At 49.0% G+C, this 57,671-nt stretch carries 64 protein-coding genes (2 of these 64 only partly in view); 1 reads left to right on the forward strand and 63 read right to left on the reverse strand.

Annotated elements, in window-relative coordinates; genetic code table 11:
* The 59 genes from H569_RS0100925 to H569_RS0101225 form a co-directional block, all read right to left on the reverse strand.
* A protein-coding gene (locus tag H569_RS0100925) for a stage V sporulation protein AE (protein ID WP_027363416.1) crosses the window boundary here: on the reverse strand, positions 1-105 show its 5' end (the start). 480 nt of this gene lie to the left of the window's left edge; the window shows 105 of its 585 coding nt (coding positions 1-105); its start codon is at positions 103-105; the stop codon falls past the left edge of the window.
* An 84-nt stretch (positions 106-189) separates the two neighbouring features.
* Positions 190-384, reverse strand: a complete 195-nt coding sequence (locus H569_RS0100930) for a dodecin family protein (RefSeq protein WP_027363417.1) — start codon at positions 382-384, stop codon at positions 190-192.
* Positions 385-476: 92 nt separating this feature from the next.
* Positions 477-1,253 (reverse strand): RNA polymerase sporulation sigma factor SigF, encoded by a 777-nt coding sequence (sigF, locus tag H569_RS0100935; protein WP_027363418.1) that lies wholly within the window; start codon positions 1,251-1,253, stop codon positions 477-479.
* A gap of 11 nt (positions 1,254-1,264) precedes the next feature.
* Entirely contained in the window at positions 1,265-1,705 is a 441-nt protein-coding gene (spoIIAB, locus tag H569_RS0100940; protein ID WP_027363419.1) for an anti-sigma F factor, read from the reverse strand.
* A gap of 145 nt (positions 1,706-1,850) precedes the next feature.
* The gene (locus tag H569_RS0100945) at positions 1,851-2,189 is read right to left on the reverse strand and encodes an STAS domain-containing protein (RefSeq protein WP_027363420.1); all 339 of its coding nucleotides are present in this window, start codon (positions 2,187-2,189) and stop codon (positions 1,851-1,853) included.
* Between the two features lie 194 nt (positions 2,190-2,383).
* Positions 2,384-3,553, reverse strand: coding sequence for a D-alanyl-D-alanine carboxypeptidase family protein (locus H569_RS0100950; RefSeq protein WP_027363421.1), 1,170 nt, complete (start codon positions 3,551-3,553; stop codon positions 2,384-2,386).
* Positions 3,554-3,670: 117 nt separating this feature from the next.
* Positions 3,671-4,978, reverse strand: coding sequence for a pyrimidine-nucleoside phosphorylase (locus H569_RS0100955; protein ID WP_027363422.1), 1,308 nt, complete (start codon positions 4,976-4,978; stop codon positions 3,671-3,673).
* Positions 4,979-5,187: 209 nt separating this feature from the next.
* Positions 5,188-6,363, reverse strand: a complete 1,176-nt coding sequence (locus tag H569_RS0100960; protein ID WP_027363423.1) for a phosphopentomutase — start codon at positions 6,361-6,363, stop codon at positions 5,188-5,190.
* An 18-nt stretch (positions 6,364-6,381) separates the two neighbouring features.
* Positions 6,382-7,284, reverse strand: a complete 903-nt coding sequence (gene xerD / locus H569_RS0100965) for a site-specific tyrosine recombinase XerD (RefSeq protein ID WP_027363424.1) — start codon at positions 7,282-7,284, stop codon at positions 6,382-6,384.
* Positions 7,285-7,582: 298 nt separating this feature from the next.
* Positions 7,583-8,215, reverse strand: coding sequence for a stage II sporulation protein M (gene spoIIM, locus H569_RS0100975; protein ID WP_051273095.1), 633 nt, complete (start codon positions 8,213-8,215; stop codon positions 7,583-7,585).
* Positions 8,216-8,266: 51 nt separating this feature from the next.
* Complete coding sequence (locus H569_RS0100980) at positions 8,267-8,941, reverse strand: hypothetical protein (protein WP_034629063.1); 675 nt, start codon at positions 8,939-8,941, stop codon at positions 8,267-8,269.
* Between the two features lie 241 nt (positions 8,942-9,182).
* Positions 9,183-10,301 carry a DUF3866 family protein gene (locus H569_RS18855; RefSeq protein ID WP_051273097.1) on the reverse strand — a complete coding sequence of 373 codons (1,119 nt, stop codon included), beginning with the start codon at positions 10,299-10,301 and terminating at the stop codon, positions 9,183-9,185.
* Complete coding sequence (locus H569_RS0100990) at positions 10,288-11,427, reverse strand: M20/M25/M40 family metallo-hydrolase (RefSeq protein ID WP_027363428.1); 1,140 nt, start codon at positions 11,425-11,427, stop codon at positions 10,288-10,290. The genes H569_RS18855 and H569_RS0100990 overlap by 14 nt, the downstream gene beginning before the upstream one ends.
* 248 nt (positions 11,428-11,675) lie before the next feature.
* Positions 11,676-12,221 (reverse strand): 2-oxoacid:acceptor oxidoreductase family protein, encoded by a 546-nt coding sequence (locus H569_RS0100995; protein ID WP_027363429.1) that lies wholly within the window; start codon positions 12,219-12,221, stop codon positions 11,676-11,678.
* Positions 12,221-12,973 carry a thiamine pyrophosphate-dependent enzyme gene (locus H569_RS0101000; protein ID WP_027363430.1) on the reverse strand — a complete coding sequence of 251 codons (753 nt, stop codon included), beginning with the start codon at positions 12,971-12,973 and terminating at the stop codon, positions 12,221-12,223. Before H569_RS0101000 ends, H569_RS0100995 begins: the two co-directional genes overlap by 1 nt.
* Positions 12,970-14,037: a 3-methyl-2-oxobutanoate dehydrogenase subunit VorB gene (locus H569_RS0101005; RefSeq protein ID WP_027363431.1), complete on the reverse strand. Its 1,068-nt coding sequence runs from the start codon at positions 14,035-14,037 to the stop codon at positions 12,970-12,972. The genes H569_RS0101000 and H569_RS0101005 overlap by 4 nt, the downstream gene beginning before the upstream one ends.
* Positions 14,030-14,257 (reverse strand): 4Fe-4S binding protein, encoded by a 228-nt coding sequence (locus H569_RS0101010; protein WP_027363432.1) that lies wholly within the window; start codon positions 14,255-14,257, stop codon positions 14,030-14,032. Before H569_RS0101010 ends, H569_RS0101005 begins: the two co-directional genes overlap by 8 nt.
* A gap of 51 nt (positions 14,258-14,308) precedes the next feature.
* On the reverse strand, positions 14,309-14,992 hold the full coding sequence (locus H569_RS0101015) for a hypothetical protein (protein WP_027363433.1): 684 nt from the start codon (positions 14,990-14,992) through the stop codon (positions 14,309-14,311).
* Between the two features lie 8 nt (positions 14,993-15,000).
* The gene (locus H569_RS0101020) at positions 15,001-15,846 is read right to left on the reverse strand and encodes an MraY family glycosyltransferase (protein WP_169726436.1); all 846 of its coding nucleotides are present in this window, start codon (positions 15,844-15,846) and stop codon (positions 15,001-15,003) included.
* Positions 15,847-15,850: 4 nt separating this feature from the next.
* Positions 15,851-16,537, reverse strand: coding sequence for a glycosyltransferase family 2 protein (locus H569_RS0101025; protein WP_027363435.1), 687 nt, complete (start codon positions 16,535-16,537; stop codon positions 15,851-15,853).
* Position 16,538: 1 nt separating this feature from the next.
* Complete coding sequence (locus tag H569_RS18860; RefSeq protein ID WP_034629068.1) at positions 16,539-17,423, reverse strand: copper transporter; 885 nt, start codon at positions 17,421-17,423, stop codon at positions 16,539-16,541.
* 11 nt (positions 17,424-17,434) lie between these two features.
* Positions 17,435-18,559: a putative cytokinetic ring protein SteA gene (steA, locus tag H569_RS0101035; protein ID WP_081410824.1), complete on the reverse strand. Its 1,125-nt coding sequence runs from the start codon at positions 18,557-18,559 to the stop codon at positions 17,435-17,437.
* Between the two features lie 199 nt (positions 18,560-18,758).
* Positions 18,759-19,523, reverse strand: a complete 765-nt coding sequence (gene spo0A, locus H569_RS0101040; protein ID WP_027363437.1) for a sporulation transcription factor Spo0A — start codon at positions 19,521-19,523, stop codon at positions 18,759-18,761.
* Between the two features lie 141 nt (positions 19,524-19,664).
* Positions 19,665-21,008: a SpoIVB peptidase gene (gene spoIVB, locus H569_RS18865; protein ID WP_309294763.1), complete on the reverse strand. Its 1,344-nt coding sequence runs from the start codon at positions 21,006-21,008 to the stop codon at positions 19,665-19,667.
* Positions 21,009-21,323: 315 nt separating this feature from the next.
* Positions 21,324-23,024: a DNA repair protein RecN gene (gene recN / locus H569_RS0101050; RefSeq protein WP_027363438.1), complete on the reverse strand. Its 1,701-nt coding sequence runs from the start codon at positions 23,022-23,024 to the stop codon at positions 21,324-21,326.
* 6 nt (positions 23,025-23,030) lie between these two features.
* Entirely contained in the window at positions 23,031-23,486 is a 456-nt protein-coding gene (gene argR, locus H569_RS0101055; RefSeq protein WP_027363439.1) for an arginine repressor, read from the reverse strand.
* Positions 23,467-24,081, reverse strand: a complete 615-nt coding sequence (locus H569_RS0101060; RefSeq protein WP_034629071.1) for a tRNA (mnm(5)s(2)U34)-methyltransferase — start codon at positions 24,079-24,081, stop codon at positions 23,467-23,469. The genes argR and H569_RS0101060 overlap by 20 nt, the downstream gene beginning before the upstream one ends.
* Entirely contained in the window at positions 24,071-24,940 is an 870-nt protein-coding gene (locus tag H569_RS0101065) for an NAD(+)/NADH kinase (protein ID WP_027363441.1), read from the reverse strand. Before H569_RS0101065 ends, H569_RS0101060 begins: the two co-directional genes overlap by 11 nt.
* A 35-nt stretch (positions 24,941-24,975) precedes the next feature.
* On the reverse strand, positions 24,976-25,779 hold the full coding sequence (locus H569_RS0101070) for a TlyA family RNA methyltransferase (protein WP_027363442.1): 804 nt from the start codon (positions 25,777-25,779) through the stop codon (positions 24,976-24,978).
* A 25-nt stretch (positions 25,780-25,804) separates the two neighbouring features.
* Entirely contained in the window at positions 25,805-27,700 is a 1,896-nt protein-coding gene (dxs, locus tag H569_RS0101075) for a 1-deoxy-D-xylulose-5-phosphate synthase (protein ID WP_027363443.1), read from the reverse strand.
* A gap of 121 nt (positions 27,701-27,821) precedes the next feature.
* Positions 27,822-28,388, reverse strand: coding sequence for a hypothetical protein (locus H569_RS0101080; RefSeq protein WP_027363444.1), 567 nt, complete (start codon positions 28,386-28,388; stop codon positions 27,822-27,824).
* Positions 28,389-29,242: 854 nt separating this feature from the next.
* Positions 29,243-30,127 (reverse strand): polyprenyl synthetase family protein, encoded by an 885-nt coding sequence (locus H569_RS0101085; RefSeq protein ID WP_027363445.1) that lies wholly within the window; start codon positions 30,125-30,127, stop codon positions 29,243-29,245.
* Positions 30,127-30,357 (reverse strand): exodeoxyribonuclease VII small subunit, encoded by a 231-nt coding sequence (gene xseB, locus H569_RS0101090; RefSeq protein ID WP_027363446.1) that lies wholly within the window; start codon positions 30,355-30,357, stop codon positions 30,127-30,129. The genes H569_RS0101085 and xseB overlap by 1 nt, the downstream gene beginning before the upstream one ends.
* Before the next feature lie 155 nt (positions 30,358-30,512).
* Positions 30,513-31,145, reverse strand: a complete 633-nt coding sequence (locus tag H569_RS0101095) for a cyclodeaminase/cyclohydrolase family protein (RefSeq protein ID WP_027363447.1) — start codon at positions 31,143-31,145, stop codon at positions 30,513-30,515.
* A gap of 11 nt (positions 31,146-31,156) precedes the next feature.
* The gene (locus H569_RS0101100; RefSeq protein ID WP_027363448.1) at positions 31,157-32,008 is read right to left on the reverse strand and encodes a bifunctional 5,10-methylenetetrahydrofolate dehydrogenase/5,10-methenyltetrahydrofolate cyclohydrolase; all 852 of its coding nucleotides are present in this window, start codon (positions 32,006-32,008) and stop codon (positions 31,157-31,159) included.
* A 19-nt stretch (positions 32,009-32,027) separates the two neighbouring features.
* The gene (gene xseA / locus H569_RS0101105; RefSeq protein WP_027363449.1) at positions 32,028-33,239 is read right to left on the reverse strand and encodes an exodeoxyribonuclease VII large subunit; all 1,212 of its coding nucleotides are present in this window, start codon (positions 33,237-33,239) and stop codon (positions 32,028-32,030) included.
* Positions 33,240-33,275: 36 nt separating this feature from the next.
* Positions 33,276-34,691, reverse strand: coding sequence for an NADPH-dependent glutamate synthase (gene gltA / locus H569_RS0101110; RefSeq protein ID WP_027363450.1), 1,416 nt, complete (start codon positions 34,689-34,691; stop codon positions 33,276-33,278).
* Positions 34,691-35,551: a sulfide/dihydroorotate dehydrogenase-like FAD/NAD-binding protein gene (locus H569_RS0101115; RefSeq protein WP_027363451.1), complete on the reverse strand. Its 861-nt coding sequence runs from the start codon at positions 35,549-35,551 to the stop codon at positions 34,691-34,693. The genes gltA and H569_RS0101115 overlap by 1 nt, the downstream gene beginning before the upstream one ends.
* A 271-nt stretch (positions 35,552-35,822) precedes the next feature.
* Positions 35,823-36,218 carry a transcription antitermination factor NusB gene (gene nusB / locus H569_RS0101120; protein WP_027363452.1) on the reverse strand — a complete coding sequence of 132 codons (396 nt, stop codon included), beginning with the start codon at positions 36,216-36,218 and terminating at the stop codon, positions 35,823-35,825.
* A gap of 10 nt (positions 36,219-36,228) precedes the next feature.
* Positions 36,229-36,447, reverse strand: coding sequence for a DUF2273 domain-containing protein (locus H569_RS0101125; RefSeq protein WP_027363453.1), 219 nt, complete (start codon positions 36,445-36,447; stop codon positions 36,229-36,231).
* A 13-nt stretch (positions 36,448-36,460) separates the two neighbouring features.
* Positions 36,461-36,997, reverse strand: a complete 537-nt coding sequence (gene amaP / locus H569_RS0101130; RefSeq protein ID WP_027363454.1) for an alkaline shock response membrane anchor protein AmaP — start codon at positions 36,995-36,997, stop codon at positions 36,461-36,463.
* A 15-nt stretch (positions 36,998-37,012) separates the two neighbouring features.
* The gene (locus tag H569_RS0101135; RefSeq protein ID WP_027363455.1) at positions 37,013-37,414 is read right to left on the reverse strand and encodes an Asp23/Gls24 family envelope stress response protein; all 402 of its coding nucleotides are present in this window, start codon (positions 37,412-37,414) and stop codon (positions 37,013-37,015) included.
* 65 nt (positions 37,415-37,479) lie between these two features.
* Positions 37,480-38,823: an acetyl-CoA carboxylase biotin carboxylase subunit gene (gene accC, locus H569_RS0101140; protein WP_027363456.1), complete on the reverse strand. Its 1,344-nt coding sequence runs from the start codon at positions 38,821-38,823 to the stop codon at positions 37,480-37,482.
* An 18-nt stretch (positions 38,824-38,841) separates the two neighbouring features.
* Positions 38,842-40,686 carry an acetyl-CoA carboxylase biotin carboxyl carrier protein gene (gene accB, locus H569_RS0101145; RefSeq protein WP_027363457.1) on the reverse strand — a complete coding sequence of 615 codons (1,845 nt, stop codon included), beginning with the start codon at positions 40,684-40,686 and terminating at the stop codon, positions 38,842-38,844.
* Positions 40,687-40,997: 311 nt separating this feature from the next.
* The gene (locus H569_RS0101150; protein ID WP_238492440.1) at positions 40,998-41,600 is read right to left on the reverse strand and encodes a SpoIIIAH-like family protein; all 603 of its coding nucleotides are present in this window, start codon (positions 41,598-41,600) and stop codon (positions 40,998-41,000) included.
* A gap of 5 nt (positions 41,601-41,605) precedes the next feature.
* The gene (locus H569_RS0101155; RefSeq protein ID WP_114679237.1) at positions 41,606-42,214 is read right to left on the reverse strand and encodes a hypothetical protein; all 609 of its coding nucleotides are present in this window, start codon (positions 42,212-42,214) and stop codon (positions 41,606-41,608) included.
* Positions 42,215-42,348: 134 nt separating this feature from the next.
* Positions 42,349-42,987, reverse strand: a complete 639-nt coding sequence (locus H569_RS0101160) for a stage III sporulation protein AF (protein ID WP_027363460.1) — start codon at positions 42,985-42,987, stop codon at positions 42,349-42,351.
* A 129-nt stretch (positions 42,988-43,116) separates the two neighbouring features.
* Positions 43,117-44,283 (reverse strand): stage III sporulation protein AE, encoded by a 1,167-nt coding sequence (gene spoIIIAE / locus H569_RS0101165; protein WP_407638014.1) that lies wholly within the window; start codon positions 44,281-44,283, stop codon positions 43,117-43,119.
* Between the two features lie 43 nt (positions 44,284-44,326).
* Positions 44,327-44,716 (reverse strand): stage III sporulation protein AD, encoded by a 390-nt coding sequence (gene spoIIIAD / locus H569_RS0101170; protein ID WP_027363462.1) that lies wholly within the window; start codon positions 44,714-44,716, stop codon positions 44,327-44,329.
* 11 nt (positions 44,717-44,727) lie between these two features.
* Positions 44,728-44,931: a stage III sporulation protein AC gene (spoIIIAC, locus tag H569_RS0101175; RefSeq protein WP_027363463.1), complete on the reverse strand. Its 204-nt coding sequence runs from the start codon at positions 44,929-44,931 to the stop codon at positions 44,728-44,730.
* A 19-nt stretch (positions 44,932-44,950) separates the two neighbouring features.
* Positions 44,951-45,469, reverse strand: coding sequence for a stage III sporulation protein SpoIIIAB (spoIIIAB, locus tag H569_RS0101180; protein WP_027363464.1), 519 nt, complete (start codon positions 45,467-45,469; stop codon positions 44,951-44,953).
* A complete protein-coding gene (gene spoIIIAA, locus H569_RS0101185; RefSeq protein WP_238492437.1) occupies positions 45,466-46,476 on the reverse strand; it encodes a stage III sporulation protein AA in 1,011 nt (336 codons plus the stop codon). Before spoIIIAA ends, spoIIIAB begins: the two co-directional genes overlap by 4 nt.
* A 187-nt stretch (positions 46,477-46,663) precedes the next feature.
* On the reverse strand, positions 46,664-48,349 hold the full coding sequence (locus tag H569_RS0101190; protein WP_027363466.1) for an FAD-dependent oxidoreductase: 1,686 nt from the start codon (positions 48,347-48,349) through the stop codon (positions 46,664-46,666).
* A 201-nt stretch (positions 48,350-48,550) separates the two neighbouring features.
* Complete coding sequence (locus H569_RS0101200) at positions 48,551-48,985, reverse strand: CD1247 N-terminal domain-containing protein (protein WP_027363467.1); 435 nt, start codon at positions 48,983-48,985, stop codon at positions 48,551-48,553.
* 82 nt (positions 48,986-49,067) lie between these two features.
* Complete coding sequence (gene efp, locus H569_RS0101205; RefSeq protein WP_027363468.1) at positions 49,068-49,625, reverse strand: elongation factor P; 558 nt, start codon at positions 49,623-49,625, stop codon at positions 49,068-49,070.
* A gap of 109 nt (positions 49,626-49,734) precedes the next feature.
* On the reverse strand, positions 49,735-50,808 hold the full coding sequence (locus H569_RS0101210; protein WP_027363469.1) for a M24 family metallopeptidase: 1,074 nt from the start codon (positions 50,806-50,808) through the stop codon (positions 49,735-49,737).
* 29 nt (positions 50,809-50,837) lie between these two features.
* The gene (aroQ, locus tag H569_RS0101215) at positions 50,838-51,278 is read right to left on the reverse strand and encodes a type II 3-dehydroquinate dehydratase (RefSeq protein ID WP_027363470.1); all 441 of its coding nucleotides are present in this window, start codon (positions 51,276-51,278) and stop codon (positions 50,838-50,840) included.
* 212 nt (positions 51,279-51,490) lie between these two features.
* On the reverse strand, positions 51,491-52,834 hold the full coding sequence (locus H569_RS0101220; protein ID WP_027363471.1) for a TldD/PmbA family protein: 1,344 nt from the start codon (positions 52,832-52,834) through the stop codon (positions 51,491-51,493).
* Between the two features lie 232 nt (positions 52,835-53,066).
* The gene (locus tag H569_RS0101225; RefSeq protein WP_027363472.1) at positions 53,067-53,282 is read right to left on the reverse strand and encodes a hypothetical protein; all 216 of its coding nucleotides are present in this window, start codon (positions 53,280-53,282) and stop codon (positions 53,067-53,069) included.
* Between the two features lie 248 nt (positions 53,283-53,530).
* Between H569_RS0101225 and H569_RS0101230 the strand changes: the two genes are divergently transcribed.
* Entirely contained in the window at positions 53,531-53,794 is a 264-nt protein-coding gene (locus H569_RS0101230; RefSeq protein WP_027363473.1) for a DUF3243 domain-containing protein, read from the forward strand.
* 128 nt (positions 53,795-53,922) lie between these two features.
* On the opposite strand, the gene H569_RS0101235 is transcribed toward H569_RS0101230, so the two are convergent.
* The 4 genes from H569_RS0101235 to H569_RS0101250 all read right to left on the reverse strand — a co-directional run.
* Positions 53,923-54,675 (reverse strand): prepilin peptidase, encoded by a 753-nt coding sequence (locus H569_RS0101235; protein ID WP_027363474.1) that lies wholly within the window; start codon positions 54,673-54,675, stop codon positions 53,923-53,925.
* Between the two features lie 244 nt (positions 54,676-54,919).
* Entirely contained in the window at positions 54,920-56,317 is a 1,398-nt protein-coding gene (locus H569_RS0101240; protein WP_027363475.1) for a TldD/PmbA family protein, read from the reverse strand.
* 65 nt (positions 56,318-56,382) lie between these two features.
* A complete protein-coding gene (locus H569_RS0101245) occupies positions 56,383-57,144 on the reverse strand; it encodes a type IV pilus inner membrane component PilO (protein WP_027363476.1) in 762 nt (253 codons plus the stop codon).
* Positions 57,128-57,671: the 3' portion of a PilN domain-containing protein gene (locus H569_RS0101250; RefSeq protein WP_027363477.1), read on the reverse strand. 152 nt of this gene lie beyond the right edge of the window; 544 of the gene's 696 nt are visible here — the last part of the coding sequence; the start codon falls outside the window, past its right edge — the gene reads right to left on this strand; its stop codon occupies positions 57,128-57,130. Before H569_RS0101250 ends, H569_RS0101245 begins: the two co-directional genes overlap by 17 nt.

A 57,671-nucleotide genomic window follows, 5' to 3' on the forward strand; every position in this document is an offset into this window, starting at 1 on the left:
GGCGGATATACACCTGGCGCCAATATTACGGGCTGCCGTTTCAACGGCCTTTTTGGCAACCATATCGCCATCGGTTACTACTATGACATTTACGGGCTTATTCACTAGCAAAACTCCTTGGGATTTAGTCACGTTGATTATAAAACATTTGCTTGTCGACTAGAAAAGTAAAGACACCTTACGGTGTCCTTAACTGGTGTGGGCAATTTTTACGTTGGCTCTATAATCCACAACCTTCCCATTGTCCACGTTGGCTGTAAAGTTTACCACTTCCACTCCGACTATATTTTGAACGCTTCTAGACGCCTCTGAAACAGCTGACTGTACCGCACTGCGCCACCCTTCCCTGGATTCCCCTACCATTTCCATAACTTTAATCTGCATAGATCTTTTCCTCCTTTGATTACTTTGATTCTTGCGGCAATTGTATTATTTGTCTTATGCGTTTTTTTATTCGTTATTCGGGAAACCCAAATTTAATTGGCATTTTCCATCATTTGATGCAGCTTTTTCAACGCCTGGCGCTCCAGGCGCGAAACCTGCACCTGAGAAAGACCAAGTTTATCGGCAATTTCACCCTGCGTTTTATCGCCAAAAAAGCGCCAAAGTAAAATTAACCTGTCCCTGTCCGGAAGCTGCTTCAGTACTTCTTTAACCGCAATGCTATCAAGCCAGTTAATATCATTACCATCGCCTTCACCCAGTTGGTCCAGCAAATAAATCGGGTCTCCGTCGTCCTGGTGAAGAGTTTCATAAATTGAAGCAGGAGACTGAACAGCTTCCAGGGCAGTTATTACCTCTTCGCGGGACACGTCCAATTCTTCGGCTATTTCAGATATAGTTGGCTCCCTGCCAAACTTGGATACCAGCATCTCCCGGGACTGCTGAACTTTATAGGCTGTTTCTTTAATCGAACGGCTTACTTTGATCGGATTATCGTCCCTTAAAAATCGTCTGATTTCACCAACAATCATTGGAACGGCGTAAGTTGAAAAGCGAACGTTATAGGATAAATCAAACTTGTCAATTGCTTTCATTAAGCCAATGCAGCCAATTTGGAAAAGATCTTCCAGCTCATAGCCACGGTTTTGAAACCTTTTGACCAGGTTGAACACCAGTTTCAAGTTGCAATTTACCAGCCGCTCCCTGGCCTGGGCGTCCCCTGCCTGGGCTTTGGCCAATAATTGTTTCATCTCCTCATCTTTTAGCAATGGAAAGCGAGGCAAGTTCATTTCAATCAACCTACTGCTCATGGACGCCCTCCCTAATGCTCGCGCACCGCTGCCCGGCCGGGAGCCCTCACTTTCCTAACCATTTTTACCCTGGTCCCCCGTCCCTGCTCCGATATTACATCCAGCTTGTCCATAAATGACTGCATAAAAGCAAATCCCAGGCCCATTCTCTCAGGATCGGTGGAATAGGCCGGCTCTAAGGCTTTGGCAATATCATCTATCCCTCTGCCTGTATCAATCGTCTCTATTTCCAGGTAGTTTTCAGCAACACGGATTTCCAGCCTGACGATTTGTTCGGGATCATTGCCGTAACCATGCACAATCGCGTTAGTCACAGCCTCGGATACTGCTACCTTCAGCTCCTCTAATTCAGACAAAGTAAAATCCAACTGGGAAACAAATGCCGCAACCGCCACCCTGGCAAAGGAAACGTTTTCTGCCCGGCTGGAAAATTCAATTACCGCCTTATTCATATCTATCTGCCCCCTTAAATTAAGAAACCAATTAGAAAACATTATAGAACTGTCATTGCGAGCGTAGCGAAGTTGCCACGTCGTTTCACTCCTCGCTAAGATATGGACTAAAGCAATGTAGCTTCGTAAATAATTAAAGAACGAGCTAAGATATTTTGTCAATTACCTCGGCGGCCGTACTATATTCCTCCATCAGGTTAAACAATCCCGATAATTCCAGCACTTTTTTAACCTGGGGCTTGGCCCCGGCAAGAAAAACCTTTCCGCCTTTACCCGCCACTTTTTTATATCTGCCCAAAATAACGCCCAGGCCCGAACTATCTATAAAATCCACTCCGCCAAGATCAAAAACAAGTTGTCCCGAACCGTAATTGTCCAGTGCCCGGTCGATATCTTCACGTAACGAATCAGTTATACTTATATCAATCTCGCCAAAAATAGCTACCAGCAGGCAGTTTTTATCCTTTTTAATGGAATAGTTCACTTCCAGCTCACCTCTTGACTTATTTGTTAGATTTTACCATACTAACCATTTGGATGCAAACAATCCTAAAAAAATTTTACTAAAAGGACGGTGTTCCCCGCTGCGCTCAAAACTTTCGCCAGCGGTATGGGGGGTTATTACAAAATAATAAGGGACAATTTACAGCTAAGTAAAAAGCCCCTTTTGACCTCATTTTATTTTACTGCAAAAACTTTGTTCATAACTTTATACATCTGTTGTAAAACGGAGGCTTTGTTGACGCCGGTCTGGGCCAGCAGCGGGAATTTTTGGATCTCCCGGCCATCGAGTGTAACTACAAACTCGCCAACTTTTTGACCTTTTTTCACCGGGGCCTCGACTCCCTCCGATATGTTCTTATCGCCGCGGATTTTTTTCTTTTGTCCTTTAGGTACAGCCACGGCAATTTCTTCACCTGCAACTACACCGACCCGGTCAATGACGCCTTTGTCAACTTTTACAGTGTCCAGCTTATCACCCTTTTCAGCAAAATTAACAGATTCGTAGCGTGCAAAGCCGTAATTAAAGATTTTTATCGTTTCTCTGAAATGGCTTCTTGGCTCGGGTGTACCCAACACAACCGAGATTAATCTTAAACCGTCCCTTTTGGCCGTTGAGGCCAGGCAGTACTTGGCTTCGTTCGTCCAGCCGGTTTTGCCTGCATCGACCCCGCGATACCACTTTAAAAGCTTATTGGTATTCCACAGGACAAAATCACCGCCCCGCAGGTCATAGCGATATATAGAAGAAACTTTTCTAAATTGCGGGTATTTCAATGCTTCTCGCAGTATCACCGCCATATCTCTGGCGGAGGTATAGTGCCCCTCGGCCGGCAGGCCGGTAGGGTTGGCAAATTTGGTATGATTGCAGCCAAGTTCTTTGGCTTTAGCATTCATCATTTCTACAAAGGATTCAACCGAACCGGCAATATGCTCAGCTATAGCAACGCTGGCATCGTTGGCTGACCCCACGGCAACTGAGATGAGCATGTCTTTCATACTCATTTCCTCACCGGGCTCCAGGTAGATTTGCGAGCCGCCCATTTTCCATGCGTTTTCCGAGACGGTTACCTTATCTTCAAGACTTATTTTTCCCTGCTCCAGTGCTTCGCACGCCAGCAGCATTGTCATTAGCTTGGTTACACTGGCCATTGGCAGTTCTTTGTCCGGTTCTTTTGACCATAGTATTTTGCCGCTGTAAGCATCCATCAACACCGCAGATTCCGCCGTGGTCTCCAGTCCGGCCCCGGAGGGCTTTTGCTCAGTCGCTGCCAGCGCCGTCCCCGCTACAACTAACACAAGGAACAACAGCATAATATTAATCAAAAAGAAGTACCTGCGCTTCATCGACATTCCTCCCTGTTTTTATCGGCTCAAAATATTATGTGGAGGATAATGAAAGTTATGCGGCACAAGTTAAAACCCGCGGGCAAAAAGTATACCCGCGGGTATGTGTCGCTGGTTTTACCAGCCAATGGTTTCCAGAATTAATTGAGGCTTTTCAGGACTGTCTGACGTAATTTTAAAAGCCGGTGCAGCAAGTTCGGCTACAGCATCCAGCGCGTCTTCCCGGTTAGTATGCAGTACCGCCAGCTCTTCACCTTTTTTGACGAAGTCACCTGGTTTTTTAGTTAAAACAATACCGGCTGCGTGATCGATAAGATCATCTTTGGACGCCCTGCCTGCTCCCAGCAGCATGGCCGCCCTGCCAACCAGCATTGTATCTATTTCAGCAATAAAACCCTCTTCAGGGGAGGTAACAGAGCATTTAAACGACGCCTCCGGCAGTTTATCCGGATCATCAATAACTGAAGCGTCGCCACCCTGGGCTTCAATAAGCTGGTGGAATTTTTGCAAGGCTTTGCCTTGCTTGAGTAAATCCTCCAGCCGATCTCTGGCGCTTGCGGTGTCCTGACCGACTTCCCCCAGCACCAGCATGTGCGACCCGAGGGTTAGGCACAATTCCCTTAAATCCGCGGGACCTTCACCTTTCAATGTAGCCAGGGCCTCTTTAACCTCAAGGGCGTTGCCCACGGCGTAACCCAGCGGCTGGCCCATATCGGTCACCACTGCCACCATGCGGCGGTTAACCATCTTTCCGATGGCAACCATCGCTTTGGCCAGGGCTGATGCTTCCTGTCTGGTTTTCATAAACGCCCCGCTGCCGCATTTTACATCCAGCAATATAGCGTCTGCTCCTGAGGCAATTTTTTTAGAAGTCACGCTGGAAGCGATCAGCGGAATGCTGTCCACCGTGGCTGTTACGTCGCGTAAAGCGTACAGTTTTTTGTCCGCCGGCGCTATGATACCTGTTTGAGCCATCAGGGCGATACCAATTTCCCTGACTTGTTTGATAAAAGCTTCCGGCTGCAAGTTGACATTGAAACCCGGGATTGATTCCAGCTTGTCAATTGTGCCTCCGGTATGGCCCAGGCCACGCCCGCTCATTTTGGCCACCGGCACCCCGGCGGAGGCCACCAGCGGGGCCAGCACAAGAGTTGTTTTATCCCCTACACCGCCGGTGCTGTGCTTGTCCACTTTAGTTCCGGGTATTTGTTCCAGGTTGATCAACTCTCCTGAATTAACCATGGCCATCGTTAAATCAGCGGTTTCCTGCCCGGTCATGCCCTGAAAATATATCGCCATCATCAGCGCCGAAACCTGGTAATCAGGTATGGTTCCAGCTGTGTACCCCTGAATGAAATAATTTATTTCCTCCCGGGTAAGTTCCCCGCCGTTTCTTTTTTTGTAGATTAAATCATACATTTGCATTATAAATCACCTTATTTTATCAATACCTTAAATATAAACTTAATACCTTGCCTGAGCAATCGTTCGTTCATGTCATTGAGGGGAGTGAAACGACGTGGCAATCTATTGTTCATGGATAGAGAACAAACCTCTTCTACAGGGTCGCAGATTTGGGGTCGGAGATTGCTTCGCTGCGCTCGCAATGACATGAACAAGGACTCAGGTTACCCTTAAATAGAAATTTCCTCAAAAAAACAATCGCCCACCGGAAATGTTAAACCAAACAATGCTGCTACTGTGGCGGCTATATCACTGAAACTTGAACGGGTGCCAAGGTTTATTCCATGCCGTAATTGTTGACCATAAACCAATAGCGGAACGTATTCCCTGGAATGATCCGTGCTGGCGGTGGTGGGGTCGCAACCGTGATCGGCAGTAATTATCAGTACATCCCGGGGCTGCATTGCAGCTTTAATTTCCGGCAGCCGCCGGTCAAATTCTTCCAGCGCGGCAGCATAGCCACGAAAATCATTCCGGTGCCCATACTGCTGGTCAAAGTCCACCAGGTTGGTAAAGATAAGCCCCCTGAACTGTTTTCGGGCCAACTCCAGTGTTTTATCGACACCGTCCATGTTGCCGGTGGTATGTACAGATTCAGTTATCCCCTCTCCGGCAAAAATATCATTAATCTTGCCAACTGCAGCTACTTCTATATTGTTATCCTTTAAAAGGTTCAGCACGGTCCTGGCGGGAGGTTTGATTGAAAAATCGTGACGGTTGGCAGTCCTTTTGAAATTTCCGGGAGTCCCGGTAAAAGGGCGCGCTATTACCCTGCCCACAGCGTGTTTTCCGGTCAGCAGTTCCCTGGCGACTCTGCACATCCGGTAAAGTTCCTCCAGCGGTATCACTTCTTCATGGGCAGCGATTTGAAAGACACTGTCGGCGGAAGTGTAAACTATGGGTTTTGCAGTTTGCATGTGCAATGGGCCAAGTTCATCAATTATAGCCGTTCCCGAGGCTGCTTTATTTCCAAGTATATCTCTGCCGATTTGTTCCTTAAACGGCTCAATTATTTCCGGGGGAAATCCATCAGGGTATACAGGAAAGGGGTGGTCCAGTATAATTCCGGACATTTCCCAGTGTCCCGTGGTGGTATCTTTACCGGGTGAGCGTTCAGCCATCTTACCATAGCAGGCTTCCGGGTGGTCAACAGGAGGAACGCCTGCAATATCAGTCAATAAACCCAGACCCATTGTCCCCAGGTTGGGCATATTTAAGCCCCCTACCGCCCTAGAACAGTTACCAAGCGTATTGCTGCCCACATCACCGTACTTGTCCGCATCCGGAAGATATCCAATACCGGCGCTGTCCAGTACGATAAGCAGCACTTTTTTCTCAGATGACATATCCAAACCCTCCAACTGTTACCCTTCAACTCTTCGTAGAGCCCTGGGGTGCGATTTGTTAAACACTTCCCTTAACCTGGTACCGGTTAGGTGAGTATATATCTGCGTGGTTGTTATATCCGCGTGCCCCAACATTTCTTGCACCGACCTCAGATCGGCTCCGTTTTCCAGCAAATGGGTGGCAAAAGAATGCCGCAGGGTATGGGGCGTAATTTCCCTGATTCCCGCTTTACGGGCATACTTTTTAATTATTTTCCAAAACCCCTGCCTGCTTAATCTCTGCCCCCGCATATTCAAAAAAAGGGCGCTTTCGGCACGGTTTGCCGTTATTTTGGCCCTTCCCCTGCCCAGGTATTCCGTTAAGAAATTTTTTGCTATCGACCCTACCGGTATAATCCGCTCCTTGGAACCTTTACCGGTACAGCGGACATAGCCGGACTCAAGATCAACATGTTCAACATCCAAAGAAACCAATTCTGAAACGCGCATTCCGGTGGCGTACATTAATTCAAGCATGGCCTTGTCCCTTAGGCCGGCGGGATTGCCAATGCGGGGCTGTTCCAACAGCAACTCCACCTCGGACTGGCCAATTACGCCGGGTAATTTTTTTCCGGAACCGGGGGACTCCAAATTAGCGGTAGGGTCCCTGGCAAGTAAACCCTCGTCCAGCAGGAACCTACAAAACATTTTTAAAGCAGCCATATGACGGGCTATAGTGGCAGAAGAACGGCCCAGCCTTTTTAGTTCCAGCAAATAGTTTAATACCAGCACCCTGTCAATCCGGCCGGCAGTAAGCACCTGGCGATTAGCGCAAAAGGTTCTGAATTGTTTCAGGTCAAATTGATACGATTCTATAGTATTTTTAGCTAAACCCCGCTCGACTGCAAGGTAATCTAAAAATATTAAAATCTGTTTTTCCATTGTTTTCAACCCCCGGCTTTACTTTTAATTTCAACATTACCCGGGATCTTTCCTCTGCAAGTAATAAAAAAGCCCGGGTTAACTAGCGGCGCCGGCGTTCTCCGCTCGTTGCTTTTAACCAACGGTATCTGCTTAGCTGGTGTGTCCCCTTTCCTAATAACACTGTAGAGTTGAACAGAGAGTAAAAGCAAAATGCAAAGAATTATAATAATTCTCATTAAAAGCATGACTTTATCTTTAATCCTGGATATGACAATAAAAAACATATCCCTGCCTCCTTGCACACTATGCCAAAAATTTACCAGCCGGCCAACAGTGAGGCTGAATATTTAGCAAAACCAGGAGTAATGTAGGCTTCGGTAAGAGCCGCCAGAACAAAAGCAGCCAATACGCCCGTCATAACCAAAGAATAACTTAAAAAAGCCGGCCATATTTTTGTTCTAGAATTAAAAAACCTTTTAATTAACAATATGGAAAAAGAAAGCGAAGCCGTTCCGCCGATAATCATTGCCGGGATGAAAAATATATTGTGAGGAAGCATAGATATTAATATCACCAGGAATCCGTGCAGTTCGTGATCCAAAGTTAAAAAACCGATGCTAAAGCCCAGTATGAAACCTCGAATAAAAATATACGCCAAAACCAGGGGGAGGCAGATTATCGTCAACCCCAGGACGTACATAACAACGCCTACAACGATATTGTCGTGTAAAGCTCCTCTGGCAACCTGCCCCTGGTTAATATCCAGTTCAGCCGCCTGGGATAAAAAGGACTGCAGGTATTGATGCAACTCCTGGGCCTGGTTCTCTTGAAGCGTATTGGCGCCCAGAGAACCAAATAAAATTCCCACACTAAAAACTATAATTACAATGAGATACAACGGCCAGCTTTTTTTAAGGGAGGCGGTCCAAATCCGGCTCAGATAGTTCATATCGCCGTTCCCCCTTACAACCTGTCCAAGGCTTTATTGGTAATTTATATGTCAGGCCGGTCGCTGATATTCTTCCCAAATAGCCCTGGTTATGTACTCAGCGGCCAGGATATCTTCCATGGAGTTACCACTGGCCGCGACAACCGTTATACCGGCGTTTAGCGAATTGGCGAATTTAATTGCCCGGGACGCCGCCGCCCTGGCCGGTGCAGTGCCTTTTTTAGCCATTGTCCTGGCTACGGTGCCTGTAAGAACAACCGGTGCTCCGGCGTGCACAGCAGCGTCATAGGCTACGCCGCCCGTAGAAGTTGCAGCAATAGCCACCTTATTGCGGAAATCGCAAAGTTTGACGGTTTCGGCCCCAACATTAGGCAATATGGAACCTACTCTGGCTCCGGTTTTGTCCAGACCGCAGCACAGCCTGGTTATTCCGCTTAATCTTTGCTCGTCCGTACCCACCCTGGGCTCGGCTATCAGGATCACCTCGACCCCCTTTTCCTTGGCCAGACGGCCCGCCAGCAGGCCTATCCCTTCCGGGTCAATCGTCACAGGGGGTGCTGCGGCATCCGGCGCCGCACCGAATACAGCCAGGGCGCCGGCATCCAGGGCGGCTTCCAGCGTGGTGGACATATCGATCACATCAACGATCACCACCACATCACCGTTCCTGGCCGCCTCCGCCGCACCGCTGGCATTAATGCCCAGCTTGACTGTTTTAATTTTCATGCGAGTTCCTCCGGAATATATTAATGGTTAACCGCATAATGTTTGGTATATATTGGTTGAAGGTTGGTGTAATTATGCGTATTCGCATCTCCAGAAATTGTTTTTGTTACTGCGGCAAAATGGGTGATTTGCAAAAACTTTTACGGGGCTGGTCCCAATCTCAAATGACCGTAAAGGACTTTCTAAGCTCCTCTTTGCACTAGGGAGTTGGTCTGGTACCTGTGCCTTTCGGCATATTTTTTCATTGCTCCGGGGCCATCCTCCAGGTATGGTCTCTCCTTTTTTCCGCCATTTTTCCGGCATGGATGCCGGCGGCGCCTGCAGCCAGGAAAAATGCCGGGTCGTCTTTGACGGTCCGGCCCATTGACTTGACATTAACCCCTAGTTGTTGCAGCAAATCCAGCGCGGGAGTGCCTTCCTCCATTACCAGCCGGTGTTTTTCAGCCAGCCGGGCCGCCTTTACCTGCTCCCGTATAATCGACGCAAGATGATCAGGTAACCGGGGGAATACCAGGGTGCTTTTGGTTAGTGCAATGGTACCAAGTGCCGTAATTGTATGGTGGCTGATTCCCCGGTGTCGCTCACGCCGGTCGGCAAAGCTGATCCGGGGGATGGCAACGGGTTCACCAGCCAGTATATTTACGGCATTAATTATTTCCCCCTGTTCAACTCCCGTAAACCCGTATTTTGACGCCGAGCCGACTATACCCGGGCCCATGGCCACAATCACCGCATCGGCTTTAGCGGCAGCCACGGCCGCCTGCAGTGCTGTATAAATATTGATGGTCTCCCAGTCACCGCCAAAGGCGTGCCCGCAAGTTATTGTGGCATCAATTAAACCCTTTTGATTAAGCTCATAAACCAGATCGCTCAGCCACAGAGGCAGCGCCGCCCCGTCCGTCATAATATAAACCACCCTCGACTCCATGCCCAGAGCCGCCTTGATCCCGGCGGCGGCAGGGGCAACCATGCTGTGCAAGGTCCCGATCACCACGGGTAAGCCGGACAGTGATTCTATCTGGTTGACCATATCCGATACATGGCTTTCGGGTTCTTCGGCAGCCAGCACTTTAACCTGCCCCGGGCTGTAGCGCAGTTTCATAATGTGGCCGGCCTCAAGCATTTCTTTTTCCGGGGAAGTTATGTTGGCCATTACAAAATGTGAGCCGCCGGTGCCCAAATTCTTGGCCACAGCCGTCGTATTAAGCAGTACCTCGTCGCCCTCCGCCACCGGCCCGGTTACAGCGTCATAATTATAGGCCCTGCCCGGGCTTTCACCGGGTATTTCCACTAAAACAAATGTCATTCCAGGACGCCGTGATATTATTTTTTGGACTATCCCCCGCTTAATCCTGATCACATAAAAGCCCCTTTTCCGCCGCTTCCTTAATGATAGCCAGAACATATTCCGCATCTTTAACCAGGTCTTCAACCGCTATATATTCCTCGGTAGTATGAACCTTTTTCATGGCGATGCCCAGGTTTACGGAAGGGATACCGTGTTGATTCAAAATATGGGTGTCACTGCCGCCGCCGGTGCTCTTAATCTCGGGCTTTAACCCGATTTTTACCGCGGCTTTTTGAGCCAGCCGCACAACCGGTTCGCTTTCCGGCACAAACATGGCCGGGTAAATTGTTTCAACATTAATCTGCACCTTTGTTCCCGCATCACGCGCGGCTTTTTCCAGCGCATCACAGATAGCTCCGGTTTGATTGATCCTTTTTTGTTCGTTCAGGCTCCTGGTTTCCCCCTGCAGCGTTACCCTGTCCGGAACTATGTTAACTGCTTTACCACCGGTGATGATACCTAAATTGGCGGTGGTTTCTTCATCTATTCTACCAAGTGCCATTGCCGCCACTGCCCTGGAGGCAACCTGGATCGCATTGATCCCGTCTTCCGGATTAATTCCCGCATGGGCCGCCCGCCCGAACATTTCAGCCACAATTTTATCCTGCGACGGGCCCTGGTTAACAATAGTGCCGGCTTGGCCATCCGAATCCAGCACAAATCCCATCTTTGCTGTAAGCCTTGAATAATCCAGCGCTTTGGCTCCGGAAAGACCGGTTTCCTCACACACGGTAAACACCAACTCCAGGTCTCCGTATGGAATCTCTTGCTCTTTCAACACCCGTACCGCTTCCAGGATAGCAGCAATTCCCGCCTTGTCATCGGAGCCCAACACAGTATCGCCGGCGGAGCGGATAATCCCGCTTTCTTCAACCGGTTTGATTCCCATGCCAGGAGTCACCGTATCCATATGAGCGCAAAATAAAACCGGCTGTGCTTCAACGTTCCCTTTTAATTTGGCAATGATGTTGCCTGTTTCAGTGCCTATTTCCTTTGCTGCTTCATCTATCGTTACCCCAAAGCCCAGAGCTGCAAGTTTTTCTTTAAGCAGTGCGGCCATCCGCCCCTCCCTGCCGCTCTCACTGCCCACCTGCACCAATTCCATAAATTCAGCCACCAATCGTTCCTTGTTAATCAAACGAACACCACCCTGTAATTTTTTTCAGGTATTCAGAATATTATGAGATGATAAACCGTTCTCTGACTCCTGACTACTGACTTCTGACTCCTCTATTGTACTTCTTTATTAATATAATAACCGCCAATTCCCTTACTGTAAAACAAGGATGGCGGTTATTTTATGGTATTCAGAATTCAGTAGTCAGAATTCAGAATACCAAGAAACGATAAACCGTTCTTTCATTCTGACTCCTGACTTCTGAGTAGTTACCTTTCGTTAATGGCCAGTTCTCTGCCCTTTTCCAGCGCGTCACGATTAATTGGAATTAAGTTATGCCGCTTGGGGGGCAGCACGTCCTTCAACGCCTCCAGTACGGAATCGGTAGATACCACGCCGGTCAGCTCCAACAAAACACCAAGGATAATATTATTGGCCACTTTGCCGTTGCCCAGTTCTTCGGCCAGGTCATTGGCGGGCACGTAAACCGTGCGCACATCCGTGCGCTTGGTTTTAATATTTATGAGCGAGCTGTTGACCAGTATCAGGCCGCCGGGGACTACCGCGGGCTCAAATTTTTCTAAAGACGGCCTGTTCATGGCTATAAGGACTGTTGGCTCACTAACCACCGGCGAGCTGATGGGCTGGTCGGAAATTGTAACCCCGCAGTTGGCTGTGCCGCCGCGCATTTCCGGGCCGTACGAGGGAATCCAGGCCACGTGCTTGTTTTCTTTCATTCCGGCATAAGCCAGCAGCTGCCCCATAGAGAGCACACCCTGTCCACCGAAACCGGCGATTAAAATGCCTTGAAACATTATGGTTGCACCTCCGTTGCCGGAGTTTTGTATTCACCCAGCGGGTAATAGGGAATCATTTTTTCTTCCAGCCATTTAAGCGCTTCAAGGGGCGATAAACCCCAGTTGGTGGGGCAGGCGCTGAGCACCTCCACCATGGTAAAACCGGCTCCGCTCATCTGAACATCAAACGCTTTCCGGATGGCTTTTTTAGCCGCCAGCACATTCTTGGGGTTATTCACCGCCACTCTGGCCAGGTAGGCGCTGCCGTCCAACGGGGCCAGCATTTCGCATACCTTAACCGGCATACCGTTGGCTGCCGCGTCACGCCCAAAGGGTGTGGTGGTGGTTTTCTGGCCCAGTAAGGTGGTGGGCGCCATCTGGCCGCCGGTCATGGCGTAAACGGCATTGTTAATGAAGATAACGGTTATTTTTTCTCCCCTGGCGGCAGCGTGCACCAGTTCACCGGTACCAATGGCCGCCGCGTCCCCGTCCCCCTGGTAGGTAAATACCAACCGGTCCGGCAGAACTCTTTTTATCCCTGTTGCCACCGCGGGCGCCCTTCCGTGGGCCGCCTGGTACATGTCAATGTCCATGTAATTATATATAAATACGGAACATCCGACCGGGGCCACACCCAGCGCCCGCTCATAGACGTCCATTTCGTCAATTATTTCAGCTACCAGCCTGTGCACAATGCCGTGGGTGCAGCCGGGGCAGTAATGCATCGGCATGTCTGTTAACGATTCCGGTCTGGTAAAAACTGTTTTCATTTTGCTGCACCCCCATCGTAAAGTTTTCTTATTTCGTTGAGTACATCCCTGGCCACCGGCAGCATACCGCCCACCCGGCCGTAAAAATGCACCGGCCTGGCATCGCTGACAGCAAGGCGCACGTCCTCAATCATCTGACCCATGTTCATTTCCACAACCAAAAAATTATTTGCTGTTTCCTTAACCCCGGCAAAAACGTCATTGGGGAACGGCCAAACAGTAATAGGCCTGATCAGTCCCACCGCCATGCCTTCTGCCCTGGCGCTGTCAACCGCCGCTTTGCATATCCTGGCACAGGTGCCGAACGCCACGACCACCATTTTAGCATCGTCCAGCCGGTATTCCTCCCACCGCTGTTCTTCGCGGGCTATAATGGCATACTTTTCACCTAATTTAAGATTATGCTTTTCGCATTCTTCCGGAACGATATATAGTGAATTAATTAACCGTTTAGGTCCGCCTTTTTTACGACCGGTTGCGGCCCAGGGGCGGTCCGGTACGGTAATTTCCTTTTCCTCGCCCAGTTCAACCGGCTCCATCATTTGTCCCAGAACACCGTCGGCCAGCAGCATGACGGGGTTGCGGTATTTATCCGCAAGGTCGAAGGCATCCTGCATCAGGTCTATAATTTCCTGTACGGAAGCCGGGGCCAGACAGATCAATCTGTAATCCCCATGTCCACCGCCTTTGACGGCCTGGAAGTAGTCGGACTGGGCCGGGGCAATATTACCCAGGCCGGGGCCCCCCCGGATCATATTAACAATAACACAGGGCAGCTCGGCACCGGCAATGTAAGATATTCCCTCCTGCATCAGGCTGATTCCCGGTCCCGAAGATGAGGTCATAACCCGGGCCCCGGCTCCGGCAGCGCCAAACACCATATTGGCAGCGGCGGTTTCGCTTTCGGACTGCAGGTAAGTTCCTCCGACTTCCGGCATTCTTTTAGCCAGGTAATGAGGCAATTCGCTCTGGGGAGTTATGGGGTAACCGAAAAAATAACGGCAACCGGCCCTTACGGCTCCCTCACCGATGGCTTCATTGCCTTTCATCAAAATTTTAGCCAACTTTTTTTTCCTCCCTTGCCACTTCGATAACCAGATCCGGGCACATAACGGCACAAAGTGCGCAGCCGGTGCATTTCTCCTGATCCTCTATCATCGCCGGGTGAAATCCCATAACATTAATGTGATCCGACATTTTGATAATTTGCTTGGGACAAACTGAAGCACATAATTTACATCCCTTGCAACGATCTTCGCGGAAAGTTACTTGCGCTCGCGCCAAGGCGATACCTCCTTTAACAAGTTATACAGTTGGATAAAAGCTTTATTTGAACTAACCCCTCAGCCACGGGGGAAGTACATGCAGGTTAAGCGGGAACAAATTTTCCTGCGGAAACCTTTGGGCCAGTTCTGCAGCGAGCTCATTTCTGACTGCCATAAAAGTAACAGGCACGTTAAGCCTGCTTGCAGCCTCTGTCACGATATTATGGCCGGTCTCGATTGTGGCAATGTCAGTACCGGATCCCAGGTTGGTGTTGCTGACCAAGCCGGTGACTTTCAGGCGCGATGCCTTTTCCACCGCTTTCAGCACTTGCATAATGCCTTCCACAGTCCTGGTAAAAGGGCGGCAGGTATTGACAACAAAAAACATGCCATAAGAGCCTTCAGGCAGAAGGGGTTTAAATCTTCCCAGGGCAGTGGCGCCGATGTCGTCGCCGCCCACATCAAAAACGCCCTTGATCCCCTCATCTTCCAGAATGCCCAGAATCGCAGCAGGAAGGGCCGGAACATCGGCACCCGCCAGCTCACCCGCCGGGGCCACCACTTTAAGTCCGTTTTGCTCCAGGTAATCCCTGAATACCCTGGTCCTGAAATAGGGGTTCACTATATCGAGGTCCACTATGCCCACCCGGTCATGCTCTTGTTTAAGCCGCAAGGCGTAATTAATGGCCAGCTCAGTCTTCCCGCTGCCTATGTTCCCGGTAAAAATCGTTATTCTTTCACTTAATTTCGACATCTGTTTCCCTAATCCTTCTCCCGCCCCAGCATATCCAGGTAGTTGAGCAACACGTTACCCGAGATGATGCTCGTTAAGGAATATTTTTCGGTAATAATATGGATTAAAACAAGCAACGCCAAATACGCGATTCTAAAATAGCCATCCAGCGCTGCTGCGGCAGTAACGCCCACAACCATGCCCAGGGTATTGGAGCCGGCGTCCCCCATCATGGCCCGGGCCTTGAGGTCCGCCCCCAAATAGGCCAGCACACTGCCCAGGATAATCACCATCATTACTGCTTCCGGCCTGCCCAGTGCCGGCGGCAGGATAACGGCACAGGCCAAAATAAATATTTTGCCCGCCCGCCCGGGGCGCAAATCGAATAAGTTCACCAGATTAACCGAAAGAGCTATGATTAAAGAACTGTCTATGATTCTAGCCCAATTGCCGGGATATAGTTGTACTCCCACTATAATCGCGATTAAACCACCGCCGATTGCTTTAACGGCGCCTGTGGTCAGGCGCCCGGCCCAAAGGGCTTTAAAGTGGCCGGTTAAGCCTGTTGCGTCCCTGGTCCCCCAAAAATCGTCAATCAAGCCAAGGCAAGTTGCACCGCCAATGGAAAATAAAAAAAGGGGAGCCAGGCTGCGCGGGCTTTCGGGCCGGAATAAATCCAGCAACGCCACTGTTATCAACGCAGAAACAAAAAAAATAATACCCGCTCCAAGAGGTATTGCTTCGCCTCGATAATTAGGGCGGACAAAACCGGCCGCTGTTATCATGCACAGTAACCTTTCCCTGATAGCATAAGTAACACAGAAAGATACAAGTAACGCCACTGGCAAAAAAAGTGTCTCCGGTAGCCAGTTCACAATTTCACCTCAAAACAGGCTTCTTAAAAGACATAATCCTGGCTAAAACAAGGATGATGTGCCAAAACTGTCTTCCCCTGTGCAGGAATCCTTTTAAGTCACGCCCCGTTTCTGCGTGCGTCATGGCACAAGGAACCTCCAGGACTCTAAAGCCGGCCCTGGCAGTTCGAATAGTTAAACCAACTTCCACCCCGTAACCAGATGCAAAGGGAATGACCCTTTCCAGTACTTTGCGGGTCATGGCGCGCTGCCCGGAAAGAGGGCTTTTCATCTCCAACCCGGTATTTAATTTAATACCCAAACGGGCTAAGCCCTTCACCAACCCAAACCCACCTTTGCGCAGCGCCGGTGGAAACTGGGCCACCGTCATATCAGCCAGCCCTGCAAGCACAGGCTGGAGAAGACGCCCGGCCTCGCTGGCAGAAGCACCTAAATCCCCGTCCAAAATGAGATAAATATCAGCTGATACCGCTGCAACACCTTTGTTTAATGCCGCGCCCTTGCCCATATTGCGTTCGAGGTTAATAACCCTGGCCCCGGCCGCCCCGGCAAGTTCAGCAGTTTCGTCGCCGGAACAGTCATTAACAACGACAATCTCATTGATTTCCGGTATTGACGCCAGCGACGTCACAGTATCAGTTATATACTTCGCTTCGTTAAAGGCCGGAATTACCGCCGCTACTCTGGTCAAATTATTTTACCTCCTGTTTTTTTAAATCAGGCAAAAGCTTTTGAGCAGTTGATTTAACACCGTAGTTACCGGGCTGCCCGCCCAAGACTAAAACCATCGCCAGGCGGCCGGGCGCGCTGTCGATATCGTCTATCGTACTAATATGCTTGCGCTGGTATTCTTTCATCGAAGAAGAAGAAACATCTGTTTCCTCAACGCCAACAACCGGGATGTTTAATTCTTTAAAGTAATCAATTAAAGCCAGGTCAATCTGCATATTGCGCGCTTGGCGTTTATAGCTGCCACCAATTATTATGACCCCGTCAACCGGTATGCCGAACTTCCCTGTGGACTGTAGAATCTTTTTATCAATAAGACTGTTGACAATAGAATCTTTTTCTCCGTCAATGATCCCCACAGCAATTTCCGTACCTAGCTTACCAAGGTATTCATCATCACTTAGATCAGGCCAAAGCCCCAACTCTTCGCGAAGATCTTTTAAATCTTTTTGCTCATCGTAAAAATTATTAATCGAAGTAACAGAACTAATTGTTCCCCCGGCATCTTCAATTACTTCGGTAATTTCCGGGGGGAAACCATAGCCGTTCAGCTCAATTACCGCAAAGGTTTTTCCGGCCAGCCTGCCGTCCACCAGCATTGGCAATGTCTGATCTTCATACTGTTTGCTGATATTGGTGTCCAATTGCAAGGTATTAGCCCGGGCAGTAATATCCTCATTGGTCTTTCTAAGTGTTTGCAGCTGGTTTTCCAGGTTGTTGGTAACCTGTTTTTGATATTCAACCAGCGCAGTATTGCCGAGCAGAGTACTGCCTATTAAAATCCCTATGCCCAGTGCTAAAAATACCGCTACCAGGGACGCTATGTGATATTTATAATCTACTATCATAATGTTTCACCTTAAATACCAACCAGCAGTCTAAATTGTATGTACAATAAGCGCAGTAGTTCTCTGGTGGCCGGGGCGATAACCGCAATAGCCGCTACCGGCACCAGCGCCGCAGCAATAATCGGCGCCAGGTGTTTGACCTGAGGCTTGCTTCTGTAAAGCCTGCTGACTCCTTTGGCGTCCACCAGGATTGAACCAACTTTGGCTCTGACCAGGAAGGTACTGGACATACCCTTGCGCCCTTTTTCCAGAAAGTCGATCATGTTGGAATGAGTGCCAACGGCTACAATTAGCTCAGCCCCATTATCAAATGCCATGAGCATGGCAATGTCTTCACTGGTACCAGGCGCGGCGTAACTTGCTGCTGTCAAGCCAAGCTCATTCAGCCTGGCCATGCCGGGAGCCCTGCCGTCAGGGTAAGCATGTACAACCAGCTCCGCACCACTTAACAGCATCTTATCACTTACGCTGTCCATATCCCCCACAATCATATCGGGCTGCAGACCAAACTCAGCAAGAGCGTCAGCGCCACCGTCCACACCTATTAATACCGGTTTAACATCATTAATATATGATTTAATTGCTTTTAAATCTTCTTTGTAATTTTTACCGCGTACTACAATTAGCGCATGTTTGCCTTTAAAAACAGTTTTAATCTTGGGCGCCTTGTACTGTCCGCAAATCAGGCCAATTTCATTTTTGGCATAATCCATGGTGTTTTGCACAAAACCTGACAGCACAACCTCCAGATTAGATCTGGCTGCTTCCATTTTCTCCTGAATATAGCCCTCATCCAATTCCCGACCCGCGGTTAAAAGTTTTCCCGCCCTGATAACTTGTCCATTTTGAAGCTCCAATTCTTCACCCTCGGTGATCTTTTGAAACAGACCGGCTCCAGGGCAGTCTATTAGCTTAATCCCTGCTTTCACCAGTAAAAGTGGACCGCTGTTGGGGTATGTTTTGCTCATAGAATGGGCAACATTGATAACGGCTTTAACCTTTGTCTCCAGCAGCGAATTTGCGGCAACCTCGTCCAGGTCGGCGTGATCAATAATGGCTATGTCACCCGGATTTAATCTTTTAACCAAATTTTTGGTTTTTTTATCTAAACGGGCTATACCCTTGATATGTTTCAAAATATCACCGCCCTTAACTTAGTTATTTTACAGTTTTTGCTTGTACCCGTCAAGTTTATTTATAACCCGGATACAATGATATAAATGCACCAAAACCTTATTGAGTTAATCACGCAAGTTCTTCTAATGTATGCTTATAAAATAAAAAGGCAGGTTCCGGAAGGGAAAATCCGGTCCTGCCCTTTTTATTTTTTCTTTTTCAGCTTACCTTGGCTTCTATCCTCAGCTTGTCCGCCACCATGGCGATGAATTCGGAATTGGTGGGCTTGCCGCGTTCAAGATTGATGGTGTAGCCGAAAAACTTGGTCATCATTTCAACATTGCCGCGGTCCCAGGCCAGTTCGATGGCATGTCTGATGGCCCTTTCAACCCGGCTGGGAGTGGTTTGGTATTTATGGGCTATCATGGGGTAGAGTTCCTTAGTTACAGCACCAAGCAAATTTACATCTTCAATTACCTGCAAAATAGCGTCCCTTAGATAATGATAGCCCTTAATATGGGCCGGAACGCCCATTTCATGAATGATATTGGTGACTGAAACATCTAAATTTTTAGGTTTTGCCACTGAAATATATTGCGAAACTCTAAAGCCACCGGCCAGCTGGCGAATCCTGTTAGCCAATACGTTAAAATCAAATGGCTTTAATATATAGTAGTCAGCTCCCAATTCTACAGCGCGCTGAGTTATACTTTCCTGTCCAAATGCAGTGAGCATGATAACTTTTGGTCTTTCCCTGGTGGTTTCAATGAGCTTTTCCAGAACCCCTATACCATCCAAATGTGGCATAATAACATCAAGAACCAGAACATCTGGAGACTTCTCTTTGATTAATTCCATTGCCTCCATACCGTTTAGAGCAATGCCTATTAATTCAAAATCTTCTTGCTGTTGCAGAAACTCTTTCAATAATTCGCAAAAATCTTTGTTGTCATCTGCAATAAGTATCTTAATAGCCTTTCTCATGAAAATTCCCGCCTCCTAAGAGTTATATCTTTTTCTAATATACTTTCTTTTCGACGTGGAGGAGGGAATACCTTTATTGTTTTTTAACTTTTTTGTTAAATTTTTACTTTTTATTGGTGCTAAATAGCGTCTATGATGTATTTATCCAGCTTTTTTTTGTAATTGCTCGATGTTAATCAAATTTGCTTCTTTTAACATATTTTCAGCCAGCACCCCGTATCCCCTTGTCGGATCGTTGATAAAAACGTGCGTAACCGCTCCCACCAATTTGCCGTCCTGTAATATCGGGCTGCCGCTCATCCCTTGAATTATTCCGCCGGTACGCTTAATCAACTCCGGGTCGGTGACTTGCAAGACCATTCCTTTGCTCTGCTTGCCAGGCAACACTTGGACTATTTCTATATTAAAACTCTGTATGTTATTATCCTCAAGAACCGTAAGTATTTGTGCCGGGCCGCGCTTGACTTGATAAGAAAGCGCAACAGCAACCGGTTTGCCGTATATAGGGTTTTTTAGTTCCTTTTCCAATTCGCCGAATATACCATACTTGGTATTCTTACTGATATCGCCAATAATATCGCTTTTGCCTTTAAAAACCCCCAGCTTTTCTCCGGGTTCGCCTTTTTTACCGGGGTGAAGCCCTTTTATCGTTGCTTCAACAATTTTTCCATCCCGGGGGTTAATAATACTTTTCCCGCTATAATCAGTGATAATATGCCCCAGGGCTCCGTAGACATGACTTCCGGGATCATAAAAAGTAATAGTTCCCACACCGGCTGCGCTGTCTTTGACAAATAAACCGACGCGGTAGCGGCCTGTCTCATTGCATAAAATCGGGTTGATTTTTAATCTTTTTACTTCATTTCCATGTTTGACTAATAAATTAACATCTTTTCCCTGCCTGCCGCACTTATCAATTAATTTTTGCAACTGGTTTTCACTTGTCACCTCTTTACCGTTAAGTTGTAATATTAAATCACCAACAGAAATACCCGCATCCCGGGCAGGAAAAACCTTTTTGCCGTCTTGATCAATGGCAGCCTCTCCTACAACCATAACACCTTCAGAATGGAGCAGAACTCCAATTGACTGCCCGCCTGGTATAACTTTAACCGGAGCAACAACATCTACCAGCATATGGTGGATCGGTATCAAACCAAAGAGTTTAAAGTGCAGATCAAGCTTACCCGGTTTTGCAGCTACCGGCATTGAGCTCCCAGGTTTTATAATTAAATCCTGATAATTATTACCGCCTATTGAAAGCAAGCTTGAAGAAGAATGGATATGCAGGCTGATATTTTTCCTCATCATCTTGGGAAGTTCCATACCTGCAACAACGTTATCCCCGGTTTTAATGTACTGCCGCGCGGGTAGAAAATTATGCCAATATGAATTTGCAGTCATTAAACACATAAAAAAAACAAATACTAGAATAAATGCTGTTGTTGAGCGAAATCTGCTGCTGATTTTTCTGCTGCGTCCCAGGGCGGCCTACCTCCTTTTTTAAAAATTTATTTCTAAGTTTAAATTGGCCTCGCAGCGATTCAATTATTCCGCCCTGTTGTGCCGCACATTGGCATTTGCCCGTTTGAAGCGGGACGGTCTGAACCTGTAACATATTAGAAGTTTGGGGTTGGAGATTAGAGAATGGATTGGAAAATTTATTCCAAAACAAAAAAGAGCCGTTGATGGCGGCTCCTACTAATTTTTCTAATTAATTATTCGTTACTATTCAGGTATTCAGAATTACTAATTAGAATTCAGTAGGGATTTATTACATTCCACGCATTGTACCCAAAATTATTCTGACTCCTGAGAAGTTAGGTTTTTTCTTATTTTTTTAACAAATTCAATCAAGCTATCCGAAGTACTGTCTCCGCCAAGCATACGGCTTAATTCATTAATTCTGGCATCATCGTCCAAACGTTTAATTATTGTCGTTGTTTTTTTATCCTCAACCAATTTTTCAATTAAGTAATGGGTCGAGGCATAAGCTGCAATTACTGCTGAGTGTGTAACACATAAAACTTGTTTTTTTAGCGCCAGGTTATCCAGCTTTTCGGCTACGGACCGCATTGTCCTTCCGCCGATTCCGGCGTCGACCTCATCAAAAACCAGGGTTGCCAGGTCATCATTTCCGGCAAGAATTGATTTTAAAGCCAGCATCACACGGGATAATTCCCCTCCGGAGGCAATCTTGGCCAAGGGCTTTAAAGGTTCGCCCGGGTTAGGCGAAATCAAAAATTCAATTTTGTTTATCCCACCCGGCCCCGGAGTCCCGGGAAAGAAACCGATATCAAACTGTACGCCCGTCATTTCCAGCTCGGATAGCTCAGCTTCCACTTCCTTCTTTAATCTTTCCGCAACTTCCATTCTAAGCCTTTCCATTTTATTTGCCGTTTCAATATAGTTATTTTTACTTGATTCAACCAGTTCTTCAATATGAGTTGCGTCAATATCAAGCGCATCGAGCTCTTCTAATTCTTCAGCCAAGGTATTGCGGTATTGTATGATATCTTCAATGGTATCTCCATATTTCTTTTTCAGCCGCTCAATTTGCGCCAGTCTTTCCTCCAGGTAGTTCAATTCACGAGGGTCCATTTCTATGTTTTCGCGGCACGAGGAAAGCTCCCGTGCGGCATCTTCCACCAAGCAGAGAGCTGTCTGTATGTTTTCATAGATACTTGCCATTCCCGGCAGGTAACGGGTTAACTCCTCCAGTTCAGTTTGGGAATTGCCAAGCAAATCAACTACAGCCTGGTGCATGTCATCGCCCTGATATATTTTTTTCAGTATCCCTTCCGCCAGCAAACCAATTTTCTCGGCGTTGGCCAACAAATTGCGGCGGCGGTTTAATTCATCTTCGTCTTCTCCAACTAATTTTGCTCCGTCAATCTCCTCCAACTGATACTTGATTGTATCCCTGCGCTGCTGTCTCTCCCGGCTGCCGCCGGTAATATCATCCCTGCGCTTAACGTTATTTTGCCACTCACGATAGGCACGGGCCGTTTCTTTTACCAGCTCTTCCAGGCCGTGCCCGCCAAACCTGTCAAGCAGCAAAACCTGCCTGTCAATTAAAAGCAATGATTGCTGGTCATGCTGTCCGTGCAGGTCGACCAGCAGTCCGCCTATTTCTTTAAATACGCTTAAATTTACTATCCGCCCGTTAATTCGGCAGATATTTCTGCCCTGGCGGTTTATTTCCCTGCTTAGCGCCAGCATGAAGTCATCTTCTGCACCCGGCTGCAGCCCGTACTCCTCCAGTTTGTCCAGGACACCGCTGAGGCCGTTAATATCAAACATTGACTGCACCACTGCCCGTTCCCGCCCGGTCCTGATCATGTCTGATTGGATTCTAAAACCCAGGGTGGCCTTAAGTGCATCAAGGACGACTGACTTACCGGCGCCGGTTTCGCCGGTTAAAACATTTAAGCCGACGCCAAATTCTATTTCGGCGTTGTCAATCAGTCCAAAATCCTGAATATAAAGTGAAATTAACACCCGTGATCACCTCCCGGTTAAGGCGGCAAACTTTTTCATCACAGAGTGGGTCATTTTTTTGGGTTTGATTACTATTAGAATTGTGTCGTCACCGGCCACTGTCCCGATTATTTCCGGCCAGCCGGAATTATCGATGGCAGATGCCACACCCTGGGCTTCTCCCGGTAAAGTTTTGATGATGATTAAATTTTCGCTGTTATCCAGGGATACCACCGAGTCCCTGAAAAATCTTTTTATCCTGTCCTCGTTTCTCGGGTTTACCGGCTCGCCCGCCACGGCATAACGTGAAATGCCCGAACTGCCCGGGATCTTAATTAGCCCCAGTTCCTTTATATCCCTTGAAACTGTCGCCTGGGTAACTGCAAACCCGGCCTCCCGCAGGGATTCTACCAGATCTTCCTGAGTGCTGATGTCATTATCTTTGATTATTTCCAGGATTTTCTTATGGCGCCAGGTTTTCATCGGTTACCCTCCTCTCAACCAAAACTAAATACGGGGCCAGGGCAGATCGATTCAGAAATGATAATTTAAGCACCCCGTAAATTTCAGGGTCAAGCATTGCCGCCAGGTCTTCCACGGCCCGGCTTTCCTCGGCAGCGCCGGTATGCCCGGTATAGATAACCACACTTATTCTGCCGCCGGGCTCCAGGTTCTTTAACGCCGCGTTAACCGCATTGATGGTGGTTTCCGGCCTGGTTGTCACCGCATGGTCTCCGCCGGGCAAATAACCCAGATTAAAAATTACCGCCCTTAAAGCTTCTTTGATGTATTTTTCCATGTGTTCGTGGCCGGCCTGGATCAGCTGCACCCGCCCCAGCAGGCCGTTTTCTTTTAACAAGGCAGCTGTTTGCTCCAGCGCACGGCGCTGGATATCAAAGGAATATACTTTTCCTTTCGGGCCCACGCATCTGGCCAGAAAAAGGGTGTCGTTACCGTTGCCGGCGGTGGCGTCTACAGCACAACTGCCCTCTTGCAGTACTTCGGCGAGAAATTTTTGCGCCAAAAGGACGGCATTGCCATGTACCCCCGTGAAGTGAACGGGCAGACTACGTTTCATTTTTCCCGTCCCCTTCTTTCAATTTTTCTCTGAGGATATTAAAAAATGTACGGTTATTCAGTTTAATAAATTTGGCCCGGTGCTCGGCCCTCCTGACTTTAACTATATCGCCATAGTTAAGCCGCATTCCATGTTGTCCGTCCATTGTAAGCATTACCTCGCCCTGCCTGGAAAGCAGTGTCACCCTGACCTCGCTGCCCGCAGCAATAACCAGCGGCCTGGCCCAAAGTGCGTGGGGACAGATGGGGGTAACAACCATTAAATCCAGGTGCGGCACTACCAGCGGGCCTCCGGCCGATAACGAGTAAGCCGTGGAGCCGGTAGGAGTGGCCACAATTACCCCGTCTGCATAATAGGTATTAAAATGCTGCCCGTCCACAAAAGTATCTAAAACAATTAACCGGGCAAAGCCCCCCTTGGTAATAACAGCATCGTTTAATCCGGTCACAGGCTCATAGGGTTGTCCTTCCCTGATTACACCGGCCTCCAGCATCATGCGCTCTTCAATGGTATACTGGCCGGCCAGCAATCTTTCCAGGGCCAAATGGATGTGCGGAATGTCAACTTCAGTCAGAAAACCAAGCCGGCCCAGGTTGACGCCGAAAATCGGCACCCCAAAGGGCGCCGCCAGCCGGGCGCTATGCAGCAGAGTACCGTCACCGCCAAGCACAATCAGGCAGTCGGCACGTTCAACCATTTCCCGGCGGGAGCAAACAAAGGTACCCCGAGTGGTGCCGCAGGCACTTTTTTCGTCCTTTAGCAATGTAATGTCATGGTTTCCCAACCAGGTGCAGATTTCATCCACCAGAGGCGCTATTTTATCCTTTTCCAAGTTGGATAACAAGCCAATAGTTTTCAAACGGTAGCCCTCCGTAAAAAGCCTTTCGATCCAGGTCAATCAAGGTTGAGGTGGGCTGCCTGCACCACCGCATCAATCATCGCCCGGTTGTCCCCAACAGCTTGTCCACCTTTTTGAAAATGAAGCAGGTATTCAATGTTGCCTTCCGGTCCCTTCACCGGGGAATAGTCCAGGCCAAGGACGGAGCAGCCAAGCTCTTCAAAGCAGTCTATTACCTTTTTTAACACGTCCCTGTGGACTGACGGGTCTCTTACCACGCCTTTTTTACCGACTCTTTCCCTGCCGGCCTCAAACTGGGGTTTCACCAATGCAACTCCCTCGTAATTGTCCAATAAAAAGCCTACCCGTGGCAAAACAAGGCACAGTGAAATAAAAGAAACGTCTATAGTAATAAAATCCGGCACTCCGGATTTAAAAACATCTTTCTCCAGGTACCGGATATTTGTTCGTTCAAGCACACAAACCCTGTGATCATTGCGCAAGGACCAGGCTATCTGGCCATAACCGACATCAACAGCATAAACGTAACTGGCTCCGTTTTGCAGGGCACAATCAGTAAACCCTCCGGTGGAAGCGCCTATATCAAGGACAACTCTCCCCTGCAGATCGATAGCAAATACTTTCAGTGCTTTTTCTAATTTAAGCCCGCCCCGGCTCACATAACGCAATTTGGCGCGTATAGTTATTTCCGGATCTGCAGTCACCTTTTGACCCGGTTTATCCACCGGCGCGCCGTTGATTGATACGTCTCCGGCCATAATTGCAGCCCGGGCCTGCTCCCGGCTTTGAAAAAAACCCTTTTCCACAAGCAACAGGTCTATTCTTTTCTTCTCCGTCAAGCTTTAGGATCCTCCAATAGGCCGGCTATTTTATTCCTTTAATTTTGCGCCGGTTGATCATTTGTAATGCCGTGTCAACTACGTTCTTCGGTGCTAACCCGTATTTCCGGCGCAATTCAGACTGGGTGCCGTGTTCTACAAAATCATCCGGAATTCCTATACTTTTAACCTGAATCCCGGTATAGCCCGAAAAATACAGCAACTCCAGCACTGCGGCGCCAAAACCTCCGGCCAGGACGTTTTCTTCAATGGTTATAAGCCGTCCGGTTCGCGCTGCATGTCTGGTTATGCAGTCTGCGTCCAGCGGCTTGACAAACCTGGCGTTAATCACCGTAGCCAGTATGCCTTGATCTTTCAGCATAGCCCCGGCCTTACGGGCCACCTGCACCATGTTCCCCACAGCCAGTAAAGTTATATCCTTGCCTTCGGTAATTACTTCCGCCCTGCCAATGGCTATTGGTTCCGGCGCCGCGTCCAGAGCCACGCCCACACCGGTACCGCGCGGGTAACGCAAGGCGCAGGGAGCATCCAGATTTAGCGCTGTAAAAAGCATGTGCTGCAATTCATTCTCATCTGCCGGCGCCATGATTGTGATGTTGGGAATTGACCGCAGAAAAGAATAGTCAAATACACCATGGTGGGTAGGTCCGTCGTCACCTACGATGCCGCCACGGTCTACGGCAAAGACAACAGGCAGGTTTTGGAGGCACACATCGTGAATAATTTGATCATAGGCCCTTTGCAAAAAGGTGGAGTAAACAGCCACCACCGGCTTTAATCCCGACTTGGCCATCCCTGCAGCCAACGTCACAGCGTGCTGTTCGGCAATACCCACATCAAAAAAGCGTTTCGGGTATTTTTGGGCAAAATCACTCAGTCCTGTGCCGCTGCACATCGCCGCGGTTATAGCTATAATTTTTGGGTTGTTCCCGGCCAACCGTGTAAGAGTATTCCCAAACACTTCCGTGTACGTACTGACGTCACTTTTTTTCAGACAGTCCCCGGAATCAATATCAAAAGGTCCTATGCCGTGGAATTTATCGGCCTTCTCTACCGCCGGCCCGTAACCCCGTCCTTTTTCAGTAAGCACATGCACCAAAACCGGACCGCCCAGTTTTTTGGCCTGCTCCAGGGTAACCAACATGGACCCGATGTTATGCCCGTCTACCGGGCCAAGGTAGGTGAAACCCAACTCTTCAAAGATCATTCCCGGCACCATCAGGTATTTTAAGCCATCTTTAAGCCGTTCCGCCACCTTTAATACGGTGGAACCGATGGAAGGTATTTTACGCAGCAATTGCTCTATTTCATCTTTACTTCTGGAGTATTTTGGATCCGTCCTGATCCGGCTCAGGTAACGGGACATGGCGCCGACATTGTGCGATATACTCATTTCGTTATCGTTTAATACAACTATTAAGTCGGTCTTGAGATGTCCGGCATGATTAAGCGCCTCAAAGGCCATACCGCCGGTCATGGCCCCGTCGCCTATTACCGCCACGACAGAGCTTTTTTCGCCATTATAGTCCCTGGCCAGAGCCATACCCAGGGCAGCTGATATTGAGGTACTGCTGTGCCCCGTGGCAAAGGCATCATGCTCGCTTTCATCCGGCCGGGGGAAGCCGCTGATTCCGCCATGCCGGCGGAGGGTTTTGAATTGCTCCCGGCGTCCCGTAATCAATTTATGACCATAGCACTGGTGCCCTACATCCCAAATTATTTTATCATGGGGGGTGCGAAAAATATAATGCAGCGCCAGGGTTAGTTCAACTACACCCAAATTGGGAGCCAGATGCCCGCCGTTACTGGCAACAGTGGAGATTATTTCCTCCCTGATTTCCGATGCAAGTTTATCAAGTTGGGCCAGTGTTAATGATTTAATATCTTTGGGTGAATTGATTTGATCTAAATATTTGCCCAAAGTTTCACCTACTATCCATTCAGGTATTCAGAATTCAGTAGTCAGAATTCAGAATATTACAAGACGATAAACCGTTCATATTCTGTCTCCTGACTCCTGACTTCTGACTCTCCTGTTATTACTATTTTTTAACCAGCCTGATCCCGGTTATACCGCCAAATACGGCAATAATTTTACCCACAAAAAAAATCACATCATTTGCCCGGCTAATTGCAATTTTTTTGCCATAAGCCTTGCCCCCGACAGTAAAAGCCGCGATCAACGCTGTGATTATCATATTCAAAATAAATCTATTTGTATCCTGCCAGATACTCATTATCTTAATTACCAGCGCTATTCCCAGCGCCCCGCTGACGGTGCCCGCGATATCGCCGACAACATCATTGGCAATATTTGCCACCCGGTCGGCATTGCGAATCAGGAACACGCCCTCCCTAGCTCCTGACACCCGCTTTGAGGCTTTGGCGTGAAAGGGCGCTTCTTCAGCTGCCGCAACCGAAGTACCGACGATATCGGCAGAAATACCCAAAAATATAATTAGGGTTAAAAACAAAAAAGATAATACTAAACTGTTAATGGAGCGCGATAAAAATTCAGACAACAAAAAAAACAATGCAGCTAAACTGAATGAAATAAAGGCAACAGTAAAAACATATTTAATAGATACGGTGGATTTATTATTTCTCAACAAATTCACTCCATATATGTAAGAAGACAAGTAACAGCGATACGGGTAAATGTTGCGGCTTAGGTCCAGCAGGTTTTCCCAGTTTCATACCGGTTGTCGCCATACCGGCGGTTTCCCTTTAAACAAAACTTCGAAACGTTGCCGTTTTCGAGGCTGAATTACCACTTAGTCCGCACTTTAATCCCCGTACCGCCCCGTTACAGGACAGCCTAGGAGTTTTCCTCTACGGGAGTACCTTTTTTTAGCCTCTTTTGCAGTGACGGTTTAAGCCTGTGGTATATTATGCGTGGGCCCGTGCATAATATACCACTTCATGGACCTCCACCGCCACCACTCAAGGCAGGCTACACTGCACGCAGCTTTCACCACATGCAGGTTTATACCCAAGCCATAGTAATTGCCAATGACAATGTTCCACGCACTTGGGTCTCCACGGGGGCAGGGTCAACGCCCACATGCCATTGCAGGTCGCCCCGCCCCCTTAACTCCCAGTACCAACCCCCAACTGGGCGTCGGCAGCCAGCACCAGGAACTTCATCGATGTGCCCTTGACGGATTTTTAGGCCCGCCTTCAAAAAAGGGTTCCCGACTAGGATACTGCGTTACTTGTCTTATTTAATACCGTCAGTGCAAAATTATAACACAATACCTGTATTAACAACAACCGCTCCCAATAGCTCCTATGAGTCAATTACAGCCTGTTATGATCAATTATGAATAGGTGCATCCCATTGCTGACCCGCTCTAGGCCGCGCTTGGGTATGGTTGAATTAGCGAGATTGCTGTTTTATGTACCGGGTATCTGCTTATAAGATTGCTTCGCTGCGCTTGCAATGACAGCTCCAATATTTCTTTCAATACTCCCGCGATAGCACAAATTGAACCAGCAAGCGCAGGAATTCCGCTTCCGCTCCCAGGGAATTAAGCGCAGCCAGGGCGTAATCTCCGGCTGCACGAGCTAACTTTCTGGACTCTTCCAGCCCGTAAAGCGCCGGGTAAGTCGCCTTCTGGTTTTTATTATCGCTGCCCACAGGCTTCCCTAATTTTTCCTCGTCACCCTCAATATCAAGAATGTCATCGACAATTTGAAAAGCAAGTCCCAGGTTATCCGCATAAGCAGTCAGATTTTGAATTTGTTCCGGGGAGGCACCGGATAAAATAGCCCCTGCCCTAACCGAGGCCCGGTATAATGCTCCTGTTTTATGGGTATGGATGTATTCCAATTCCTGCTTGGTGATCTCATTTTCGCTGGATAAAAGATCCACCACCTGCCCGCCAATCAAGCCGCAGGTACCGGCCGCAAGGGCCACTTCCGATATGACTTGCACAACCCTATCCGGCATCACCCTGCCAGCCATTCCGGCCAGCAGTGCAAAAGCCATGGTTAGCATTGAATCGCCCGCCAGAATAGCGATAGCTTCTCCAAATTTTTTGTGGCAGGTGGGCTTACCCCTGCGCAAATCATCATTGTCCATGGCGGGCAAATCATCATGCACCAGTGAATAGGTGTGCAAAACCTCAACAGCGCAAGCCGCCGGTAAAACTAAATTTTCATCTCCGCCAACAGCACAGGCGGAAGCCATCACCAGGGCCGGCCTTAATCTTTTGCCTCCTGCGAAAATGCTGTACCGAATTGCCTCGTGAATTACGGAGGGGTAAGCATCTGCCGCAGGCAAGTAACTATCCAGAGCCTTGTCAACTAAAAGGGCCCGCCTGGTTAATTCAGCTTTAAAGTCCATTACATATCCTCTTCCCGTAAGACAGGTTTACCGTCCCCGCCTTCAAGCAAAATGTTGATTTGTTTTTCGGCTTCTTCCAAATGCCGGCTGCACTTCTTGGTTAATTCAATGCCCTCGGCAAATAATTCCAGCGACTCTTCCAGAGGAAGGTTTCCCTCCTCTAATTTACTGACCAATTCCTCAAGCCTGGCTAAAGCTTTTTCGAAGGATACATCCTTGTTATTACCCATTATCTCCAGTATAAACCTCCATTTTAACTATTTTGTTTGTTTTTTAACTATTATATATAATCCGTCAAGTAAATTACTAGATAAATAAAAAAATTTCTATAACACAAAAGGGGCTTTTGAAGCCCCTTTTGCTAGTTTAGTTTACTTTATTTAGTTTACTTCATTCTTTCCTGCACAACCGCAACGGCCTTGTCTTTTAGTTCCCTGGCTTTTTTGACCAGCTGTTCTTTTTCGGCAAGGATATTATTTACGTATTCTTCATCTTTAACCATGGGAATGTTAATATCGGCACTGAGCAATACTGCGTTGATAGCCGCCTCGCAGATGTACGCGGCAACACCGGCATCGCTGATGGCCATTTTGTTGCCTATTTTGGCCAGTCGGTCGGTGATTTCCAGAGCTTCCAGCAGGGCCCTGGCAATTTCCATCGGGGTGTCGGTAGCGGTTTTTAAAGCCTTTTGCATCATTTCTTCCCGCTTGGCCTTTTCCTCATCGGTATTTTTAGGCATGCGGTAGACATCCATAAATTTACCGAAGGCTGCAATATCGGCTGAAACCAGTTTTTCCAGTTTATTGATAATGAAATAGGCCGCACCGGTGATTTCCTTGACCTCTGGTTCAACATCCTTAAACTTGGGTTTACCTACGGTCAGGTTGCCGACCATGGCAGTCATGGCCACTCCCAGTGTGCCGACAAGTGCCGACACGCTGCCGCCGCCGGGGGTGGGGGCATCGGAAGCGGAAACCGCCACTACTTTACGAAACGGAAAATCAAAAATTTCGCTCACAGTTTAACCTCCTATTGAGATTGTAGCTTAATGGCCTTTAATACGTTCTTTTGAATCAGCACAGTGGTCAGGCTGCCCACACCGCCGGGAACGGGAGAAATATACCCGGCCACTTCTTTGGCGTTTTCAAAATCAACGTCGCCGCAAATGCCACCGCCCTCGGCAGGGTTAATGCCGGCGTCAACAACAACTGCGCCGGGCTTGATCATGTCTGCGGTGATCATTTTAGCTCTGCCCACCGCCGCAATGATAATATCAGCCTGTTTGGTATGATAGGCCAGGTCGGCGGTCTTGGTATGACAGACGGTTACAGTGGCGTTTTGGTTCAGCATCATAAATACCAGCGGCTTGCCGACAGTTTCGCCACGGCCTACAATAACGGCATTTTTGCCTTTGATTTCAATACCGGAGCGAAGCATAACTTCGATACAGCTCTGAGGAGTAGCCGGGAACAGTCCTTCGCCGCCGCTTAAAATGTAGCCGCGGTTGATGGGGTGGGCCCCGTCAACGTCTTTCTTGGGATCTACGGCTTCTAAAACAACCTTTTTGTCCATTCCCTTGGGCAGCGGCATTTCAATCATAATTCCGTGGACTTTCGGGTCTTTGTTCCACTGGTCGATCAGAGCCAGTACTTCTTCGATTTTGGTGGATCCCGGCAGGGTCACCAGTTCAAAATCAATACCCACATTAGCGCAGGCTTTCTCTTTGGAACGGGCGTAAACTACCGAAGCCGGGTCATCACCGACGAGCAGCACATTCAGCTTGGGAATAATACCATTTTCCCTGTACTGGGCCACTTCCGCCTTTACTTCTTCCCTGATCGTCGCCGCAATTGCCTTTCCATCAATTAGGGACGCAGCCATAATTTATTTCCTCCCCTTTTTAAGAATCATTAGTCTTATTAATTTCCCGTACCTCGCACTTCAACACGCCGCGGTGCAGTCGTACGGTTACGGAATCTCCGGTTTTAATTTGCCGGGCCTCACGAAGCACCTTGCCGTCAGGCCCGAAGGCAAGACTATAACCACGGGCAAGCGTGGCCAAAGGGCTTAAAGTATCCAGGCGCCCGGCCAGCAGGGCAATTTTTCCCGCCGATTCCTTAACGGAGCCCTGAACTACCTTGCCCAGTTGTCTTTCCAGTTGGTCCAACACCATCCGTCGCTGGTCGCAAATGGTTTCCAGCGGCCTGGCCAGCACCCTGTTCTTGGCACACTGTTCCAGTCTCTGCCGGTAAACAGCTTTTTTTTGCTGAATGCACCGGGTCATTCTGACCCGGTGCATATCGATCATCCTCTTGATTTCCACCCGGTCAGGTACGGCTAATTCAGCGGCAGCCGAAGGAGTGGGCGCCCTGAGATCCGCCGCCAGGTCAGACAGTGTGAAATCGGTTTCATGTCCCACCGCCGAAATTACCGGTATGGTTGACGCGGCAATACTCCTGACCACAATTTCGGTATTAAATGCCCACAACTCTTCCAGTGACCCCCCGCCCCTACCCGCAATGATTAGATCCACCCCGGGCATTTGGTTGAGCAACCTGATACCCCTGGCCACTTCTTCCGGCGCTGTTTCGCCCTGTACAGCCGCCGGTGCCAGGATAATCCGCACGGCAGGCCAGCGGCGCCGCAGGATGTTGATCATATCCCTGATCACCGCACCGGTAGGCGAGGTCACCAAACCAATGCAACCTGGAAACGAAGGCGGTTTTTTCTTGCTGGCCTGGTCAAACAAGCCCTCGGCGGCCAGTTTTTGTTTGAGCTTTTCCAGCGCGGCGTAAAGGGCGCCTTCACCGTCCGGCTCAATACGTTCGGCGTAAAGCTGGTATTGCCCGTCACGTTCAAACACGGTGACATACCCGTTAACGCGAACGGATAACCCGTTTTCGAGTCCGAATTGCAGGTTTCTGGCGCGGGACCGGAACATAACCACCCTGACGCAAGAATAACTATCCTTTAACGTAAAGTAGATATGCCCCGATGCCGCTTTTTTATAATTTGAAATTTCGCCCTTAACCCAAAGGTTGCCCAGCAGGAAATCACTTTCCAGCAGTTCCTTGATCCGTAAAGTCAGTTCCCGCACAGTTATAAATGGCATCATCATCCTCCCGGGTTTTGAGCTTAAACAGTTAATTTACTTATTGCTTAAATATTCATGGATGGATTTAGCCGCAGTGCGGCCCGCACCCATGGCCAGGATAACCGTTGCGGCCCCGGTAACCACGTCGCCGCCGGCGAAAACGCCCGGTTTGGAAGTGGCGCCGGTTTCAGGATCGGCAACGATATTGCCTTTTTTAGTCAGTTCCAGACCCTTGGTGGTCCTGGGCACCAAGGGATTGGGGCCCTGACCGATAGCTACAACCACGGTATCCACGTCCATTAGATATTCCGACCCTGCAATGGGTACCGGGCGGCGGCGGCCTGAAGCATCGGGCTCACCCAGCTCGTATTTGATGCACTTCATCCCCGTTACCCAGCCGTCCTCATTGCTGACGATTTCAACCGGGCTGGTCAGGAAGGCAAATTTGACTCCTTCTTCCTCAGCGTGTTCAGCTTCTTCCTTCCTGGCGGGCAGTTCCTCGTGGGAGCGCCGGTAAACGATCCAGGATTCTTCGGCGCCCAGGCGCAGCGCGGTGCGGGCAGCGTCCATGGCCACGTTGCCGCCGCCCAGTACTGCGACTTTCTTGCCCAATTTAATAGGTGTATCAAAATCGGGGAATTTGTAAGCTTTCATCAGGTTGGTCCTGGTCAAGAATTCGTTGGCGGAATAAACGCCGCAGGAATTTTCACCTGGAATGTTCATAAAGTAGGGTAGACCGGCACCGGTTCCGATAAATACGGCGTCAAAACCCCCGTTTTCCATTAACTCGTCAACCGTGGTAAATTTACCCACAACAGAATTGACCTCAATTTCCACACCCAGGTTCTTTAAGTTTTGCACCTCGGCCTGAACCACGGCCTTGGGCAGACGGAACTCGGGAATACCGTACATTAAAACGCCGCCGGCAACGTGCAGCGCCTCAAATACGGTTACTTTGTGTCCCAGCTTGGCCAGGTCGGCAGCGCAGGTAAGCCCGGATGGACCCGATCCTACGATGGCAACCTTCTTGCCGGTGGGAGGGGCGACTTCCGGTGTTTTCACCCCGTGCGCCAGTTCCCAGTCGGCACAGAAGCGTTCAATCCGGCCGATGCCGACCGGCTCATGTTTTTTACCCAGGGTGCAATATTTTTCACACTGGTTTTCCTGGGGGCAAACCCGGCCGCAAACCGCCGGCAGCGCGTTTTTATTTTTAATCCGGGCGATGGCGCCGGCAAAATCGCCTTCCGCCACCAGCTTGATAAAGGCCGGGATTTCAACTTCAACCGGGCAGCCCTGGCGGCAGGGCTCTTTTTTGCACTGCAGGCAGCGCTTGGCTTCGTCGATAACAGCCTCCTCGGAATAGCCCAGAGCCACTTCATTAAAGTTCCTGGCCCGCTCAACGGGATCCTGGGCAGGCATCGGGTTCTTGGTCGGTTTTATTTCCTTTTTAGGCTTCTTTTCATCAGTCATTATTTAGCACCTCCGCATCCGGATCCGCATTTACATTGATGGTGTTCCATAGCCTGTTGTTCCTGTGGACGGAAGATGGCGCCGCGGCGGCCCAGTTCCAGCCAATCAACCGCATGGGCGTCGAATTCAGGCCCATCAACGCAGACGAATTTGGTGGCCCCGCCTACGGACACACGGCAACAGCCGCACATACCCGTGCCGTCAACCATTAAGGCGTTCAAACTGACAATTGTTTTAATACCGTATTCCTTGGTCAGGTTGCTGACCGCGCGCATCATCGGCTGGGGCCCGATGGCCAAAACCAAGGGGATGTTTTCCTTGCCGTGTTTTTCAATAACCTCTTTTAATACGTCAGTTACAAAGCCTTTACGCACGTAGCTGCCGTCATCGGTGGTAACCAGCAGTTCCGAACATGCTTCCCGCATCTTGTCTTCCCAGAACAGCAATTCGCCGGTGCGGGCGCCGATTATGCCGATTACGTGGTTCCCTGCCTCCTTAAGTGACCTGGCAATGGGGTGAACCGGTGCAACACCTACACCGCCGCCTACAACCACTACCGGGCCATCAAATTTTTCAATGTGTGAAGGCTCACCAAGCGGCCCCACGAAATCTTTAATAGTGTCTCCCGCTTCCATTTGGCCGAGCTGGGTTGTAGTTTTACCGACTTCCTGGAACACAATGGTAATTGTACCCTTTTCCCGGTCAAAATCGGCAATGGTAAGGGGAATCCTTTCCCCTTCTTCATGAATACGCAGGATGATGAATTGGCCGGCCTTGCAGCTTCTGGCAACTTTAGGCGCTTCAATGACAAATTGCTTGATAATTGGTGAGAATACTTCTTTTTCTAAAATTTTAAACATATAACCCCTTAACCCTCCCCCAAGATGTTTTTAAAAAAATCTAAAATATATACTTCGAGGCCAAGCATATGATTCCTGCCGCATTTTTAGTAATGAGCAAATTTTTAAAAAACGATAACGAACGATAACGGGGTCAGGCTTGAAACGATAACGGGGTCGATAACGGGGTCAGGCTTGAAACGATAACGGGGTCAGGCTTGAAATATTCACTTATTTGAAATAAGTGAATATTTCAAGCCTGACCCCAAAAGTTAAAAAGTTGACCCAAAAGTCAACTTTGTTTGGACACCGCGCTTAAGATGCCATTTATGAATTTGCCTGATTTTTCACCACTATAAAGTTTGGCCATTTCTACGGCTTCATTAATGGAAACCCCCAATGGAGTGCCTTCGAATAAAATTTCGTACAGCGCCAGGCGCAGTATATTTCTGTCCACCACGGCCAACCTGTTTATCTGCCAGTCGTGACTGTACCTGGCGATGGTTTCATCCAGCGCGGCCAGATTATTTACTGTGCCGTTTACCAGGTGCCGGGCAAATTCCAGGTCTTTTTCGGCCGGGGCGAAATTATCCTGTAAATAGCGAAAAGCTTCTTCAATATCAACTTTGCCCACTTCTAATTGGTAGAGCACCTGCATAGCCGATTCCCTGGCCTGTCTTCTTCCCATTACTTAACCGTCACCTTTCTCCCAACAAACGCAAAATTATATCCTTTATGTCCACCCGGTCGTCCAATTGCTTGCCGCCATAATAACCCAGAAAAACAAAAATAATAATCAACAGGGTTTTCAAGATGCCCCATACTATAATTGAGATGCTTATGCCCAAACCTACCAGCGCACCTATTATTTTACCCCGGTTGTTCAAGATCCATTCCAGTAAAAGGCGATTATCCATTAGCCTCTACTTCCTATTCCACCCTGGATTTGCGATTTGAAAAACTTTCCACCGCTACACGAACCTCATGTACGGTAATCCCCACCACATTATGAACCCGGTCCTTAACCTGTTGCTGCAGGCATTCAGACAGCTGCGGAACGCTAATATCGGGAGTAACCGTTACCTTAAGTTTAACACTGATGCCTTCATGAGCAGTCCCGACCCTGGCCCTGGCTTCTCTCACACCTTCCACGTTATATGCTTCCTTCTCAGCCAGTGATTCAATTGCTGGCAGTGAAACACGTACTTCGCCCAGGCTCCGCTCATGCACAACGGCCTGTTTCTTTTTGTGCTCCCCCCTGATGCTTTTCCAAACCAAACGGCTCCCCATGATAATATAAACAGCCACTAGCGCCCATAATACTTCCCTGTTGTCCGGCAGCGATATTTCCCGCCACAATCTCAGCCAGGGTTCCTGCCAGCCGGCCATAAACGCCACGGCAACCAGGCCTAATAAAGTCAGTGTTATACTGTAGATTGCCAGAATTCCCCGGTCAAAGGGCCCCATGCTCGATCCTCCCGGTTACTTCACCCTGTTTTCTTCAACTTCCGTTTCTTGTGCAAAAGCCACTCCCTGTACATTTACATTAACTTCAACAACAACCAGGCCGGTCATTTTCTCAATCGACTGTTTGACGGCATCTTGAATATTGGCAGCCACCTCGGGTATGCGGGTGCCGAAATCTACTACAATGTACAGGTCAACAGCTGCTTCCTTCTCGCCGACTTCTACCTTTACGCCCTTGGTCAGGTTTTTCCTGCCCAGTTTTTCTGTTAACCCGCCGACAACGCCACCGCTCATGCCCGCCACACCGGGCACCCGGGTTGCAGCCAGGCCGGCAATGATACTCACTACTTCTTCTGATATTCTAATCGAGCCCAGACTGTTTTTCTCTTCACGCAGTGCGCCTTCCTGCTGTTCCATTTACATTCCTCCAGCCCGTATTTACAGCAATTATATCACATGGAGGAAATTTTTCGCAATTTTTATCAGCCCATGATTCTCCTTTGGATAAAGTTGGTATATATTTCACCTCGTCTGAAAAAGGCATTGCGCAAAATCCGGCGGTGAAAAGGTATGGTTGTTTTAACACCTTCAATTTGCATTTCATCCAGAGCCCGCTGCATTCTGGCCACCGCTTCGTCCCTATCCCGGCCCCAGACAATCAACTTGCCCAACATGGAATCATAATACAGCGGCACCTCACAGCCCGCATATACGGCGCTGTCCAGTCGCACACCGGCGCCGCCGGCCGGGTGATACTTCGTTATTCTGCCCGGGCAGGGCGCAAAATCACGCAGGGGGTCCTCGGCGTTGATCCTGCACTCGATGGACCAGCCGTTAAATTGGATATCTTCCTGTTTAAACCCCAACTGCTCCCCTGCGGCGATGCGTATTTGCTCTTTTACCAAATCAATACCCGTAACCATCTCGGTAACCGGATGCTCCACCTGGATTCTGGTGTTCATCTCGATAAAGTAAAAGTTGCCATGCCGGTCCAGCAGAAATTCAACCGTTCCGGCGCTGCAATAATTGGCTGCCCTGGCGGCTAGAATTGCAGTTTCCCCGAGACGACGGCGCAGTCCCTCGTCCACCGCCACGGAGGGCGATTCCTCAATTATCTTTTGGTTGCGGCGCTGGATGGAGCAGTCTCTTTCACCCAGGTGTACCACATTGCCGTGGTTGTCCGCCAGAATTTGAATTTCAATGTGGCGTGGTTCTTCAATGTATTTTTCCAAATAAATCTCACCGTTGCCGAAGGCTGCGGCTGCCTCGGAGCGGGCCGTCTCCATCTCTGTAATCATTTCGCCCTCATATTGGGCCACCCGCATCCCCTTGCCCCCGCCGCCGTACGACGCCTTGATTAAAATGGGGTAGCCGATCCGCCTGGCCACCTCCAAAGCCTGTTTTTTATCTCCGGTCAGACCGTCAGAGCCCGGCACCAGCGGCACTCCGGCCTCCTTCATGGCTTCCCGGGCCAGCACCTTGTTGCCCATTTTCCTGATGGCACCTGCGGGGGGACCGATAAAAGTCAAGTCATTGGCCGCGCACATTTCCGCAAACAGCTCGTTTTCGGCCAAGAAACCATACCCGGGGTGAACGGCGTCCGCCCCCGTTATTTTGGCGGCGCTGATGACGTTGGTGATATTGAGATAGCTGCGGCCCGGCGAAGGCGGTCCGATGCAGACCGATTCGTCCGCCATGTGCACATGCAGGCTTTCCCGGTCGGCCTCGGAATACACTGCAACCGTTTTTATATCCATTTCCCGGCAGGCCCTGATAATTCTAACGGCTATTTCCCCCCGGTTGGCAATTAATATTTTATTGAACATTTTTACCACCTATTTCTGTTAATCCTCCTGCACAACTATCAACGGCTGGCCGTACTCCACGGCCTGGGCGTTTTCCGCCAAAATTTCAACCACAGTGCCGCTTACTTCGGATTCTATTTCATTCATCAATTTCATTGCCTCGATGATGCACAGGGTCTGTCCTTTTTCAACTCTGGTCCCCACTTCAACAAAAGGTTCGGCATCAGGGGCGGGGGCACGGTAAAAAGTCCCCACCATGGGTGATTTAATTATTGTTCCTCCCGGTTCAGTTGCTTTGGGTGACCCAGCCTTGGGAGGCGCCGGCGGGGCCACGCCGCCTTGGTTTTTTTCAACCTCGCCGTCCTCGTGGCCGGTGCTTTCCCGGGTGGACCCCGCCTTTCTGATTGCCAGTTGCACTCCGTCACTGTTCAGAGAAAACTCGGCAATATCAGTTTGATTGATTATTTGGATCAGCTCCTTAATTTGTGCCAAATCCATTTCATGTACCTCCTTTGGACTGTTGGTGGAACCTTTTTTATCCGGTGCCTGCCCCCAAATTCCTTTATTTTCTAAATAATTTTTCGTGATTTGAGGGAAGACGGCATATGAGATAACATCTTCAGCCGAGCGTGCCAATCCCTGCAGTTCATTCCCGGCCTTTTGCATCTTTGGCTCCAGCAAATCGGCAGGGCGGCAGGTGATGGGCTCTTTGCCGGCCAGCACCTTGCGGGCGATTGCTTCATCCACGGGGGCCGGCGGCTTTCCGTATAATCCTTGGAAATAAGCTTTGACCTCTCCCGGCACCAGCTTATACCGTTCACCCAGCAGCACGTTTAATACCGCCTGGGTCCCGACAATCTGGCTGGTCGGGGTTACCAAAGGGGGATAACCCAATTCCCGGCGCACCTTGGGGATTTCATCCAGCACTTGCGGCAGCAGGTGGGCCGATTTCTGCTCTTCCAGCTGGGTTACCAGGTTGGTAATCATTCCTCCCGGCACCTGGTGTTCAAAAACCCTCATGTCGTTAATCCGTGTAACGCCGCGCTCGTAACCCCTCTCTTTACGCACCTCTTCAAAGTACCCGGCGATTTCAAACAGCAGGGCCATGTCCAAGCCGGTATCGTACGGTGTGCCCTGCAGCGCCCGGACCACGGTTTCCACCGGGGGCTGCGAAGCGCCGAAGGCCAGGGGCACTGAAGCCGTGTCTATTACGTCCACCCCGGCCTCAACAGCCTTTAGATAAGTTGCCAGGGCCAACCCGCCAATATAATGACTGTGTAATTGTACCGGCAGCCCTATTTTTTCTTTTAATTTACTGATCAATTCGTAAGCCTGATACGGCGTCAGCAGTCCGGCCATATCTTTGACGCAAATTGAGTTGACCCCCAGTTCCTCCAACCTTACGGCGGTCTCCAGGTAGTGCCCTGTATTATGGACGGGACTGACCGTATAGACCACGGAAGCCTGCACGTGGGCACCCGTCTTGATACCTGTTTTAATTGCCGTCTCCATATTGCGGATATCGTTTAAGGCATCAAAAACCCTGATAATATCAATGCCGTTTTCCACCATTCTGGTGACGAATGCCTCAACCACATCATCCGGATAATGCTGGTAACCAACCAGCGATTGTCCTCTAAGCAGCATTTGCAGCGGCGTTCGTTTAACATGAGACTTGATTATGCGCAACCTTTCCCAAGGGTCTTCATTCAAATAGCGCAGGCACACATCAAACGTTGCGCCCCCCCAAACCTCCAGCGAATGATAACCCACCCGGTCCAGTTTCTCAACTATAGGCAGCATATCGTCGATGCGCATCCTGGTAGCCCATAAACTCTGGTGTCCATCACGCAATGTGGTATCGGTAATTTTTACTCCAGGCATTATGATCTCCTCCCAAAAAGAAAAGGTTGTTTATTTTGTAAACAACCCATTACACATAATGAAATTATATTATTTTTTGTGAAATTTTAAATAGTTTTAGCGCAAGTATACAATATTTCGACCAAATACACTGTATACAGTACAATATATATGGTATTCTTTTATGAATTCAGAATTCAGACGTCCATGCCGCTGGCGCGGCACCAGCAGGGGAATAAAAATCTATTTTCAGGACAGTAGCCAGAATTACAATTTAGGAGCACAGCCCTTGAAACACATTTTTCAGTCCAGCTATAAATACTGATTAGTTATTAAAAATCTTTTGTTATGATGATTACATTATCCGCTGTTACGCCGGTGCTTTTCGCCACCAGTTGGGCCAAATCGGAGTTGTCCCTGGAAGCAACCTCTTTTTGACCCGGCTGAACAACCACGGTTACGCTATCCCCGTCCAGGAAAACTGCAGCGTCCTTGAATCCCCTGGCCCTGAGCAGGTTCTCCAGCTCCATCTCCTTGGAAATACTACTGCTGATATCTAAAAATTTTTCATGAGCGGTTTTGCGCGTTTCTTCATCAATGGAGGAGGAGGCCATTACCTCCCGCAGCAGTTCCACCTGTTTACCCCTGGCTCTTTCCCTGTCCATGCGGTATTCCACAAAAAAAGATTCGGGATCCGAAATGTCACTTTGCGTCTGCTCTGAACTTAAATCTTGTTTATCCTCAGTTTTTGCGTCTCCGGTAAGGGAAGGTGTTGGTGGCTGCCCCGGCTGGCTGATGGAAACGCTGGCAGTTTCCGTCTTGTTAAATATGCCGGCTATTTTTTGAGCCGCGCCGCCGAAGCCGGCGACACATAAGGCTATCCCCAAAAGGGCCAATAAGCCCAGCGCAATTTTTTTGCGGTTAATTTTTATCACCTTGATCAATGTAATCCCTCCTTCTTCATTGGCAGAACAATAACCTTTTGGGGCTCAACGCCCAGTGCCACCTGTGCGGCCCGGAACAAATCGGCTTTTACCCTGGGGTCACCCGCCCCCTCGGCCACCACCAGCACCCCGGCCACCTCCGGCGCCATTTCCCGCTCCAACACAGGCCCTTCGTAGCCCTGGTCACTCTTGCTGAGCACCACTGTCCCGGAATTGGTGTTTTCAGTAATCTGCCTGGTGCCGCCGCTCTGGTCCTTTTCCTGGGTGGTTTTTAGGCCGGACGTTGTATTGATGGCATAGTTATTATAAGTAGATGTGGCCAGGTTTACCGAAACCTCTACCCGCCCTGCCCCTGAAACATCCTCCAGCATTTGTTGCAGTTCCATGGCCAGTGCCTTTTCCTCCTTGCTCATGAGGGAATCACCGGCTGCACTGGTTTTCACAGCATCTTCCGGTTTCTGGCCGCCCTGCGGCTGCGTGTACCCGGGAGCTGGTTTTCCGGTGCCGCAGCTGCCGAGCATCATTAATAAAACCCCCAGCATTAAAAGCAGCAGCAGCAACCAAAATTGCCTGTTGCGTGGGTTAAAGATGTCTTTTTTATCCATGCTCATCACCTCGCACCAATGATTATTAATTTAGAATTCAGTAGTCAGAATTCAGTAGAGATTTCTTACATTCCACTTGAATTGTAGCCAAAAATTATTCTGACTCCTGACTCCTGGCTTCTGACTCCAAATGATTACCTAAATTCAAACCGCACTTGATCAGGTTTTAAATTGTAAAATTGCGCCACCGCCCTGGCCACTTCACCGGCGGCTTTCTTTTCTTCCGGTGAAACTATAACTTGATTGTTTTCCATTTGACTGGTCATGCTATTGCCTAACTCTCCAATCTCCACCGGAGCCACATTTATGTTTTTTTCACTATGAGCCTGTTCCTTGGGTTTTTCAGCATTTGGACCGAAGATGATTGTGATTTCATTAATATCATTCAACTCACCACCTAAGCTAACTAAAACTTCCGCGGGATTCACACCGGGATTTAACCTGGCTATGGTTAGAATCTGGCTGGCAATTCCCTGCTTATACTGTTCAACTGCTTCATTCCGGTTTAATTCAGAGAGTTTCTTTCCCGTGGCGATAATATCATCCAGTGGCGGCGCTTCGCCTTCTGCATTGACCTTTAACTGCGGGACTTCCTTCATCACGCTCAGTTTAAGAGCACCGGCAGCCGTTTGCACCACAGCCAGTATTACTAAAAGCCCCATCACCATTTTGACATAGCGGCGCATGTCCCCCTTGGGCAGAATCATCTCAATAAAAACCGCCAGCAGCACGATAACCACTATAGTTTTAATCAGCTCGCGGATCATATCCATGTTTTAGCACTTCCTATCCAATCTTTAAGGTAACCACTACTATTGGTTATTGTATCGCCCTACTTTCGCCATTGCGTGGAGTATAGATTGCCACGAAAGTTTCACTCCTCGCAATAACATAGACCGGTGTTAGTGCAGCATTACGGTAATATTGCCAAGACCAACCACAATGGCCAGGGCAAAAAAGAACAGCAGTCCTACTGTGGCCACAGCGGCAAAGACCGTAATCAAGCTGTTGCCCAGCCCGTTCAGGCAGTCGCTGATCCTGTCTTCCCCCACCGGCTGGATTACCGCGCCGGCCAGTTTGTAGATCAGGGCTATAGTGATGATCTTAATCAACGGTATCACTACAATCATGGCTATAATCAGAACTCCGGCAATGCCTACTGCGTTCTTCATTAAAAGGGATGATCGGATAACAGCCTCCAGGGCGTCGCTGAACATGCCCCCCACTACGGGAATAAACGTTCCCGTGGCAAATTTTGCGGTGCGAAAGGTTAAACTGTCACCCACCGCGCCTGCCACTCCCTGAATAGCCATAACCCCCAAAAAGATGGTGCTCATCAGTCCCATCAAGCCCATTGCCGCACCCTTGCACAGGCCGGCAAGCTTGGACACCTGAAATTGTTTGGACAGCCCGTTTACTATTTCCAGCACTGCGGCAAAAAAAATCAGCGGCAAAATAATATTCTTGATGACGGTGCCAAAGACAGCTATGGTAATAAATACAACCGGGTGGAATATGGCTGCCGACGCGATGCCCCCTACCGCAACCAGCAGTGTAAGCAACAGGGGCAGGAGGGCCTGCATGAAGATAACCATTTTATCCACAACTTCCCGCCCCATATGGATAGCAAGCCCGAAAGATCCAATGGCCAGCGTGATAATTACCAGGTAGGCCACCATGTGAGTCAGCTGCCCGGTGGTTCCCTTTTCAAACGCACCCGTTAGGTTCTGCAGAACAGCGCAAATTACGGCCAGCACCACCAGTTTTCCCAGAAGAGCGGAATTGGCCACCACCTCGCGGAATATATATTTAATACACTGGTTAAAAATTTCCGTAGGCTGCAAAGATATTTTTCCCGTTGCAATACCTTTAACCAGAGAGCGAAAGTCTGTTTCCGGCAGGGCGCTTTTGATGTCATTATCCATACGGTTAACGAAATTCTGGATTTGATCCATGTCCAAATCGCCCAGTTGCTCATCCAACCCCTTTTCCGGTTCCGGGGCCGCCCAGGCAGCTACGGGGAGAATTGTAGTTAAAAATATAAACAGGGTTAGAGCCAGGTATATTATTTTTTTCAAAATTAATCACCCCTTTGCACCCCTTACCTGCCCCCTACGGAATCAACCGTAACAGCGCCTGCAATACCGCCACTACGATAGGCAGCGCCAGCATGAGCACCATAACTTTGGCCGCCAGTTCCACTTTTACCGCAATGGCGCCCTGCTCCGCGTCCCGGCAAATCTGGGCTATGAAATCTGCGATGTAGGCGATGCCAATAATTTTCAACAACGTACCCAGGTAGAAAGAACTTATATCGGCGCGCTCGGATAACTGTCTCAGGATATCGATGATTGCCCCTACTTTGCCGATTACCAGCAGGAATATAATAACGCCAACCGCTATCCCCAGCAGCATGGCCATAGGCGGCTTTTTGTATTTAAGCACCACCGCCAGTACCGCCCCAATTAAGGCGATGCTGGATATTTGAAATACAAAGTCCACGCTACCACCGCCTAAAACAGTTTAAATACAGATTTTACCTCATCGAAAAGAGTGCCCAGCATCTGAATAACCATAATCAGCACCACCGCGATTCCCGTAAGGGTTACCGCAAACCCGTAATCCTCCTTCTCAGAGTTCTTCAGCACCATGTGAGCAACGGCCACCAGAATTCCAATCCCGGCAATTTTGAAAATTAAATCGATGTTGGCACCCATAAGCACTCCTCCTTTTTTTTTAATAAAGGGCCAATACTATTACCAGTCCGCCCAGCAAGCCAACATAGTTCCACATTTTGACGTTCTTTTGGGCAGATTCTTCCGCCGCAGCCAGGGCTGCTTTCAGCTGTTCCGCCGCCAGCCGGATATGTTTTCCCTGATCATCACGATCAGAAATACCGATACTGTTGCCCAGCCCCCTGACGATGGACAAGTCGCTTTCACCAAGGGAGCTGCGCGGGTAATACCACTGCAATGATTCGCTCCAGGTATCGCGGGCCGGCTTTCCGCTGCCGCTTCGCAGTTCAGCGGCAATGCGCCCGAACAGGGCGGCGGCGGGAGAACCCATTTGCTCTGCAGTCCTGGCCAGCGCCTCCGGCAGCGGGGTCGCCACGTAAGTTATCTCGGTTTCCAGCATCTGCAGAGCAGTAATTAATTGACGCAGCTCGCGCGGCCTGCGGGAGTACAGGCCGGCCTTTTTCCACCCGGCCAACCCGCTGGCTGTGACAATGAGCAATCCGCCAATCAGTTTGATCATTGTTTCACCCCCAGCTGAAGAAGATCACTGCCGGTATATATTTTTTCCACTGTTCCCACACCCCGGGACCTGCCCAGTTGCACAAACCGTTCGATAATATTAAGCTGCAGCAAGTATTTCAGCGCCGGTCTTGCAGCCAGTTCCCGCAGTGATGAGCCGTGGATGGTTACAATAACGCGCACTCCGGCATTAAAAACCTCCTCCAGCGCCTTAATGTCCTCCATTTTTCCTATCTCGTCGGTGACGATAACGTCCGGTGACATCGACCTGAGCAGTATCATCATCCCCTGGGCTTTGGGACAGCCATCCAGCACGTCTGTTCTGACCCCGACGTCCATTTGGGGGACGCCCCGGTGGCACCCGGCAATTTCAGAACGCTCGTCCACCACACCCACGGTACGGCCCGGAAAATTAAACCCCGGCACACCGTCGCTGATTTGCCGCACCAGGTCCCTGAGCAGGGTGGTCTTGCCGCAGCGCGGCGGGGAGAATATCACCGTATGATAAACGCTGCCGGTTTTATGGTCGATCAGTTTATTAAGCACGCCGCCGGCAATACCTTTAACTTCCCGGCAAACCCTGATGTTTAAGCCTGAGATGTGCTTAATGGTTTTAACTCGCCCGTTATCTAAAACAGCTTTCCCGGTCAGTCCCACCCTGTGCCCGCCCGGGAGGGTCAGGTACCCGTTTCTCAGCTCTTCTTCCAGAGCATAAATGGAATAGCCACTGATGTTATGAATTACTTTTTCCAAGTCGGAGGCTTCGATTACAAATGCGCCGGCGGGTATATGATTAACCGAACCGTCTCGCCGTACGAAAAAGTCAGCACTTCCCACCCCCAGCATCAGCGGCCTGTCCCGGCGCAGCCTGATTTCCTCCAGTTCGGAAAGGTAACGCTGCGGCACGGCGCTGATAATCTCTTTCAGCCCGGGCGATAAAAAAGATACTATTTGCTGCCAGGCTCCTTCCGCCGGTATAGCGGTTTTTGCTGCTGTTAATCCGGTCAACGTTATCCTCCTTTCCCAAAATGGTTTGGGTATAAGCCCGTCCTCATTTATAAATGTGTATTTGTGCTGCTGGAAAAATATGCCCATATAACCACAAAAAAATAGAACCGACAATTCGGTTCTATTTTTTAAACTTTGTAATTAATGCTTCCTGCTGAGGATGCCGCGCCAGCGGCATGGGCGTTTCCTAGAACTCATACGGCCAGGCCTGAAGGCCGCCCTCCATGTATTTAACATCCCCGAACCCGGCTCCCTTTAATGTGCGCAACGCCTCGTAAGCCCTGGTGCCCAGGGCGCAAAGCACTACAATCTCCTTGTCCCTGGGGATTTCGTTGATCCTTTCCCGCAGGTCGCCCAGCACCACCAGCATAACCCGGTCGTCTTTTAAATGGCGCATATTGAACTGGGCCTCGGTGCGCACGTCAAGAATCACCATGTCATCGCCGCGGTCCATTTTTTCTTTCAGCTCTCTTGCGCTGATTGTTTCGGCCAGCCCGGCCACTTTGTTGCGCACGATATTGGCCGCGTGCGCGGCCACATCAATAGGCGTGGAGAAGGGCGGGGCGTAGCCCAGGTCGACTTCAGCCATCTGGTCCACGGTGGCATTAAAAGTAATGGCCGTGGCCGCAACGTCGATCCGTTTAACTGCGTCGCCCAATCCAACCGCCTGGGCGCCGAGAATTTTGCCCGTGCCTTCCTCGGTAATCAGCTTCATCATTACCATTCCATGCTCGGGATGGTAGTGCGTGCGGTCGAAGCCGTGGAAAACCCCGGTTACAACCTTATATCCCAGGTCGCGGGCCTGCTTTTCGCCCAGGCCGGTCCGCCCGACATTGAAGCCCATGGCACGCATTACGGCTGTGCCCAGAACGCCCTTGAATACGGTGTTTCCTCCGGTGATGTTGTCTCCCACTACGCGGCCCTGCCTGTTGGCCGAGGTGGCCATGGGCAGAAATACTTTTTTGCCGCTGACCAGGTGCGTAGTTTCGGCGCAATCGCCCAGGGCGTAGATGTCCGGGTCGCTGGTCTGCAGGTATTCATTGACTGCGATGGCGCCGGTATCCCCGATCACCAGGCCGGCCTCGCGGGCCAGTTTGACGTTCGGGCGCACCCCTACCGCCACCACAACCAGTTCGGCGTCAACGGGTCCTTGATCCGTGATAACCGTGGTAACATTACCGTCTTCGTCACCTTCCAGCTTCAGCACTTTATGACCAAGGTAAAACTCAATGCCCTGATCCGTTAGTTTTTTAGCCAGAAACTCAGCCATATCAGGATCCAGCATACCCGGCAAAATCTGATCCTGGAGCTCTATCACCGAGCAAAACATGTGCAACTTCATCAGCGCGTCGGCAGTTTCCAGCCCGATCAAACCGGCCCCGATAATGGCCGCCTCGCCGCCTTCACCGGCACCAAGAATTTCCTTAATTCTTTGAGCATCTTCGGGATGATTGAGCTTATGTACCCCTTTTAAATTCAAGCCTTCAATGGGCGGCACGAACGGCTCGGCCCCCGTGGCCAGCACCAGTTTGTCATAAGGCAGTGTTTGCTTTTCTCCGGTTTCAAGGTTTTCAATCAACACTTCTTTTTTGTCCCTGTCAATGGACTTGGCCTCGGTGCGGGTCAACACCCGGCACCCTTTTTCCCGCCAGAAATAATCTTCATCCCTGATAACACCGTAGGTGGTCTCAAACAAAAGTTCAAATTTATGAGTTTCACCCGACAGGTAATAGGGCATACCGCACCCGGCATAGGATATTAATTTACCTTTTTCAATGATGGTTATTTCCGCTTCGGGATCCAGCCGGCGGGCCCTTGCCGCAGCTTTCGGCCCTGCGGCCACACCACCGATGATAACGATTTTTTTGCCCAATTTTCCCACCCCGCTTGATAGTTATTTTAAACTGGTTATGAACAATACTCCATTTTACTCCTTAATTGTAAATGGTACATGCTGTGCAGTCAAGAACCACCCGGTTTATTTATCTGTTATATTTGCATATTATAATAAAAAAATTGGGCGACAGGATAGCCTGCCGCCTTTTTTCGGTCTTTTTTATTTTATAAGTCTTTATCATAAGTCTTCATCCATAGCTGTTAAAGCCCGGCCCGTTATTTCTTCCGCCTCATCGGCGGATTCAAAGCTATCATCGTTAACAAAAACAACTTCATCACAATTGGGACAGGTTACTTCGATAATATCATCATCCTCAATTATACCGGAATCGAACAAAACAGTTTCACCGCAGCGAGGGCAGTCCACCTCCACATAATCTTCCATATCATCTTCATTTAAGTCTGCTTCTAGAGAATACAGGTCTTCGTCGATGGTCTCAACGTAATCTTCCAGTTGTTCCTGGGCGTTTTCAAGTTCGGAAAACGAGTCAGCAAAATCTTCCAAAACGCTGATAATATTTTGAATTATTTTTCCTTCCTTGCTTTCGCCCTCAAGGTTCAGCCCGGTTGAAAGTCCCTGAAGGTAAGCCACTTTAGATCTAAGGTCGGACATTAAGAAACCCCCTTTGGTTTTCCAAGATACATTTCAACAAAAATAGTATCCCTCGCACCGGGGGTTTTTAAACATATATTTCCTAAACTCTTTTGATGTAATGGCCTGTACGGGTATCTATCTGCAGGACATCACCGGTATTAATAAAAAACGGGACCTGAACCACATAACCCGTTTCCAGTGTCGCCGGCTTGGAACCGCCCGAAGCGGTATCGCCTTTGATGCCGGGCGCTGTTTCCACCACTTCAAGTTCAACATAATTGGGCAGTTCCACACCTATTGAGCGCCCCTGAAAGGTCAAAATGGTTATGACCATATTTTCCTTTAAAAATTTAATGGCATCTTCCAGCTGGTCTTTGCTCATGGCAAACTGGTCGTAGGTTTCCATATCCATAAAGTTATAATCGGATCCGTCGTTATATAGATACTGCACTTCCCTGCGTTCCACCCTGGCCCGGGGGATTTTTTCACCGGCATTAAAGGTTTTGTCTACCACAGCGCCAGTTCTGAGGTTTTTTAACTTGGAGCGGACAAAAGCCGCACCCTTGCCGGGCTTCACGTGCTGAAAGTCCACCACCTGGTAAACGTCACCCTCCAGCTCAATGGTTAAACCTGTGCGAAATTCATTGGTTGATATCAAGTTCCCCGCCTCCTAAAAAAGTATTCAGAATTCAGTAGTCAGAATTCAGAATACTGCATAAACGTTTTCTTATACTGGCTTCTGATTTCTGACTCCTTAGTAATTACATTTAAGAAAGAATAATTAACTTGTCCTTTGGTGACTTCGTCAGCACCCGGCAGCCGTCCTTTTCCACCACAACACTGTCCTCAATCCTGACTCCGCCAACTCCGGGGAGGTAAATGCCAGGCTCCACCGTAACCACCATTCCTTCACGCAGCACGGTATTATCCCTGGAGGACAGGCGCGGCGCTTCGTGCACCGCCAGGCCCACTCCATGACCGGTCCCGTGCCCGAAATACTCGCCATAACCATAGGATTCAATTACTTGGCGGGCCGCGCCATCCGCCGAACTGGCGGTTACGCCGGCCTTGACTGCCGCAAGCCCGGCCAATTGAGCCTCCAGCACGATGGAATAAATCTTCTTTAATTCTGCCGGCGGCTCGCCCACGGCCACTGTCCTTGTCATATCGGAATTGTAGTTATCAAAAACAACACCATAGTCCAGGGTAATGAGGTCACCATAACCGATAACCCTGTCCGTGGCGGTACCGTGCGGCAACGATGACCTGGGGCCGGATGCGATGATAAATGGGAAAGCCGGGCCCGAAGCACCTTTTTTGCGCAGGTATGTTTCCAGTTCCAACTCTATCTCCTTTTCACTGGTGCCCGGTTTAATCCGCCCGCAGATATAATTAAACCCATCGTCCAGCAAGGACATAGACCTGGCGATAGCCAGCAGCTCACTACTGTCTTTAACCTGCCTGTTTTGTTCAACCACACCCGTTACCGGAATAAGTTCAACGCCTTTAAGCTTGCATTTTAATTTTTCATAAAAATGATAACTTATGTAGTCGGCTTCAAAGGCCACGGATTTTAAGCCCAGCGAGCCGGCAATATCAGCGAGTGTGTCTTCCGTTGTTTCCCGTAATTTATAAATTTCAAGGTGCGGGCTTTGTTGTTGGGCCTGTTCAATGTATCGAAAATCAGTGACAAGGAAAGACTTATTTTCTGTAACCAATACGGCACCGGAACTACCGGTAAATCCGCTAAGATACAGCCTGTTTTCCGGCTGCATAACCAACATCGCGCCGGCACCGCTTTCAGCCAGGTAACCGGCAACTTGTTTAACTCGCTCCATCATTGGATAATGTCCTCATTATTAAGTGTCATTTAGTGTCCCCCGGTGCACAAATGCGCAACCGCCCTTAATGCCAGCAAATAACCAGCCGCGCCGAAACCGGAGACCTGCCCGGCTGCCACCGGCGCTATCACCGAATGGTGCCTGAATTCCTCCCGGGCGTAAATATTGGAAAGATGAACCTCAATCACCGGAAGACTGATAGCGGCAACAGCATCGCGCAGCGCGTAGCTGTAATGGGTGAAAGCCCCCGGGTTAAAGATGACAGCGGAGAAATTATCTCTTGCATCGTGCAGCCGGTCTATCAGCGCACCTTCGTGATTGGATTGGAAAAATTCAAGCTCAACGCCCAATTCACCGGCCAGAGCCAGCATCGAGGATTGTATTTGATCAAGGGTAACAGCACCGTAAACGCCGGGTTCACGCAGCCCCAGCAGGTTTAAATTGGGTCCGTTTAAAACTAGTATTCTCACGCTTTTCTCCTTAAAAATACTGGAAATATTTTAACATAATCCCCTTAAGTTGCAAAGTCAGTTAATGCCAGCACCTTTCAAACAATTACTTGACATGCATGTGCTAAAGGGATAAGTTCACTATTAATGAATTTGGTTAAAGTTACCAAAAGATGAGATTGCTTCGCTGCGCTCGCAATGACAAAAGTGCTGCGCCCGCAGTGACTAAAGCGCTAATGACCGCTTATGCTCATTTCTGATACGCGGATCGTCGGCGCGCCCTTGCCGCCGAAAAATTGCAGGTCGCTGCCCACCGCATCGACTGATTTCAGCAAATCCATAATATTGCCGGCAATGGCCATTCCCCGCACCGGCCTGACCAGCTTCCCGTTTTCTATCCACAACCCGCTGGCACCTACAGAAAAGTCTCCGCTGATGGGGTTGGCGGTATGCATGCCCATAACTTCCGTCACGTAAAAGCCGTTGTTTATTTCACCGATAATTTCTTCCGGCTTTTTAGCGCCCGGCTCAATGAAAAAGTTGGTGGTTCCCACTTCAGGCGTTCCTTTAAAAGAACCGCGCACGCCGTTCCCGGTGGAAAGCACTTTGTCTTTGGCGGCGGTGTAAGTGTTATGTAAAAAACATTTTAACACTCCGCCCTCTATTAATACCGTGCGTGAGGTTGGAACTCCTTCCCCGTCAAAGGGAGCGGAAGAGATGCCGTCTTTCAGCGTGCCGTCGTCTATCAGATTTATGTTCCCCGACCCCACCTGCTGCCCGACCTTTCCCGCAAACAGTGAGCGTCCCTTTTGCACCGCTTCGGCGGAAAGAGCCGGCGCCAGCAGGCCCAAAAACCCTGTGGCAACGTACGGGTCCAAAACAACAGGCGCCTTTTGAGTGGATCCGGGCTTTGCGCCCAGCATGCGCACAGCCCTTTCCGCTGCCTGCCGCCCCAGTTTTGCGGGATCCAGCCCGGCAAAGCGCAGTCCGTAGCCCAGCGCAAAACCCGTCTGACTATCCTCACCCTGGCCGGCCACCAGCGCTATGTACATGCCGCAATAAGCGCCCAGGTAATGCAAATTAATTCCATTGGAATTAAACAGGGTAACTTCAACCTCACCATCCTGGTATGTTGAGCTTTCAGTAACGCTGATTCTACTATCAAAAGCCCGGGCCTCATTTTCCATCGACTTGGCCATCTCAATTTTTTGCTCCACAGTAGCTTTCTTAATACAAGGGTCGTACAAATCCATTTGCTGGTAGGAAGGAGCCGGCACCGGAAGCGTTCTTAAAGGGTCGGGTTCCGCACAGGACGCGTTAGCCAGGGCTTGCCTTACAACCTCATCTATAGCGCTGTCACCAAAATCTGTGGTAAAAGCAAAACCGGTCTTCCCGCCGGTAAACACCCTGATCCCCATGCCCCGGTCCTCGGCCAGCTTCATTGTCTCAAGCGATCCGTTGCGAACGTCAACTACCAGTTCCTTACTGTTGCCAATATATGCTTCAGCCATTTCGGCACCCAGCTTTTTTGCTTTTTGAACTGCGCCTTCGGCATATTTGCTATACCTGGATTCCATTGTTTTTCACCCGCTCCTTTCAGTTAAAATAGTATAATTCAATAAAAGATATACTATTCCTTTTAGTACCAATAAAAACACACGCATAATTCAGTTCCCTTTTGCGTGTGTTTTATACTTTTCTCCTCTGTCCTTGCCATATATATGGCAAGAATTAAATAAAAAAAGTGCAAATACACACGCCCAATTCAGTTCCCATTGCGCAAAATAAAAACTGCCTTTAAACAGGCAGCTAATGCATGTAACTGGAATTTGCCGTCAAAGCAATCAAGTCCTTGAAGGCCACCGGTGCCAATTCCTGTACCGCTACTTCCCGGACCGAATGTGGATCCAACATAGCAACTATTGCTACCCTTTCTCCGGAACTCTGGTCTGTATAAAACCCGATAATACAAAATTGGGCTTCCTCGCCGGCAAACCTTCTGGTGACAATATCGCCAATTTTCATAAATAAATACCTCCTACAAGGAAGTATCGACCACCGGGATGAAAAACATTTTCCCGGCTGACATTGAATTTTTCTTTACCTTCTACAGCATATGCCTTGACACAGGTATTTGTGAAATATAAATATTATCTCATTATTTAAAGAATGGATAAGCAAGAAAATTTTGCCGGTTCAATAGAATAATATTTAAAACTTTGGAGAAAATATTTTATATCAAAATCATTTAAAACTTTAAGGTGGGGATAAGCATGGATTTTAATTTTGCCAGGAACGCTAACACCGACTGGGCAACATGGAAAAACTACCTCAGGCAGGCGATGGAATTCGCCGAAGAACTCGGTATTCCAAGGGATAAAATTCAAAGTTTAGCCAACCAGGCGGGAGACCTGCTGGCCCAAAACGTAGCGCCGGCCAACCCGGAACAGCAGTTGTTAAAAGAACTTTGGACCGTTGCAGACCAGACCGAGCGCCAAACACTGGCCAGGCTGATGACCAAAGTGGTAAACCAGTAAGAGTATTCCATAATAGAATTCCAGTTATCGAAAACAATAATAGCTTCCATTGATCAAATTAATAAAATATCGTTTTAAACAAATTGCCCGGGTAATGTATTTCCCGGGCAATTATATATACCCCAAGCCTAGCCCCATAACCCAAAGTACCAGGCCAGCAATTCATTGCCCCAAAGGGCCGCCAGCACAGCCCCCAGCGCCAAAAAGGGGCCGAAAGGCACGGGATCCTTACGACCTTTTCGCCCGGATAGCAGCAAATAAATACCGGTCATACCACCAAAGAAAAATGATATAAACAACGCCAGAAACACACCCTGCCAGCCCAGGTACAGACCCATCAAGGCACTTAATTTTATGTCTCCGCCCCCCATTCCCCCTTTGGATACAACGGCAATAACCAGCATGATTATCCCGGCTGTAAAAAACCCTATCACTCCGTTAACCAATTTATCAGTTGATTGAAATACCGTTAAAGGTATACCAGCCAACAGGCCTACAACTACCAGCCCGTCGGGAATGATACGGTGGTGGATATCAATTACGGCAGCAATAATAAGAATTGAAACAAAGACCCCTAACATTAACGAAGATAATCCAAATCCATGCTTGATAAAAATAAGTAAAAACATAACGCCGGATAATAATTCCACCAGTGGATACTGAATTGAAAGCCTGGCCCCGCAGTAACGACAGCGGCCTTTTAAAAACAGGTAACTTAGAATTGGAACCATATCCAGAAAGTTTAACTTTTGCCCGCACGCGCAGCAGTAAGAAGAGCCTGCTATCACGGTCCGTTTTTCCGGTATGCGAAAAATGCATACGTTTAAGAAGCTGCCTATGCAGGTCCCCAGGAGAAATACAAAAACATAGTTGATTACCATTATCTTTAACCCCGTGTTACTTATTCAGGTATTGACGAATCCGCCGATGCCCTGTAAATATGCTTCCAGTAATTTACTGACCTCTTGCTACCTTCTGCAATACCAGTAAATAAGTCTTCAAAAATTATCGTCATTCTCTCATTCTGGCTCCTGACTCCTGAGTAGTTGTCAAAATTCATATCATACAACACATATTATAACAGATAGAAAATCCCGGGAGTATCTCTTCCCGGGAATCTTTAGCTTAACTTTCTCCGTGGGCGGTGCCGCCGACGGTTATTTGCCTTACCAGCATGGTGGGCTGCGCATCGCTAACCGGCACACCCTGCCCATCCTTGCCGCAAGTTCCGATGGTAAACCCAAGGTCACTGCCTACCTTTTCGACCACCTTCAGCACTTCCGGCCCATTGCCGGTAAGCGTGGCTCCCCGCACCATCGGCCCTATTTGTCCGTTTTTAATCAGATAGCCTTCCGCAACATCGAATACGAAGTCACCCGTGGTGGTATTAACCTGGCCGCCGCCCATTTTTTTAACCAGCAGTCCACTTTCCACACTTTTGATAATTTCCTGCGGGTCGTCCTTGCCGGGCGCGATATATGTATTGCCCATACGGGGGATAGGTTTATCCTGGTATGACTCGCGGCGGCCGTGGCCGTTGGGCTGCACATTGTCGCGCCTGGCGGTAAGCCTGTCATACATGTAATCTTTGAGCACTCCGTTTTCGATCAGCACCACTTTGCGGGCCGGCACCCCTTCATCATCCACACTGTAAGACCCGTAACGGTCTTCCATGGTTGCATCGTCGATAACTGTGATACAATCCGCAGCCACTTTTTGTCCTTTTTTGCCCGCATATACCGAAAGCCCCTTTTGAACCAGGTCGGCCTCCAAACCGTGGCCGCAGGCTTCGTGAACCATGGTGCCTCCGGCTTCGCCTGCCAGCACAACAACCATTTTACCGGCGGGGGCAGGCTTTGCACCCAGCATTTGCACTGCCCGCCGGGCTGCTTTCGCGCCCACCTCCTCCGGTTTATTGCGCTGCAGCAATTCGAACCCGCTGTGACTGCCCACGGCTTCGTAGCCAGTTTGAATTACGGAGCCTTCCGCAGCTACAGCCTGAACCATCAGCCGGGTGCGCACCCGCTCATCTTCAACAAAATCTCCCTGGCTGTTGGCAATAATAACCTTCTGCACAATATCGGCGTAGCCAACCATGACCTGTTTAATCTTTTCCGCATCCACCGCCCTGGCAGCTCCATCAGCCGCCTTTACAGCAAGGACTTTCTGCTCGGTTGTCACTTCGCTGGGATTAACTTTAATCTCAAACTTCACATTTGGCTTAACAAACCGGAACTCCGCCACCCCGCTTTTCTTTCCGCCAGTTGCGGCGTGGCTCACTATTTTTGCGGCATTCAACATCCCCTCGCGGCTGAGGTCATTGGTATAGGCGTAAGCGGTTGCATCACCCGATATAACCCTGATTCCCGCTCCCGATTCTATACCGGATTGAATGCGCTCAATTTTGCCTGCCTCGCAGCCGATGCCGGTTATTTTTTTTTGTTCCACAAAAACATCGGCAAAATCCCCGCCATTTTTTAACGCCTCGGCCAGTACCTCTTTTAATAATCCTTGATCCATTATTAACACCACCAAAAATTAGACTATTATTTATTCTATGTATTTTCTTCCCTTAAGCTGAATTTTATTTACCTTGAAGAGAGCGGAATTTCAGGGTAGGGCGAAACCTGGCCCGGTTTTTTAAAGGGTTTGTCACGTCCAATTTTCCAGGCTTTGATCTGTTCCTGCTCCAGGTAAAGTTCGCCTTTGGGCGAAGGGTCGGAATATATCACCAAGTCCAGCAGGGCTTTAATTTTAGGTTCAACGGCTTCAGCTGAATCAGCTTGGGATAAATCCCGGGGCAAATCAAATAAGCTGCCTGAAACATTTTCACCGTCCGGCGGGTTCTTTTCTTTCAAAAGGCGCTTATCTTCCACGGTTACCTTTAAAGTTCGGATTTCAACCAAATTGGGCAGCTTTTCAATTTGAGAAATAAAATCAACAATGTTTAGGTAATCTCCGTATAGCTCAAGTTTTAAAGGCAACTCCAAATAGCTCTTTTTGTCTACGATGCCCAGGGGTTCCAGGTTATTTACAACAACCTTTGAGCCGGCAGCTTTCAATCCTATCAAAACCATGGCCGAGCCACTGCTAAAATCGCCGGCCAACAGCTGCTTATATTTGTTGAGCTGTTTTCTTGTTTCTTCGTATTCAGCTATTTCACCTTTTTCCTGGCTTAATATTTTTTCAGCCTGCTCAAGTTGAGACCGCTTGTCCAGCAATTCCTCATGCAACGTCGCATAAGCACTAAGCTGAGGGCCAAGCATTAAATAGTAAACGCCGGTCAGTAAGGCCACCAGGCCCAGAATTTCGAGCAAAATAATGCCCCGCCGGCTAAGATGCCGAAACATCGCGCCCCTCCTCCCGCAGTTGCAGTTCCAGGGTAAACGCATATCCCGCATCATCGCCTGAATTAGTGTAGACTTTTTTAATGCCAACATTTCTAAAATAAGGGAGTCCTGCCAGATTATGCACAAATACGCCGACCGAAGCGGAATTATAGGTCACTCCCTGAAGCATCAGTACATTAGGAGAGGGAATCTCTACTTCGTCTATGGTCTCTTTTTTACTAACCGGCGGGCCCACCGCCTGAAGGGTGGCTTTGGGCGGCAAAGCATTTGCGCCCGGCAGTGAAGCAAAACCTCCAACCGGATTAAGTTTTTCGCGGTATTCCAGGGTTATGCCGGTCAGCCACGTATCAACAGGTATGCTTTTTTCAATTTCTTTAAACACCGGCGTTAACAAAAACCTGCTTTCAGTTATAGCTTTATAGGCCATAATTTTTTCCTGGTTTTCTATTCTCTCAGCCTTTATTTTTTTCACCAGATTTAAACGGGGGCTCATTTCAGCCAGCATTTTATCAGTATGGGCAATTTCC

Origin of the sequence: Desulfotruncus alcoholivorax DSM 16058, assembly GCF_000430885.1 — a bacterium.
In the GTDB taxonomy this organism is placed as follows: domain Bacteria; phylum Bacillota; class Desulfotomaculia; order Desulfotomaculales; family Desulfallaceae; genus Desulfotruncus; species Desulfotruncus alcoholivorax.

What these genes read in the sequence shown, in the direction of transcription:
- H569_RS0101085 (WP_027363445.1), bottom strand. Translation starts at nt 30,127, where the DNA reads ATGGACTTTAAAGCTGAATTAACCAGGCGGGCCCTTTTAGTTGACAAG.
- H569_RS0101225 (WP_027363472.1), bottom strand. Translation starts at nt 53,282, where the DNA reads ATGAAAATTGGCGATATTGTCACCAGAAGGTTTGCCGGCGAGGAAGCC.
- H569_RS0101115 (WP_027363451.1), bottom strand. Translation starts at nt 35,551, where the DNA reads ATGTTTAAAATTTTAGAAAAAGAAGTATTCTCACCAATTATCAAGCAA.
- xerD (WP_027363424.1), bottom strand. Translation starts at nt 7,284, where the DNA reads ATGGAAAAACAGATTTTAATATTTTTAGATTACCTTGCAGTCGAGCGG.
- spoIIIAC (WP_027363463.1), bottom strand. Translation starts at nt 44,931, where the DNA reads ATGGGTGCCAACATCGATTTAATTTTCAAAATTGCCGGGATTGGAATT.
- gltA (WP_027363450.1), bottom strand. Translation starts at nt 34,691, where the DNA reads ATGACTGATGAAAAGAAGCCTAAAAAGGAAATAAAACCGACCAAGAAC.
- H569_RS0101210 (WP_027363469.1), bottom strand. Translation starts at nt 50,808, where the DNA reads ATGATGGAGCGAGTTAAACAAGTTGCCGGTTACCTGGCTGAAAGCGGT.
- H569_RS0101245 (WP_027363476.1), bottom strand. Translation starts at nt 57,144, where the DNA reads ATGTTTCGGCATCTTAGCCGGCGGGGCATTATTTTGCTCGAAATTCTG.
- sigF (WP_027363418.1), bottom strand. Translation starts at nt 1,253, where the DNA reads ATGAGCAGTAGGTTGATTGAAATGAACTTGCCTCGCTTTCCATTGCTA.
- H569_RS0101000 (WP_027363430.1), bottom strand. Translation starts at nt 12,973, where the DNA reads ATGAAAACAGTTTTTACCAGACCGGAATCGTTAACAGACATGCCGATG.
- H569_RS0100980 (WP_034629063.1), bottom strand. Translation starts at nt 8,941, where the DNA reads ATGAAAATTAAAACAGTCAAGCTGGGCATTAATGCCAGCGGTGCGGCG.
- H569_RS0100955 (WP_027363422.1), bottom strand. Translation starts at nt 4,978, where the DNA reads ATGCAAATGTATGATTTAATCTACAAAAAAAGAAACGGCGGGGAACTT.
- xseA (WP_027363449.1), bottom strand. Translation starts at nt 33,239, where the DNA reads ATGCCATTTATAACTGTGCGGGAACTGACTTTACGGATCAAGGAACTG.
- H569_RS0100930 (WP_027363417.1), bottom strand. Translation starts at nt 384, where the DNA reads ATGCAGATTAAAGTTATGGAAATGGTAGGGGAATCCAGGGAAGGGTGG.
- H569_RS0101220 (WP_027363471.1), bottom strand. Translation starts at nt 52,834, where the DNA reads ATGGAATCCAGGTATAGCAAATATGCCGAAGGCGCAGTTCAAAAAGCA.
- H569_RS0101135 (WP_027363455.1), bottom strand. Translation starts at nt 37,414, where the DNA reads ATGGAACAGCAGGAAGGCGCACTGCGTGAAGAGAAAAACAGTCTGGGC.
- H569_RS0101155 (WP_114679237.1), bottom strand. Translation starts at nt 42,214, where the DNA reads ATGGATAAAAAAGACATCTTTAACCCACGCAACAGGCAATTTTGGTTG.
- spoIIAB (WP_027363419.1), bottom strand. Translation starts at nt 1,705, where the DNA reads ATGAATAAGGCGGTAATTGAATTTTCCAGCCGGGCAGAAAACGTTTCC.
- xseB (WP_027363446.1), bottom strand. Translation starts at nt 30,357, where the DNA reads ATGGGTAATAACAAGGATGTATCCTTCGAAAAAGCTTTAGCCAGGCTT.
- accC (WP_027363456.1), bottom strand. Translation starts at nt 38,823, where the DNA reads ATGTTCAATAAAATATTAATTGCCAACCGGGGGGAAATAGCCGTTAGA.
- spoIIM (WP_051273095.1), bottom strand. Translation starts at nt 8,215, where the DNA reads ATGAACTATCTGAGCCGGATTTGGACCGCCTCCCTTAAAAAAAGCTGG.
- accB (WP_027363457.1), bottom strand. Translation starts at nt 40,686, where the DNA reads ATGCCTGGAGTAAAAATTACCGATACCACATTGCGTGATGGACACCAG.
- nusB (WP_027363452.1), bottom strand. Translation starts at nt 36,218, where the DNA reads ATGGGAAGAAGACAGGCCAGGGAATCGGCTATGCAGGTGCTCTACCAA.
- spo0A (WP_027363437.1), bottom strand. Translation starts at nt 19,523, where the DNA reads ATGAGAAAGGCTATTAAGATACTTATTGCAGATGACAACAAAGATTTT.
- argR (WP_027363439.1), bottom strand. Translation starts at nt 23,486, where the DNA reads ATGAAAACCTGGCGCCATAAGAAAATCCTGGAAATAATCAAAGATAAT.
- H569_RS0101015 (WP_027363433.1), bottom strand. Translation starts at nt 14,992, where the DNA reads ATGTCGAAATTAAGTGAAAGAATAACGATTTTTACCGGGAACATAGGC.
- H569_RS0101200 (WP_027363467.1), bottom strand. Translation starts at nt 48,985, where the DNA reads ATGTCCGACCTTAGATCTAAAGTGGCTTACCTTCAGGGACTTTCAACC.
- H569_RS0100995 (WP_027363429.1), bottom strand. Translation starts at nt 12,221, where the DNA reads ATGTTTCAAGGCATTTTAATCGCCGGTTTCGGTGGACAGGGTGTGCTC.
- H569_RS0100960 (WP_027363423.1), bottom strand. Translation starts at nt 6,363, where the DNA reads ATGTCATCTGAGAAAAAAGTGCTGCTTATCGTACTGGACAGCGCCGGT.
- H569_RS0101230 (WP_027363473.1), top strand. Translation starts at nt 53,531, where the DNA reads ATGGATTTTAATTTTGCCAGGAACGCTAACACCGACTGGGCAACATGG.
- H569_RS0100950 (WP_027363421.1), bottom strand. Translation starts at nt 3,553, where the DNA reads ATGAAGCGCAGGTACTTCTTTTTGATTAATATTATGCTGTTGTTCCTT.
- H569_RS0101125 (WP_027363453.1), bottom strand. Translation starts at nt 36,447, where the DNA reads ATGGATAATCGCCTTTTACTGGAATGGATCTTGAACAACCGGGGTAAA.
- H569_RS18860 (WP_034629068.1), bottom strand. Translation starts at nt 17,423, where the DNA reads ATGATAGTAGATTATAAATATCACATAGCGTCCCTGGTAGCGGTATTT.
- H569_RS0101235 (WP_027363474.1), bottom strand. Translation starts at nt 54,675, where the DNA reads ATGGTAATCAACTATGTTTTTGTATTTCTCCTGGGGACCTGCATAGGC.
- H569_RS0101160 (WP_027363460.1), bottom strand. Translation starts at nt 42,987, where the DNA reads ATGGATATGATCCGCGAGCTGATTAAAACTATAGTGGTTATCGTGCTG.
- H569_RS0101060 (WP_034629071.1), bottom strand. Translation starts at nt 24,081, where the DNA reads ATGAAACGTAGTCTGCCCGTTCACTTCACGGGGGTACATGGCAATGCC.
- amaP (WP_027363454.1), bottom strand. Translation starts at nt 36,997, where the DNA reads ATGGGGCCCTTTGACCGGGGAATTCTGGCAATCTACAGTATAACACTG.
- H569_RS0101100 (WP_027363448.1), bottom strand. Translation starts at nt 32,008, where the DNA reads ATGGCTGCGTCCCTAATTGATGGAAAGGCAATTGCGGCGACGATCAGG.
- spoIIIAB (WP_027363464.1), bottom strand. Translation starts at nt 45,469, where the DNA reads ATGATCAAACTGATTGGCGGATTGCTCATTGTCACAGCCAGCGGGTTG.